Here is a 55,458-nt window from a genome sequence, read left to right on the forward strand (position 1 = left end):
TTGTTTTTCGGCCGATGCCAGGCACCGTCTGCCTACGGCCGCATGGGTTTCGCGCGTTGGGCAGCTAGGTTCTCACCTAGGAACTGCCGCGCTCCACCCATCCTACGGCGCTACCGAGGCGCGTGCCTGGCGCAGCGCTTCGCGCAGCACGTCCATGTCGCCGAGATGGTTGGCCAGCAGCAGGATCAGCGCCGCGTTGAGCTCCTGGCTCTGCTCGTTGCTCAGGTCGCGGTGAGTGTCGATCAGCGCTTCGTAGAAGTCGTCGGGCGAGGCCAGGTTGGTTTCGGTAATCAGCATGATGGGTTGACCTCGGAGTTCAGGCGCGGCCCGTGGCGCGGTTGATCGACGCGGCGACGGCGGCGGTGTCGAAGGCGCGCCAGCGCGCAGCGATGTGCTGGTCGGGGCGGATCAGGTAGGCGGTGCCGGGCTGGGCGTCGTAGCGCTTGCCCAGGCAGCCTTCGCGGTCCGTCACGGCGGCCAGGTCCGCCGGCAGCGCCGACAGATCGCATTGCGGGCCGGCCACCAGCACCGCCTTCACGGGAATCGGCGCCATGCGCAGCGCCTGCAGCGCGAGCAGCGTGTCGCGGGCGGGCGGCGCATCGCCGCAGAACAGCGCCAGCACGAATTCGCCGTCCAGCTGCGACAGCCACCAGTCGGGCGCGCCGCGCGTTTCCACCGGCGCGTCCAGCGCGACGGCGCCGGGCACCATGCGGCCCGTGAAGGCGTCCGCGTCGGGCGTATTCAGCGGCGAGCCGGCATAGGTGGATGGCAGCGACAGACGGCCGCTGTTGACCAGCGAGCGCGCGAAGGGGTGGGTCTTGGCGAGATTCAGCACCGCGTTGCGGAAGCTGCGGCTGATGTCGCTCTTGGGCGTGATGAAGTCGGTGGCGCGCGAGGAATTCAGGATGTTCTCGTCCGCCGCGTACTCGCGTTCGGTACCGTAGCTGTCGATCAGCGTTTCCGGCGCCTGGCCGGCCAGCACCAGCTTGAGTTTCCACGCCAGGTTCTCGGCATCCTGCACGCCGCTGTTGGCGCCGCGCGCGCCGAACGGCGAGACGCGGTGGGCGGAGTCGCCGGCGAACACGACGCGGCCATGGCGGAACTTGTCCATGCGTTCGCACGCAAAGGTATAGACGCTGACCCATTCCAGCTCGAAGCGCGCGTCGGGGCCGAGCAGCGCGCGGATGCGCGGCAGCACGTTCTCGGGCTTGACGGCTTCGACCGGGTCGGCGTTCCAGCCCAGCTGGAAGTCGATGCGCCAGACGTTGTCGGGCTGGCGATGCAGCAACACGGACTGGTTGGGATGGAAGGGCGGATCGAACCAGAACCAGCGCTCGGTCGGGAAGTCGGCCTGCATCTTGACGTCGGCGATGAGGAAGCGGTCGCGGAAGATGCGGCCGTGGCTTTCCTGGCCGATCAGCTTGCGCACCGGCGAACGGGCGCCGTCGCAGGCGATCAGCCAGTCCGCGTGCAGCGGATACGAGCCGTCGGGCGTCTCCACGCTCAGCGTCACGCCGTCGTCCGCCTGGGTCACGGCGACGACCTTGTTCTTCCAGCGCAGATCGATATTGGGTTCCTGGCGCGCCTGCTCGTACAGATAGCCTTCGGCGTAGTACTGCTGCAGGTTGATGAAGGCCGGGCGGCGATGGCCGGGTTCGGGCAGCAGGTCGAAGCGCCACACTTCCTGTTCGCGGAAGAAGACCTTGCCCACGTTCCACGACACGCCCTTGTCGATCATGCGCTGGCCGACGCCGAGGCGGTCCCAGATTTCCAGCGTGCGCTTGGAAAAACAGATGGCGCGCGAGCCGGTGGACAGGCGGAAGTCGTCGTCCAGGACCACCACGCGCACGCCCTGGCGGGCGAGGTCCAGCGCGGTGCTCAGCCCGACCGGGCCGGCTCCCACGACCACGACCGGGTGCCGCGCGAGCGCGCTGGCGGCCTGGTCGGCGTGTTTTTCATAGGCGAATTCCATCGCCTGAAAGTCGATGTCTCCCACGATCGTCTCCTGTGTGGGTCATATTGTTTTTATGCGCCGATGCCGCGCGCCGCCTTGCGGCGCGCGATTCCGGTCCCTGCTCGGCGGGGCGGGGCCGCTGGCCGCGGCCCCCTGGGATCAGCCTTCCAGCTGCGCCCACATCTCCAGGTCGCGCTTGTCCGTCCAGATGCGCGGATCGGTGTAGCCGGTGGCCTCGTCGTAGGCGCGCGACACGTCGAACGGCATGCAGTGGTCGAAGATCACCCAGTCGCTGTAGCGCGGCTTCATGAAGTCGTAGACCTCGCGGTAGATGGTCTTCAGGTCCTTGCCTTCGGCCACGCCGCGGTTCACGGCGCCGTACAGGTCGGTCAGGAAGGCGCGAGTGCCGGCCAGGCCCTGGCGGACTTCGGTTGCGTTCTTCAGCGCCGGACCGCGGCCGGGAACCATTTTTTCGGCTTCGAAGCCCGACAGCGCGTCCAGCGTCGTGGGCCAGTCGCGGAAATAGGCATCGCCGCAGTAGGGGGTGGACTGGTATTCGACCAGGTCGCCGGCGAACAGGATCTTCTGTTCGGGCAGCCAGGCGATGGTGTCGCCCTTGGTGTGGCCGCGGCCCACCTGCAGCAGCTTGACTTCCAGGTTGCCCAGGTTGACGGTCATTTCGCCCTTGAACGTCATCGTCGGCCAGACCAGGCCGGGCGGAATCGATTCGGCGTTGCGGAACAGGCGCGGGAAGCGGCCGATTTCGCTGGCCTTGTCCTGCTCGCCGCGCTCGACGATCAGGTCGTAGGTGTCGCGGCTGGCCAGGATTTCCTGGGCGTTGTAGGCGGACGCGCCGAACACGCGCACGGCGTGGTAGTGCGACAGCAGGATGTACTTGATGGGCTTGTCGGTGACTTCGCGGATGCGGCGGATCACGTCCTGCGCCATGACGGGAGTGGCCTGGGTGTCGATCACCATGACGGCCTCGTCGCCGATGATCACGCCCGTGTTGGGGTCGCCTTCGGCCGTGTAGGCATAGGCGTTGTCGGACAGTTTTTCGAACGAGACGACCTTGTCTTCCAGGTCGGCGTGCGAGGCGAATTGCTTGCTCATGGAGGCTCCTTCCACTTTTATAGGCATAGGGGTGTGGAAGGAATATAGCGCGGCGTTAGTATTTGTGCAATACGTTTGCTATAAACAAATGTCCTTGTTTTTACAGGGATTTCCCGCGGATTTTGGGGCTTCCCGGACTCAGTTACGTTGGCATTTCGGGCAGTAGTAAGTGGCGCGCTGACCCTGCACGAAGCGCCGGATCGGGGTGGCGCAGACGCGGCAGGGCAGGCCTTCCCGTTCGTAGACCGCCGCGTGGATCTCGAAGTAGGCCCCGGGCTCGCCGGTCGCTCCGACATAGTCGCGCAGGGTGCTGCCGCCCGAGGTCAGGGCGTCGGCCAGGGTGGCGCGCACCATGTCGGCCAGCCGGTCGCAGCGGGCTGGCGACAGCTTGTTGGCCGGGGTCTTGGGGTTGATGCGGGCCCGGAACAGGCTTTCCGATGCGTAGATATTGCCCACGCCCACCACCGCCATGCCCGCCAGCAGCACCTGCTTGACGGCGGCGCCGTGGTTCTTGAAGTGCCGGTGGAGCCAGGCGCCGTCGAACCGCGGGTCGAAGGGTTCGATGCCCAGCTTGGCCAGCAGGGGGTGGTCTTCGATGGGGCCCTCGGACGCCGGATGCCACAGCACCGCGCCGAAGCGCCGCGGGTCGTGCAGGCGGAGCACGGCCTGGTCGAAGATCCATTCGACGTGGTCGTGCTTGCGCAGGAATTCGCCCGGGGCGACGCTGCGCAGGGACCCGGACATGCCCAGGTGGACGATCTGGGTGCCGTGCTCGAAGCGCAGCAGCAGATACTTGCCGCGGCGGGCGCACTCAAGCACGGCGCGGCCGCGCACCAGCGCCGGCAGATCCGGCGGGATGGGCCAGCGCATGCGGGATTCATGGACGACCAGGCGCGTCAGCGTCCGGCCGGTGATGACGGCGTCGATTCCCCGACGCGTGGTTTCGACTTCAGGCAGTTCCGGCATGAGCCAGTGTAAGATCATCAATTGCGTGTACGAAGATTGTGCCATCAACCGGACGGGCCGCGTGAAGTCGTCTTTCAAACCAATGAACATCGGGATTGCCGCGCTGGCGCTTGCGCTGGCAGCAATACTGACCCCGCCGGCGCAGGCCGCCGACAGCCGGACCCGCGATGCGACCGGGCCCCGGATGGCGCCCCAGAGTCGTCAGCCTGAAACCGAGGTGATCCGCCTGCGTCCGGGGCAACTGCCCTACGTGTCGCTGACCGCCGATATCTTTTACCGCGTGCTGGCCTCTGAAATCGCCGCGCAGCGCGGCATGTACGGCTCGGCGGCCACCACCATGCTGGGCCTGGCCCGGGATACCAGCGATCCCCGCCTGGCCCGCCGCGCCCTGGAATTCCAGCTGGCCGGCGGCAACCTGCCCGGCGCGCTGGAGGCTGCCCGCGTCTGGGCGCGCCTGTCGCCCAACGATATCGAGGCCAGCTCTACCGAATTGGCGCTGGCCGCGGCCAACGGCCAGACCAAGGGCCTCGCCCAGGCGCTGCGCAACCGCATCGACGCCTCCCGCGACAAGCCGGCCGCCATCGGCCAGGCCCTGGCCGTGCTGAGCCGCCTGAACGACCGCCGCCTGGCCCTGCGCATCCTCGACGAATCCCTCAGCGACAGCGTGCGCAAGCTGCCCGCCGCGCACCTGGCGCTGGCCGACGTGGCCTCCGCCGCCGGCGACTACGAGCGCGCCGCGCAGGAGTCGCGCGCGGCCCTGGCGGCCGACCCCCGCTCCGAACCCGCCGCCCAGCGCGTGCTGGAATACGGCTCCAAGGTGGATCCGCAGCGCGCGCAGGCCGAGGCCCGCGCCTACATCGCCCGCAATCCCAACGCCCGCAAGGTGCGCCTGATGCTGGCCGGCCAGCTGGCCGACAGCGGCGACTACAACGGCGCCCTGGCCGAACTGCAGGCCATGGCGCGCCGTTCGCCGGAAGACTTCGACCTCCTGTTCATGCAGGCGCAACTGGCCTACAAGGCCGGGCAGCTGCCGCAGGCCAAGTCGCTGCTGCAGCAGTACCTGGACGTGCAGAACCAGCGCCAGCGCGCCACCGTGCCGGGCGCGACCGACGCCGGCGCCGCGGCGGCCGACGCCCACGTGCTGCTGGCCCGCATCGCCGAAGACCAGGGGCACTACGACGAAGCCATCGCCGAACTGGGCCGCATCGACGACCCGACCCTGCGCTACTCCGTGCGCATGCGCCAGGCCGTCTTGCGCGCCAAGGGCGGCCACATCGACAGCGCGCTGTCCCTGATCGATGCCGCCGGCCCCCAGGACGACGAGGAACGCACGCTGGGCGTGCTGACCAAGGCCCAGATCCTGCGCGACGCCGATCGCGTGCCGCAGGCCATCTCGGTGCTGGAAGCGGCCGACCAGGCCATGCCCGACACGGTCGAGATCAAGTACGAGCTGGCCATGCTCTACGAGCGCCAGGACCGTCTCGCGGACCTGGAGCGCATGCTGCGCCAGGTCATCGCGCTGGACCCGGACCACGCGCACGCCTACAACGCGCTCGGCTACACGCTGGCCGACCACAACCAGCGCCTGCCCGAGGCCCTGGACCTGATCACGCAGGCGCTGGAACTGGCGCCCAACGATCCCTTCATCCTGGACAGCATGGGCTGGGTCAAGTACCGGATGGGCGACTCCACCGCCGCCGCCGACTACCTGCGCCGCGCCTACAGCGTGCGTCCGGAGGCCGACATCGCGGCCCACCTGGCCGAAGTCCTCTGGAGCCAGGGCAAGCGCGACCAGGCCGTCGAACTGCTGCGCGCCGCGCTGCTGAAGGATCCCAAGAACAAGACCGTCCAGGACGTGATCAAGCGCCTGGGGGTCAGCCTGTGACGGCGCGCATCCCGCGCCTGCGCGATGCCGCGATGCTGTTGCGATGGACGCTGATGGCGATGCTGGCCGCCGTGCTGGCCGCCTGCACCACACCCAAGCCGATCGAGGGCGCCAGCGCCGACGCCTTTTCCCGCATCGGCCGCTTCGCGCTGACCGTCAACGAGGAAAGCGGCAAGCAGAATGCCGTGCAGGGCGGCTTTTCCTGGTCGGACGACGGCCGCCGCTACGTGCTGGACCTGACCAACCCGCTGGGATCGACCGAAGCCCGCGTGGAAGGCCGGCCGGGCGCCGCCAGCCTCACCAAGTCCGACGGCACGCGCCTCGTGGCCGACAACCCCGATGCGCTGGCCGAAGAGGCCCTGGGCAGCAGCGTGCCCGTGTCCGGGCTGCGCGACTGGCTGCGCGGCAAGCTGGCCGCCCAACCGGAAGCCGTCGAGGTCGCGCGCGACGAGCTGGGCCGCCCCACGGCATTCGAGCAGGGCGGCTGGCGCGCGCGGCTGTCGCGCTACGACGCGCTGGGGCCGCAATTGCTGGTCCTGGAACGCCTGGAGCCGGGCCGCCGCATCCTGCTGCGGCTGGTGGTCAACCAACCCTGAGCCTGGCTTGCCGCCAAAGAGGCAGGGTTGCCTGATACGGGTTAACCCTTATCATGTCGCGCGGATTTCAATCGAAGAAACAGACGCCGCAAATCCGTCTGCGTTACGAATTGAAATATATTGTCTTGATTGAATAATTCTCCCTGGCGCCCCGGCCGTGGTTCGTGCCGCGGGTCGCAATGCGGCGCCGACGCCAGTCGCCGCCGCTTTTACGGAGAATGGCTATGTTCAGGAACACACGCATCGCGACGATGCTTTTGGGAATCATCGCGGTATTTTTCACTTTCCAGTTGCTGGTGGGCGGCATGGGCTTCGCGGCCTTGTGGCAAACCAACCAGGACGTCGCGCAGCTCTATCGCCTTTCCTCGCAGCAGGTCAACGCGGTGAACTCCGCCGCGCTGTCGCTGGTGGCGGCGCGCACCGACCTGAGCCGCTACGCCACCCGCGTCGCGCAGGGCAATGCCAGCGACGCGACGTCGCTGCAGCATGCGCGCCAGCGCATCGTGTCGGCCGATCGCGCCTTCCAGGGTTTCTCAGGCGGCTTGTCGGCCGAGGAAACGGCCGAGTCGGCCAGCCTGATCGACGCCTACGGCAAATTCAGCGCCAATCTGCAGAACGTGGGCCGCGTGCTTGAGGCCGGCGATATGGAAGCCTATTTCAAGCAGGGCACCCAGCAGGTGCAGGAACGGCTCATGACCGAGCGCGACGCCTTCATCCTGCGCGCCGAGGGCACGGGGCAACGCGTCATGGACGAGATCTCCGTCTTCCACGCCCTGTTCACGTCCTTGCTGGCCGGGATCCTGGCGCTGGGCCTGCTCATGGCCGTGGGCGCGCACGTGCTGATCCGCCGCATCATCCTGCGTCCGCTGCTGGAGGCCGGCGAGATCTTCCGCCGCATCGCCGAAGGCGACCTGACGCGCCGCGTGGCGGACCGCGGCAGGAACGAGATCGGCGTGCTGCTGGCCGCGCTCAAGAGCATGCAGGACAGCCTGGTGCGCACCGTGTCGGCCGTGCGCCGCGGGGTCGACGAAATCAACGTGGGCGCGCACGAGATTTCGTCCGGCAACGCCGATCTTTCCAGCCGCACGGAAGAGCAGGCCGCGACCCTCGAAGAAACCGCCGCCAGCATGGAAGAACTGGCCACGACGGTCAGGCAGAACGCGGATACCGCGCTTGAGGCGAACCGCATGGTGGCGGCCTCGGCGGCCGTGGCGCGGCGCGGCGGGGAAGCCGTGTCCAGCGTGGTGGAAACCATGCGCGCCATCTCCGGCAGCTCGTCGCGCATCGCGGACATCGTCGGCGTGATCGACGGCATCGCATTCCAGACCAACATCCTGGCGCTCAATGCGGCGGTGGAAGCGGCGCGCGCCGGCGAGCAGGGCAAGGGCTTCGCGGTGGTGGCGAGCGAAGTGCGGACGCTGGCGCAGCGCAGCGCCGCCGCCGCCAAGGAAATCAAGCAGCTCATCGAGGATTCCGCGCAGAAGGTCGACATGGGCTCCGAGCAGGTGGAGAACGCCGGCGCCACGATGCGCGAAATCGTCGAGTCCGTGCAGCGCGTGACCGGCCTGATGGGCGAGATCTCCGTCGCCTCCGAGGAACAGGCCACCGGCATCGATCAGGTCAATCGCGCGGTATCGCAAATGGACGGCGTGACGCAGCAGAACGCCGCCCTGGTGGAACAGGCCGCGGCGGCGGCCGGCGCGCTGGAAGAGCAGGCGCGCCAGCTCGCCGGCGCGGTGGCGGTCTTCAAGCTGCCCGAGGGGCGGGTGATCGACGCGCCGGCGCCCAGGCTGGCGCCGGGCGCGGCGCCTCGCCTGGCGTGAGCCGCGGCTGCCGCGCGGCCTTCCGGGCGGCGCGGCGGCCGGCGCGGTCTGGCTAGAATGTGATCTTCCCTCGCCCCGGTTGTCTTTCGTGACCCTCTACGACGTTCCCGCTCCCGCCAAGGTGAACCTCTTCCTGCACGTGGTGGGCCGTCGCGCCGACGGCTACCACCTGCTGCAGACCGCCTTCCGCTTCATCGACCTTTGCGACACGCTGCATTTCGACCTGCGGGCCGACGGCGGCATCGGCCGCTCCACGGACCTGCCGGGGGTGCCGCCGGAGCAGGACCTTACGCTGCGGGCCGCGCATGCGCTGCAGCGCGCCACGGGCACCAGGCAGGGCGTGCAGATCGGGCTGGAGAAGCGCATCCCGCAAGGCGGGGGCCTGGGGGGCGGCTCCAGCGACGCCGCCACGGTGCTGATTGCGCTGAACCGGCTCTGGGGGACGGGGCTGTCCCGGCGCGAGCTGATGGCCCTGGCTTTGCCGCTGGGCGCCGACGTGCCCGTTTTCGTGTTCGGCCAATCGGCGTTCGCGCAGGGCGTGGGAGAGGAACTTGCTGCCGTCACGCTGCCGGAACGCGCCTATCTGGTGGCTCAACCAGATGCCAGCGTGCCGACCGCTGAGATTTTTTCCGCACCCGATTTGACAAGGGATTCTTCTTACATCACAATAGCGGACTTTCTTGCTTCGCCAACTTTCTGCTTCGGCAGGAATGACTTGGAGCCGGTGGTCTACCGCCTTTACCCAGAAGTGCTTGGGGCATCGCGGTGGCTTGCAGAACAGTTGAAGCCTCGCGGCGTCGCGGTTCGCATGTCGGGATCTGGTGCGTGTTTGTACGCCGAATTTTCCGAACTTTCCGAAGCCGTTTTGGCGAAAACAGAAATTACCGCTATAATGCGCGGCGCTGATAAAACATTCAGCCAAACGCATCCACGGTTTCGGTTAGTGCAGGCATGTACTGGGTTAGCTGAACATCCGTTGCGGAATTGGATTGCAAGATAGTTGGGGAGTCGCCAAGCTGGTTAAGGCACCGGATTTTGATTCCGGCATGCGAAGGTTCGAATCCTTCCTCCCCAGCCAACCGAATACATAACAAAGCTGTTGAACACGCCTGTAAGACACTGGCCCGGGTTCAGCAGCTTTTTTATTTTCCGGATCGGCTGGTGTGTCGTATCGTTCGGTATCACCCCCCGTATCACTCGCAACACTCGTTAGTGTCTTAAACGACCATCGCATCATCCATCATGGCAAACGATAGCTTCATGATTTTCACGGGCACCGCCAACACTCGGCTGGCCGTGGACGTAGTCAACCACCTCGATATGTCCCTGGGCAAGATGACCGTCGGTCGCTTCTCGGACGGGGAGGTGATGGTCGAGATCAACGAGAATGTGCGTGGCAAGGATGTCTTCGTCCTGCAGCCCACCTGTGCGCCCACGAACGACAACCTGATGGAAATCATGGTGATGGTCGATGCGCTGCGCCGCGCTTCCGCCGGCCGCATCACCGCCGCCATCCCGTATTTCGGCTATGCCCGCCAGGACCGCCGCCCGCGCTCGGCGCGCGTGGCCATCTCGGCGAAGGTCGTGGCCAACATGCTGCAAGTGGCCGGCGTCGACCGCGTCCTGACCATGGACCTGCACGCCGACCAGATCCAGGGCTTCTTCGACATCCCCGTGGACAACATCTACGCGGGCCCGATCCTGCTGGGCGACATCTGGCGCCGCAATTTCTCGAACCTGGTCGTCGTGTCCCCGGACATCGGCGGCGTGGTCCGGGCCCGCGCGCTGGCCAAGCAACTGGAAGCCGACCTGGCCATCATCGACAAGCGCCGTCCGCGCGCCAACGTGTCGGAAGTGATGAACATCATCGGTGAGGTCGACGGCCGCACCTGCATCATCATGGACGACATGGTCGACACCGCCGGCACGCTGTGCAAGGCGGCCCAGGCCCTGAAAGACCGCGGCGCCGGCGCCGTGTACGCCTATTGCACGCACCCCGTGCTGTCGGGCGGCGCCATCGACCGCATCGAAGCGTCGGAACTGGACGAACTGGTCGTCACCGACACCATCCCGCTCTCCGAGCAAGGCCAGGTCAGCGGCAAGATCCGCCAGCTGTCGTGCGCCGCGCTGCTGGGCGAGACCATCCTGCGTATCTCGAACGCGGAATCGGTCAGCTCGCTGTTCGTCGATTAAGACGCGGCGTCCCTCGGGCGGGTAGCCCGGATACCGAGTTTTGCGCCTTGCTGGTCGCGGCAAGGCGCAACAAACACGGCGCGCATTTCGCGTGCCGTGCACCAACCGGCGGAGTCTCTTCGCCATTTATTGTTTTTGGAGTTATCCATGAAATTCAATGCCACTGCGCGTAGCGTTCAGGGTTCGAGTGCGAGCCGCCGCCTGCGCCGCGCGGGCCGCGTTCCCGCCATCGTTTATGGCGGTACGGCTGCCCCCCTGAACATCGAACTCGACCACAACGAGATCTACCACGCCCTGCGCAAGGAAGAGTTCCACGCTTCCATCCTGCAAATGGCGCTGGAAGGCGCGGCCAAGGAAGAGCAAGTCCTGCTGCGTTCGGTTCAATGGCACGCCTACAAGCCGCAAGTCCTGCACGTGGACTTCCAGCGCGTGGACGCCAACCAGGCCCTGCGCACCAAGGTTCCGTTCCACTTCGTCAACGCTGAAATCTCGCCGGCCGTGAAGCTGGGCGGCGCCATCATCAGCCACGTCCTGACCGAACTGGAAGTGACCTGCCTGCCGGCCGCTCTGCCCCAGTTCATCGAAGTGGACCTGAAGGACCTGCTGCCTGGCGCTTCGGTCCACCTGGCCGACATCAAGCTGCCCAAGGGCGTGACGTACGTCCCCCACGGCGGTGACGACAACCCGCTGGTGGCTTCGGCCGTCGTGAAGGGCGGCGCCGCCGCTGCCGAGGAAGGCGAAGCCGAAGCTCCGGCCGCCTAAGTCTGCCGCGGGCCCTCGCGCCCGCAGGCGGCTTGAGCCCGAAACCCTGCGTGTGCATTTGCATGCGCAGGGTTTTTTGGTTTAAACACCCCATCATGTCTACTCCCATACGCCTCATCGTGGGATTGGGTAATCCCGGTCCCGACTACGAAACCACCCGGCACAACGCCGGCTTCTGGCTCGCCGACCACCTGGCGGACGATCTGCGCGCGTCTTTCGCGCTGGAGAAGTCTTTTTTCGGCATGGTGGCCAAGGCCCGGCTGGGCGCGGACAACGTGCTGCTGCTCAAGCCCACCACCTACATGAACCGTTCCGGCCAGGCGGTCGGGGCGCTGGCCCGCTTCTACAAGCTGACGCCGGAGCAGGTGCTGGTGCTGCACGACGAACTCGACCTCATGCCCGGGCAGGTGAAACTGAAGCAGGGGGGCGGCCATGCCGGCCACAACGGCCTCAAGGACATCCAGGCCGCGCTGGGCAGCCCCGCCTTCTGGCGCCTGCGCATCGGCATCGGCCATCCGCGCACGCTGGGCCTGGCGCAGCAGGTGGCGGATTTCGTCCTGCATCCGCCGCGCCGCGAGGAACAGAAGCAGATCGAAGCCGTCATCGACCGCTGTCGCGCCGTGGTGCCCGCCATGCTGGCCGGCGATTTCCCGCTGGCTACCCGCCAGCTCCATAGCGGCAACGACGCCTGATGGCCGAAACCGCCCGCCCGTCCGCCGCGCCGCCCACGAGCACGCGGTTTCGCGGCGAAGTCGTGGATTTCTGGCGATTCATCCGCCGACCGCGCCCGGTGGCGCGGCTGCCCGGCAGGGCGGCCGCCAGCGGGCTGGTGGCGGACTGGTGGCCCAACCTCTCGCCCGGACGCCTGCTGGCCTGGGCCGGTCTGCTGTGGGCCCTGAACCTGTTCGCGCTGGGGCCGGTGGCGGTGGCCGCGGCCGGGCTGGGGGGCGTCACGCACCGGCTCGACCCCACCAACATCCCCTGGCTGACCGCCGTGATCTGGGCGCCGCTGGTCGAGGAGATGCTGTTCCGCTATGGCCTGCGCCGGCCGAAGCAGGCCCTGTGGCTGATCCCCGCGATGCTGCCCGTGGTGCTGTGGGGCCCCAAGGTCTGGACCGGCCTCCTGCTCGCCGCCTTCGTGATCCTGGCATGCTGGGGCGCGCGACAGCGCGCCGAGCTCCTGAAGGGCTGGGACACCACCTGGCGGCGCTACTACCTCAAGCACTTCGGCCTGGTGTTCCACCTGGTCGCGCTGACCTTCGCCGCCGTGCACCTGACCAACTTCGTCTACGCCAAGACGCCGTACTGGCTGTTGCCCCTGCTGGTCCTGCCGCAATGGCTGACCGGCCTGGTGCTGGGCTGGATGCGCGTGCGGCGCGGCATCGGCGCGGCCATGCTGCTGCACTCGCTTTTCAACGCCGGCCCCATTTTGATGATCTGGCTCGTCATGCGCCTGGTCCCCTCCGCGGCCGCCTAGCGGGGCCGCATGCCCGTCGCTCCCGGAAAACCATTCGGCCCGGCGGGGTAAACTAGAACGTTAACGATCAATACCGTACTTACACAGGATTCCCATGGCTCTGCAATGCGGCATCGTCGGCCTGCCCAACGTTGGCAAATCGACACTCTTCAATGCTCTGACCCGCGCCGGCATCGCCGCCGAGAACTATCCGTTCTGCACCATCGAACCCAACGTCGGTGTGGTCGAGGTGCCGGATCCGCGTTTGCAGAAGCTGGCTGAAATCGTCAAGCCTGAACGCATCCTTTCCGCCACCGTCGAATTCGTCGACATCGCGGGCCTGGTCGCCGGCGCGAGCAAGGGCGAAGGCCTGGGCAACCAGTTCCTCTCGCACATCCGCGAAACCGACGCCATCGTCAACGTGGTGCGCTGCTTCGAGGATCCCAACGTGATCCACGTGGCCGGCAAGGTCGATCCCATCGCCGACATCGAAGTCATCGAAACCGAACTGGCCCTGGCCGACCTGCAAACTGCCGAGAAGGCCCTGCAGCGCCACCAGAAGACGGCCCGCTCCGGCGACAAGGAATCGCAGCGCATCGTGGCCGTGCTGGAAAAGTGCGTGGCCCAGCTGAACGAAGCCAAGCCCATCCGCGCGCTGGACCTGAGCACCGAGGAAAAGGCCGACATCGCCCAGCTCTGCTTCATCACCGCCAAGCGCGCGATGTACGTGGGCAACGTGGCCGACGACGGTTTCACCAACAACCCGCTGCTCGACCGCCTGACCGAATTCGCCGCCGCGCGCAACGCGCCCGTGGTCGCCATCTGCGCCGCCATCGAATCCGAGATCGTCGACCTGGACGACGCCGACCGCCAGGCCTTCCTGTCCGACATGGGCATGGAAGAACCCGGCCTGAACCGCCTGATCCGCGCCGCCTTCAAGCTGCTGGGCCTGCAAACCTACTTCACCGCCGGCGTGAAGGAAGTGCGCGCCTGGACCGTGCCGATCGGCGCCACCGCGCCCCAGGCCGCGGGCGTCATCCACACCGACTTCGAACGCGGCTTCATCCGCGCGCAAACCATCGCCTACGAAGACTTCATCACCTACAAGGGCGAGCAGGGCGCGAAGGAAGCGGGCAAGATGCGCGCCGAAGGCAAGGAATACATCGTGCAGGACGGCGACGTGATGAACTTCCTGTTCAACGTCTGACGCCACGCCTCCGCGCGTATCAAAAAGCCCTGCTTGGCAGGGCTTTTTTCATTGCGGCGCCGGCGCGGGGTGAGCGTCGGCGCCCGGGATGCGGCGATCAGTCGACGGAGCGTCGATGCGTGGTGGCGATGGCGACCTGCTTGGTGGCCTCGGCGATCCTCTTTTCGTAGAAGGCCCGATCCGGCGCGAACGTGGGCAACACGTTGCGCTCATCGAAGTTCCGGACCGAACTATTGATCAGCTTGAGCTGGAAATACCGCGTCGATGCCTTTTGCACCTCCAGGGTGTCCCAGTTGGAGCAATCCATGAAGCCGACCGAAACCGTGGCCGTCTTGGTGGCGCCCGCGGGCAGGCCGCCCTTGTGCTTGAAGTAGCTGGAAACCTGGCAATGGCGATCCGTGGTTTGTTCGCCGTTGAGGAACAGCCACGCGTCCCATTGCGCCGAAGAAATATTGAAGCGGCTGCCGTTGGTGACCTCGTACGCGAAATCCGAGCGCGAAAAGAACTTGTCCTTGTCGATGCCCACGCCTTTGGCCGTGACCTTCGCAAGTTCCGCTTCGACTTCCCGCAGAAGCTTCTCTTCCTGCGCGAATCTGTCGGCGTTCCTGGCAATCTCCGCCGTGGCGTTCGCCACTCTCTCGCCCTGGGTCCGGATGTATTCGTCGGCCTCCTGGGTGATGACCAGGCGTGGCGTCAATTTCGGGTACTTGTCGATGAGCCGCTGCAGATCGAAATCGCTGACGGCCCAGTTGAACGCGTCCCGCTGCGCAATCGTCATGTCCGCCCAGGCCTTGTTCAAGGAGGCCTTGTAGGCGGCTGCGTCGGTGGTGGCCAGGCGCGTATCGAGGCCTTTGTCGCATCCCGCGAGAGCGAGGGCCGCCGTGAGGATGAGCGCTCCTCGATAAATTGACCGCATGTTTCAGTTCTCGTGAATTTGTTACGGCCGTACTTTACCTAAATGCGGCGGGTTTCGCTGGCGGGCGCTCAACGCCGCCCATGTTCCCGGTCGCCCGGATCGACGGTCCGGATCGCGACGGCGTCCGCGTGTTGGGGGATGTCGGGGTTGCAGGCGCTCACCAGGACGCGGGCAGCGCGGCGGGGCCTGCGAGCGAGGGGAAATGCGGCAGCACTTCCTCGGCCAGCTCCTGGATGACGTCGGCGGGCGGCCGTCGCGCGAACTGGATGCCGAGCGCGGCATGGTTCACGCCCGCTTCCTGCCAGGTGTGCAGCAGGTCGATCAGGCCCTTGCGGCCGGAAGCCGCCGTCGGGAACCCGCTGGCGCCAGGCGCGGATCTTGGCGGCCAGGCGTTGCGGCCCTTCGGCGGTGTGCGTGGCGTCGGGGTAGGTCAGCCAGCCGTCCGCGTGCTCGGCGATCCAGCCCAGCGGCCGGCCAGGGCCTGGCGCTGGTGCCGCAGGAATATGCGCGGGAGGAGATCGCCGCGGGGCGGCTGGCGCTGGCCCTGGACAAGCCCTGGCCTGCGCGCTTCGCCTACTACGTGGTGATGCTGCCGGAGTCTGAGCAGCGGCCGGAGGTCGCGGCGTTCGTGGCCTGGCTGCACGACGAGGCGCGGGGAGCGGCCTCGGCGCAAGCGCCGGTTCAGTAGCTGCCGGCAGGCAGCACGTCGGCCAGCCACGCCTCTGGGCTGGGCTCGGCGCGCAGCATGTGGCGCACCCAGGCGTCGCGCTCATGCGCGGTGACCGCCAGTTCCCAGACGCAGGCCAGGGCCGGCGCCTGCACGGGCTCGAAGCGGCGGGGATCGTCCAGCGGCGCCGACAGCATGCGCTGGCACACGATGCCGCCGGACAGCCACCAGTCCACTAGCAGCCAGACGGCTTCTTCGCCGACGTGCACGATGCAGAACCCCAGGCCGTGGCTGCGTTCGCCGGCCGCATGGTCGCGCAGGACGGCAGCCGCCGCGTCGCGGGCGGCGCGCGCCACCTCGGCGGACAGCATGGGCGCGGCCGGGTCGGGATCGCGCTGGATCGCGTAGGCCTTGATCGTATGCGCGGCATCGCGCCAGGTGTCCAGGCAGGCGATGCGGCGGGGGACGTAGGGTTCGGGTGGCAAGGGCATGTCGGCGTTGCGCAAGCCGGGCGGCTCAGGCCTGCGCCGGCTTGTCGCCGGCGGCATGCAGGAAGTTCTGCTCCAGCACGCTGAGCACGCGGTTCAGCGTGTCGATGTCGGCCGCCGACAGGCCCTTGAGCGATTCTTCGAAAAAGGCGGCCCGCTTGGGCAGGGCTTCGTTCACGACCGCCTGCCCGGCCGGCGTGAGGCTGGCGTTGGTCAGGCGGTTGTCCTGCGGATCCACGGCGCGCGCGATCCAGCCCAGTTTCTGCATGGCCTGCAATTGGCGCGTGAGGGAAGCGGGGTCGAGCCGACAGCGTTCGGCCAGGTGCTTCTGCGAGCACTGGCCGCATTCGTGCAGGGCCAGGAGGATGCGCCAGCGGGGCAGGGCGTGGCCCACCCTGCCGCTGAATGCGCTCTGCATGACGCGATAGGTCAGCCCCATGTGCTGGATGACCTGCAGGCCTTGTTGCTGTTTGGGCAAAAGCTATTCTCCGACGCTGGCCGGCTCCGCCTTGGGACGGACCAATTGAACCGGGGGCACGCGCCGCACGCACCAGAGGGCGAACACGGCGACGGCCAGGGCGATGAGCTGCCCTTCATGGATGGCGCCGACGAGCGCGACGCGCGCGATCTCGATCAGCGAGGTCCCATCCTGGCCCTGGTGCGCCAATTGTGCCAGGAACTGCGTCTGGGCCTCGGGATTGACCAGCATCTGGGGATCGTTCAGCTCCGGCAGCCAGCGCGCGGAAGCGCCGCGCAGCGTGGATTCGACGCCGCTGAAGTAGCTGTGGCTGACCATGGTGCCCACGATGGCCGTGCCCAGCATGCCGCCGATCATGCGCAGGGATTGCAGCAGCGCGGTGGCGATGCCGAGGTGGCTGCGGCCCGCGGTCTGCTGCGCGAAGACCGTGAGGTTGGGCATGATGAAGCCCATGCCCAGGCCGGCCATCAGCATGTAGGCGGCGATCACGCCGTGCGAGGTGTCGCTGTGGGTGGTGACGATGCCCAGGCACGACAGCGCCATCAGGATGAAGCCCGCGTACAGCATGCGGTTGGGATGGCGGATCCGGGTGATGATGCGGCCGTTCACGATGCTGCCCACCGTGATGAAGACGACCATCGGCGTGATCAGCATGCCCGCGTCCTGCGGCGACAGGCCGAAGCCGCCCTGCAGCAGCAGCGGCGCATAGAACAGCAGCGAATACATGGTCACGCCCACCAGCAGGGCCAGCGTGAACAGCATGGCCAGGCCGCGGTTGCGGAACATGTCCAGCGGGAGCAGCGGATGCGGACAGCGCCGTTCCCACCAGTAGAGCAGGACGAAGGCCGCGACGCTGGCGGCGCCGAGCAGCACGATGGCGGTGCTGATCCCTTCCTTGGGCAGCAGTTCGACCAGCAGCTGGAGCGTTCCCAGGGCCAGCGCGATGAGCAGCGCGCCCTGCCAGTCGAGCCGCACGGGGCCGGCCGTGTTGTTGCGCAGGTGCGGCAGGTAGCGGGCCACGAACCACAGGCCCAGCACGCCGATGGGCAGGTTCACGTAGAAGACGGAGCGCCAGCCGTAGTGTTCCGTCAGCGCGCCGCCCAGCGTGGGGCCCACCGCGTTGGCGATGCCGAAGGCGGAGCTGAGCATGACCTGCCAGCGCAAGCGCACGTGCGGGTCGGGAAAAAGATCGGGAATGGACGCGAAGGCGGTGCCCACCAGCATGCCGCCGCCGATGCCCTGCAGCGCCCGCGCCAGCACCAGGGCGAGCATGCTGTCGGCCGCGCCGCACAGCGCCGAGGCCAGGGTGAACAGCACGATGGCCGCCACGACGAAGGGCTTGCGCCCGTAGTAATCGCCCAGCCGGCCGAAGATGGGCACGGTGATGACGGACGTCAGCAGGTAAGACGTCGCTACCCATGCATACAGTTCGAATCCCTTGAGTTCGGCCACAATGGTCGGCAACGCCGTGCCCACCACGGTCTGGTCGATGGCGACCATCATCATGACGAAGCACATGCCGAGCATGGCGAGCAGGGTTTGCCGGAAGGGAAGCACCTGGCCGGGTGAGTGCGGGGTGCCGGAAGCGGGGGCGGACATTGTTGGATGGATCAATGATTGATGTATCAATCATTCTAGCCCTACAATCCGCCAGACAGAAAATCGTCAGCTTCCGCGCCGAATTCCAAGGGGCGGACGCCGGCGGTTTGGCGGGCCGCGTCGCGAACGCGGCCCGATTTGTTACGATAGCGGTATCTGTGCGCCGGCCCGGCCGGCGTCTTCACCTCTCAAAAGGGCCAGCGGCGCCTGCCCGGTGGTCTTTTCCACCGGTAAAGCACCATCCTCGCGCTCCGGCGCGGTGGGCGGCATTCGAGGATTTCCAGTCGAGGTACCGACGGGGCAGCAATGAAAACGTGGTTCAAGCGCATTTTGATAGGCCTGGTGGTGTTGGTTGTCGTGGCCGTCGTTGGCCTGGCCATCTTCTTGCTGACATTCGACCCCAATGCGTACAAGTACAAGCTGGAAGAGCTTGTCCAGCAACGCTACCAGCGCACGCTGACGATCGACGGCGAGATCGAGCTGTCGCTGTTCCCGCGCATCGGCTTGTCGGTGCAGGGCGTGTCGCTGTCCGAGCCCGATAGCGCCGAGACCTTCGCCTCCATCGAAAGCACCCGCCTGGCGGTTGCCGTGTGGCCCTTGCTGTCGAACAGCTTCGTGGTGGACCACGTGGCCATCAGCGGCCTGAAGGCGCGCGTGATCCGCGACAAGCAAGGCCACTTCAATTTCAGCAACCTCGTGGGCGGCGCCACGCCTGTCACCGAGGCGCCGGCCAATCCGGCGGAAGCGCTGGTGGGCGCGGCCCAGAGCGCGGCGCAGGCCATCACCAACGGCAGCCTGCCGCAGCCCCGCAACAACATGCAGATCGACATCGCCGGCCTGGACCTGAAGGACGGCGAAGTGCAACTGCAGGACGCCATCAGCGGCATGGCGGTGGCGGTCACCAAGATCAACGCCAACACCGGGCGCGTCACGTTCAACCAGCCGTTCGACGTGCGGCTCACCGCGCGCGTCGAAGGCGGCAACCCGCGCGTGGACGCCAACCTGACCGGCCAGGCGCTCTTGACGCTGGACCCGTCCGCCAAGCGCTATGCGGCGCAAAAGCTCGACCTGCGCATGGACGGCAAGCTGCCCGGCGCGGAAGCCAAGAGCCTGGCGATGCGCGGCAACCTCGCGTTCAACGGCCAGAAGTCGGCGCTGGACGTGGCCGGCCTGGAAGTCGTGTTCCAGGGCGACGTCACCGATCCCGCCGCGCGCGCCACCAATGTGGACGCCAGCGTGGCCATGCCCAAGCTGTCGATCGATCCGCACAAGAGCCAGTTGCAGATCGAGAAGCTCGCCATCCGCGCCAAGGGCGGCGTGGCCGACGGCCCGTTCGAATTCGCCGTGGACGCGCCGGCGCTCAATATTTCCCCCGCCTCCGCCACCGGCGAAGCGTTGACCGGCCGCGTGCGCATCAGCGGCCTGGACGCCAGCTTCGGCCTGAACGGCATCAGCGGCAACGCCGGCGAGCTCGACATCAAGGAAGCCAAGCTGGACAGCACGTCGAAAAAGGGCGAGCGCGTGGTCAAGCTGAACTTCGCCTCGCCGCTGTCGCTCAACCTCCTGCAGCGCAGCGGCGGCCTGTCCGCCTTGCGCGGCGACGTGAACATCACCGATCCGGGCTTGCCCAAGGGCAGCCTGCAGATCCCCGTGATCGGCAGCGTGACCGCCGATCTGTTGAAGGATCAGGCAACCAGCAAGATCAACGCCGTGCTGGAAGGCGGCAAGTTCGACCTGAGCGCCGACATCACCAAGCTGAGCGATTCGCCCCGCGTGAATTTCGCGCTGGTCGTGGATACGCTGGACCTGGACAAGCTGGTGCCGCCCGTGGCGGCGCCCGCGCCCAAGCCGCCCGCCGAGGGCAAGAAGGACGAAAGCAAGCCGGCGCAGCCCGCGCCGGCGCCCGCGGCCCCCGCCGACGATTCGATCGACCTCTCCGCCCTGGTCGGCCCCAGCGTCAACGGTACGCTGAAGGTCGGCAAGCTGGTGGTGCGCGGCCTGAAGGCCGACGACGTCGGCGCGTCGGTGAAGCTGGACAAGGGCAAGCTGGAAATCACCAGCCTGACGGCCGGGCTCTACGGCGGCAAGCTGGCGGGCGCCCTGACGGTCGACGCCGCGCAGGGCAATCAGCTGGCCACCAAGATGTCGCTGGCGGGTATCGCGATCGAACCGTTCCTGATGGACCTGGCGAACCGGAACGTGCTGAGCGGCACCGGCAGCCTGGCGCTGGACCTGAAGACGGCGGGCGCGAACGCCTACGCCATGAAGAGCGGCCTGGGCGGCACCATGCAGCTGCGCCTGCGCGACGGCGCGGTCAAGGGCATCAACCTCACGCAGACGCTGCGGGACCTGAAGGCCGCGTTCAAGCCCGAGTCGCAGGACGAGACCGTGCCGGCCGATACCAGCAAGCAGACGGCCTTCTCCGAAATGGACGCGGACCTGGCGTTCACCAAGGGCGTGGCCGCCGTGAAGCGCCTGAACGTCGTGTCGCCGCTGTTGCGCGTGACGCAGGGCGATCCGGCCACGATCGACTTCGTCAAGAGCGAGCTGGATCTCGTGGCGCGGGCGCGCGTGGTCAACCCCGCCGCCGATCCCGAAGGCCAGGAACTGATCGACCTGAAGGATGTGACCATCCCCGTGCACGTGAAGGGGCCGTTCGAGAAACCGACCTACACGCTGCTCTGGAAGGACGCCGTCGGCGCCATCCTGAAGCGCAGCCTGGAGAACAAGCTGCGCGAAGCCGTCACCGGCAAGGGCAAGAACGGCGCGGCGGTCGACAAGGCATTGAAGGGCTTGCTGGGCAAATGAGCGCACACTTCCAACCCATCGCCGAATGCGGCGCCACGGCGCAGGCCGAGGCCGCCGGCTACCACCGCCAGTGGCTGATCGCCAACGATTCCGGGCAATGGCTCAATCGCGAGCTGTGCCCCCGGCTGGCCGAGGTGTCGGTCGAGCTGCGGCTGGGCTACCTGGTGCTGAAGGCGCCGGGCATGCTGCGCATGGATATTCCGCTGGACGTCATCGAGGATGACGACAGCGTGCGCTACAGCATGAAGGTGGGCGAACAGGCCATCGACGTGATCGACGAAGGGGAACTGGCCGCGGCCTGGATCTCCAATTTCGTGCAGGTGCCTTGCCGCATCATGAAGGTGCACCCCGACACGCCCGTGGCCGCCTGGCCCGCCTGAGGGGCCGCGCGCGGCTCCGCGCAAGCGGGGCAACCCCTCTTCGGCGCTACTGCGCGCCGGCGCGCCGGTATTCGAAAGCGGCGTGGGCCAGCAGGCCCGCCACCAGGCCCCAGAAGGCCGACCCGATTCCCCAGAAACTGAAACCCGATGCGGTGGCCAGCAGCGTGATGAGCGCGGCTTCGCGGCGCTGGGGATTGGCCATGGCCGCGGCCATGCCGCCCATGATGGTGCCCAGCAGGGCCAGGCCGGCCAGGGCCGCCAGCAGGGCGGGAGGCAGGGCCTGGAAGAACACCGCCACGGCGCCCGCCACGACGCTCAGCGCGACGTAGCCCAGGCCGTAGGTGGCGGCGGCGATGTAGCGCTTGCCCGGGTCCGGATGGGCTTCGGGGCCCGTGCAGATGGCTGCGCTGATGGCGCCCATCGTGACGCTGTGCGCGCCGAAGGGCGCGGCCAGCAGGCCCAGCAGGCCGGTGGCGGCCACCAGGCGGGACGCGGGCGGGCGATAGCCGGCGGCTTGCAGGATGGCCAGGCCGGGCAGGTTCTGGGAGGCCATGGCCACCACGAACAGAGGAATGCCCAGGCTGACCGCGGCCTGCGCGCTGAAGGCTGGCGTGGTCCAGACGAATTCGGTGAGGCGCCAGTCCAGCAGGTCCAGCCGCATCAGGTCCAGCGCGAACGCGATCGCGATGGCCACCAGCATCACCACCAGCACCGCGTAGCGCGGCGCCAGCCGCCGGCAGACCAGGTAGGACGCGCACATCGCCAGCACCAGCGCGGGCTGATAGCTGATGCTGCCGAAGATGCCCATGCCAAAGTTGAGCAGCACGCCGGCCAGCATGGCCGCGGCGATCTCGCCGGGGATGCGGCGCAGGATGGGGTCGATCCAGCCGAACAGGCCGCAGGCCAGCGTCAGGGCGGCTGCCAGCACGAAGGCGCCGATGGCCTCGTTGAACGGCACGCCGGCCAGCGCGGTGACCAGCAGGGCGGCGCCCGGGGTGGACCAGGCCATCACGATGGGCAGGCCGGTGCGCAGGCTGTACAAGGCGCCGCCGAAGCCGAAGGCGAGGCTCAGCGAGCCGATCCAGGAGCCGATGCGCGCCGCGTCCAGGCCCGCGGTGTGGCCGGCCTGCACCATCAGCACGGCGGTTCCGCCGAAGCTGACCAGGACGGCGACCAGGCCGGCCGCGACGGCCGACGCGGAGAGGTCGCGGCGGGCGCGGTGGCGGGGAGGGGGGAGGTCGATGCTGGATTCGGCGGCGTCGCTCATGCGGCACCAGTGAGGCGGCGGTACTTGGCCATGAGCTGTTCCTGGCCTTCATGCCATTGCGGGTGCAGTTCGATGCACTCCACCGGGCATACCACCTTGCATTGCGGCTCGTCGTGGTGGCCCACGCATTCCGTGCAGCGATCAGGGTCGATCACGTAATAGTCCGCGCCCATGGAAATCGCCTCGTTCGGGCACTGGGGCTCGCAAACGTCGCAATTGATGCATTCTTCGGTGATGGTCAGGGCCATGGCGGGGCTGCGGTAAAAGCGGTGGGGCGACCGCTATTGTACCGCCGCCGCCCTTTCGGCCGGGGCAGCGGAGAAAGGGCGCGGAGCGCGCCCTTCGGGGAGGGAGCGGCGCCGGCCGCTCAGCCCGGCCAGGACTGCTCGCGGCGCTCCTTGGCCTTTTCCTGCAACCAGCGCTCGACCGACGGGAACACGAACTTGCTCACGTCGCCGCCCAGCTGGGCGATCTCGCGCACGATGGTGCCCGAGATGAACTGGTATTGGTCCGAGGGCGTCATGAACAGGGTTTCGACGTCGGGCAGCAGGTGGCGGTTCATGCCGGCCATCTGGAACTCGTATTCGAAGTCGGACACGGCGCGCAGGCCGCGAACGATGACGCGGCCGCCCTGGTCGCGCACGAAGTCCTTGAGCAGGCCGCCGAAGCTTTGCACTTCCACGTTGGGATAGTGGCCCAGCACTTCGCGCGCGATCTCAACGCGCTCGTCGATGCTGAAGAAAGGCTTCTTGTTGCGGCTAATGGCGATCCCTACCACGACTTTGTCGAAAAGCGTGGCCGCACGGCGGACCAAGTCCTCGTGGCCTCGGGTCAGCGGGTCGAAAGTGCCGGGATATACAGCGGTGATCATGCGAGCTCCGTACCGTTATTAGTGGTGTACACCATCCTCCGAAGCTCGGATTATTGATCTATTTGCGCAATGCAGCAAATTCCAGGAGATGGTAGTGGACCGCGCCTGCCTTGTCCTGTCGCAAAATCGTGAATCCTTCGGGGGCTTCGATAGAGGTTTCGGCTTCGACGTAGACCAATCCGCGCTCGGTCAGGATGCCCGGGAGCAGCGGCCACAGTCGCGGCAGCCAGCCCTGGCCGAAGGGCGGATCCAGCAGGATCAGGTCGAACCGGGACGCATCCATGCGTTCGGCCACCTGCATGGCATCGCCCACATGGATGCGTATCATGTCGGCTTTGAGTTTATCGCGCAGTGTCCGTAGCGCGGACGCCGCGGCCCTGTCCCGCTCGACCATCTGCACGTGCGCCACGCCGCGCGAGGCCGCTTCGAACCCCAGGGCGCCGCTGCCGGCGAACAGGTCGAGCACTGTCTTGTCGGCGAATTCGCCGCCCCACAGGTGGGTCAGCCAGTTGAACAGCGTTTCGCGGACCCGGTCGGGCGTGGGCCGCAAGGTGTCCACGTCGGGCACGACGATGGGGGTGCGCCTGTATTGGCCCCCGACGATACGAATATACTTGTTACCCATGTTCAGCCGCTTCTTCAAGAAAAAATCCCCTCCGCCCGCCGCGCCGGCCCAGCCCGCGCCGCCGCCGGAGGCCGTAGACGCCGTCCCCGCGCCGGCGGAGCCCGCCGCCGCGCCGGCCATCCCGGCGCCGGCGCCCCAACCCAAGCCTGAGGCGCCGGTTCCGGCCCCGGCTCAAGTTCCGGCCCAAGTCCAGGCGCCAGCCCAGGCCCCGGTTCCGGCTCAAGCCCAGGTTCAGGCTCCTGCCCAAGTTCAGGCCCCGGCCCCGGTTCAAGCTCCGGCCGCGTTCCAGGCACCGGCCCAGGTTCAAGCCCCGGCCCAGCCCCCGGCACCCATTCCGGTTGCGCCGGCAGTCGCGCCGCCCGCAGCTGCGCCCGCCCCCGCCGCGGAGGCGGTTCGCGAGCCCGTCGTTCCGCCCGCCGCGCCGCCGGCGCCTGCCGCGATTCCCGCGGCCGTGGCGCCCGAGCCCGTTCCCGCGCCCGTCGCCGAGGCGCCCAAGAAGGCGTCCTGGCTGTCGAGGCTGAAGCAGGGCCTGTCGCGCACCGGCCAAAGCATTGGCGGCATTTTCGTCGGCGTCAAGGTCGACGAGAACCTGTTCGAGGAACTCGAATCGGCGCTCATTATGGCCGATGCGGGCCTGGAGGCCACCGAGAAGCTGCTGACCGCGCTGCGCGCCCGGGTCAAGAAGGAGCGCATCGAAGACCCGGCCAAGGTGAAGACCGCCCTGCGCCAACTGCTCGCCGACCACCTGCGTCCGCTGGAGCGCGATTTCGACCTCAAGCGCGCGCAGCCGCTGGTCGTCATGATCGCGGGCGTCAACGGGGCGGGCAAGACCACCTCCATCGGCAAGCTGGCGCACACGTTCCAGCGCCAGGGGGCCAGCGTGCTGCTGGCGGCGGGCGACACTTTCCGGGCGGCCGCCCGCGAGCAGCTCGTCGAATGGGGCAGCCGCAACAACGTTACGGTGATTTCCCAGGACGGCGGCGATCCGGCGGCGGTGGCGTTCGACGCCGTCAACGCGGGGCGCGCGCGCGGCATGGGCGTGGTGATGGTAGATACCGCCGGCCGCCTGCCGACGCAGCTGCACCTGATGGAAGAACTCAAGAAGATCCGCCGCGTGATCGGCAAGGCGGATGCCGCGGCGCCTCACGAGGTGCTGCTGGTGGTCGACGGCAATACCGGGCAGAACGCCCTGGCGCAGATCCGCGCCTTCGATGCGGCCATCAATCTGACGGGCCTGGTCGTGACCAAGCTGGACGGCACCGCCAAGGGCGGAACGCTGGCGGCGGTGGCCGCGGGCAGCCAGGGCGTGCGCCCGATCCCGGTGTACTGGATCGGCGTGGGCGAAAGCCTGGAAGACCTGCAGCCCTTCGTGGCCGACGAGTTCGCAGGGGCCTTGCTGTCGGATTGATGTTCGCGAATCCGGCGCGCTTGCGCCGGAGCAGGACAAACGCAAAGGGACGGCGCAAGCCGTCCCTTTTGAGTTCAAGCCCGCTTCATTTCCAGAAAGGTTTGCTTGCAGCCAAGTCGTCGAAGGCCTTTTGCGCGTCTTCCGCCAGTTCCTGCAGGCGGGCGCTGATCCATCCCAGCGCGAACCAGGCCTGCGGGTGCGTGGCGGTACAGGCCTCGTAGTAATCCTTGGCCACCGCCAGGTCGTTGATCTCTCCCAGGATGTCCTGCACGCGCGACAGCAGCTTGCGGTAGCCGCGCAGCTTGTTCGCGGGCAGCAGCGATTCGGCGAAGGCCAGGCTGTAGCGCAGCCGCTTGCCGCGCTTGCGCAGTTCGTGCCGGGTGGGGATGTCCAGCGTGGCGAATTGCGTGCCCTGGTCGGCCACCTTGCCGTGCCAGCGATGCAGGCGGCGGGCCAGCTGCTTGCGCAGGCGCTGCGGGTCGGGCTCGGGCGCCAGCATCGGGATGATGGTGGGCCGCACGCTGGGGCCCGCCACGCCGCCTTCCAGCCGGATGGCGGGTTCGGGCGCGGAGTCGCTGGGCGTGCCGTTCGCGATGGCCTGGCCTTCGGACGAAGCCAGTGCCGGCGGCACCTCCAGGCTCCATTCCAGCAGTTCCAGCAGCCAGGCCTGGAAGGCCTTGCCGCCGGCGATCGCGCGCGCGTCCTGTTCGGGAGGAGCGGCCTCCATGGGAATCACCGGCATGCCGGCGCGCATCAGCGCGGGCGCCACCGTTTCGTTCAGCACGTCCTGGTCGCGGTTGGCGCCGAACGCGGCGAAGTGCGTGCGCACGCCCTGCAGGATGGAGTCGGGAATGGGCGCGATCCAGCCATCGAAGAGTTTCCAGGCCGAACGCAGCCGGCGCACGCCCACGCGCAGCTGGTGCACGTGTTCGGAGTTGCCGGCCCGGTAGGCGTCTTCGGTGTCCACCTCGGCCAGCACGGAGGCGTTGCGGGCGATCTGGTCCAGGCATTCGGCGGCGATGCGCGCCATGGCCTGCGACGGTGTCATGTCTTCGCGCAGCTTGACCCCGGCCGCGCCGCGCGGCGCCCAGAACTGGGCGATGGCCTGCGCGCGGCGGGCTTCCAGGTCCTCGCCCGGGATGGCGTCCGCGTCGGCCAGCCGCTGCGCCAGTTGCGCGAGCGCATCGCCGCGCTCGGACTTGCTGCGGGGGTCCAGCACCAGGCCGTGGCGCTGCTGCCAGCCGCGCGCGGCCGCGAAGATGGCCGCGGGGCGCCCCGAGACCAATTCGAATTCCAGCTCGGAGATGGGCAACTCCAGCGCGCCGGCGCGCAGGATGCCGGTGTCGTAGGCCAGTTCGATCGTGCCGTAGCGCGTGCGGACCTTGCGCAGCAGCCGCTGCACGTCGGTTTCGTAGCGCAGGCCGAGTTCGCCCTTGATGGCCGACAGCGCGGCTTCGACTTCGGTGCCCGCATAGACCGACAGGTCCAGCACGGGGCCGGGCCGCGGATGATTGAGTTCGATGCGCGTAATGGCGTTGATGCCGGGCATCTTCAGGGTCTGCACCCAATCGCGTCCTTCCTGGCGCAGCCGGATCGCGATGCGCGCCCGCGCGAGTTCGCGTTCGGGCGTATCGAAATACATGGCATGCAGGCGGATGCGCGTCGCCTCGCGTTGCTTGATCTCACGCTGCACGGCTGGGCGCGAGGCCGCTGGCACGTGCAGTTTCAATTCCTGTTCCGACATGGCGGCAAGTGTCCAACGGCAAAAGCCGAGATCTTAATCAAACGAGAGGGGTGATTTGATGACCGGTCATATTTGGTTCACATGGAGCATAAACGGGTTTGCGGCGCATCAACAACCGCAAGAGCGGCTCCGGAGCATGACTGGAGATCGGACCAAATCCCCGCAATTTACCCAGTATCAGTGATATGCAAGGTTCAGCCCCTCTTTTCTAATTGTAAGTGTCGGATGGGGTAGTTCCTGCCATGTCCCGACCGACGATTGCGCCCGCGTGAACACTCCACAAGCCGGCGCCGACCCTGAGAGAGAAAAGCGCCATGAACCGCACGTATCGCATCGTCTTCAATCGCCGCTCCGGCCAGTGGCAGGTCGCCAGCGAGCACGCCCGCGGGCGGGGCAGGAGCCGGCCGCGGAGCGTGGCGCTGGCGGCAGTGCTGGCGATGGTTTGCGGGGCGGCCGCAGCACCGGCGCTGGCCGGCGTGGCGGTGGACGGCGATGTGACGCCCGCCGTGAACTGGGGCGACGCCAATGATCTGGTCGTCGGCAATACCGCGCCCGGTTCACTGCTGATCGAGCTGTCCGGGGCGACCGTGCGCAGCGCCAGCGGCTGGCTGGGGCTGACGACGGGTGGGGTGGGCACGGCGACGGTCACGGGCCGGGGCGCGTCCTGGGTCATGAACGGCAGTCTGGTGATCGGCGCCAGCGGCAGCGGCAGCCTGACGCTGGCCAACTCAGGCGTGGTCTCGGTGGGCACGAATGGCCTGGGGCTGGTCGAGCTGGGCCGCAATCCGGGGGCGGTCGGCGTCATCAACATCGGCACCGCGCCCGGCAGCGCGGCCACCGATGCCGCCGGCTTCGTGGATGCGTCGGAGATCCGTTTTGGCGCCGGCGCCGGCACGCTCAACTTCAATTCGGTCGGGCCGGTGATGTTCACCCCCGCCCTGAGCAGCGGCGGGGGCGGCCAGCACCAGCTCAATCACTATGCTGGCGCCACGCAATTGCAGGGCGATAGCTCGCTTTTCCACGGCAACACCCGCGTTTCGGGGGGATCCCTGCAGATCCTCAACATACTGGGCACGGCCCAAGGCCGGATCGATGCCGGCATGGCCCCCGGCGCTACGGCGCGGGTCAGCGTCTTCAATCCCGGTTCGACCTGGGCCCTGACAGACAACCTGTTCGTCGGCGGCGACGGGCCGGGCGAGCTGAGCATCTTCAACAGCGGCACGGTCTCGAACCAGTTCGCCACGGTCGACGCCCAGTGGAACGACACGGCGAGCGTGGCGATTTCCGACGCCGGGTCGCGCTGGGTCAATCGCGAGGCTCTGCTTGTGGGGGCCAAAGGCGGGCGCGGCGCGGTGTCGATCCTGGCGGGGGGCTACGTGAGCAGCGTTGATGGGGTCATCGGGCAGACCCAGAATGGCAACGGCAGCGTCTTGGTGACGGGGCGCGGCTCGACCTGGGCCAACGCCCGCGAGCTCAGGGTGGGCGATGTCGAGGGTCAGGGCACGCTGATGGTCGAGGGGGCAGGTTCCGTCTCGAACGGCGACAGCGTTGTGGGCAGCATGAGCGGCAGCGGCAATGTCATCGTCCGCGGCGCCGGCTCCACCTGGAACAACAGCGGCGCCATGACGCTGGGATTCGGCGTCGGGACGGGGGCGGGCAGCCTGACGATCGCGCAAGGCGGGGTTGTCAACGTGGGCGCCAACAACACGGGGAGCGTCTCGCTGGCGAGGGATTCGCTCCTGTTCTACCGGACCGCCGGCACGATCAACATTGGCGCGCCGGTGGGGCAAGCGGCCGTGGGCGCGGGCACGCTCAACGCCGGCACGATCCAGTTCGGCGCCGGCAACGCGGCCGTGAACTTCAACCATAGCGACACGGCCTACGCATTCGCGACGCGGCTTGCCAGCGTGGGTAGCGGTTCCCATCGCCTGAACCAGATCGCCGGCACCACGCTGCTGACGGGCGACAACGGCGCGTTCCTGGGCAAGACCACGGTGTCGGGCGGCAGGCTCGTGGTGCTGGACCAGCTGGGGGGCGCGGCCGAAGTGACGGGCGGGACGCTGCAGTATGGCGATGCGACGACCGGCGCCGCCAATCGCCTGGCAGGCGATCTGCAGGTGTCGGGCACGGGCAGCGCCCTGGCGCTGCAGGGGACCGCAACCCTGGCGGTCGCGGGCAACGTCGGCATGGCCGACCACACCGTCCTGGATCTCACGGCCGGTATGCGCGGCGCGGCGCTGCGCGCCGACACAGTGACGCTCGGGGCCGACGTGACCTTCCGGCTGGGCGGCATCTACAGCACCAGTCCGGCCGAGGTGGTGCTGATCGACACCGCGAACGGCATCAGCGGCGACTTCGCCCGCATCAGCACCGGCGGCGCCGCCGGCTCGGTGGACTACCTGAGCGTCAACACGCGCAAGTCGGCGGACAACCGCCAGTACCTGGCCGGCTATGGCCTGGCCTGGACCGCCGGCAACAGCCTGGCGCACGGCACGTTCACGCTGGCCAATGCCTCGGACCGGTTCACGGTGGGCGCGGCGCTGGCCGACCAGGCCGCCAATGCCGCGACGGGCTGGAGCGGCGCGACGCTGACCAAGGCCGGCGCGGGGACGCTGGTGCTGAGCGGCGACAACGCCTATACCGGCGGCACCACCATCACGGGCGGCACGCTGCAAATCGGCCGCGACGCGAACCTGGGCAATGCCGCCGGCGGGCTGACGCTCAGCGGCGGCACGCTGGCGACCACGGCCTCGTTCTCCACGTCGCGCGCCGTCTCGGTGGCGCAAGCCAGCGGCCTCGACGTGGCCGGCGGCACCACCCTGGACCTGGCCGGGCTCCTGTCGGGCCATGGCGACCTGACCAAGCAGGGCGACGGCGTCCTGAACTTCAGCGGCGACGGTTCGGGCTTTACCGGAAGCATGATCGTCGGCGGCGGACGGCTGGCGGTCAACGGCAGGCTGGGCGGCGCGCTCGGCATCGGCGCGGGCGGCATGCTCGGCGGTACCGGAACGGTCGGCGCGGGCGCGGGTTCGACCGTAACGGTGCGCAGCGGCGGCGCGCTGTCGCCTGGCAACTCCATCGGCACCCTGACCATCGATGGCAACCTGATCATGGATAAGGGCTCGCGCTTCGTGGTCGAAACCAATCCCGACGGCTCCGGCGCCGACCTGGTGCGGGTAACGGGCAACGCCACCCTCAACGGCGGTTCCGTCATGCACGTCGGCGCCGATGGCAACTATGGGCCGCGCAGCACCTACAGGATCATGGAAGTGGGCGGTCTCCTGTCGGGCCGTTTCGACGCCGTCTCCTCCGATTTCGCCTTTCTTGCGCCGTCCCTGGATTACGACTATGGCGCGGGCAGCGTTTCGCTGAGGCTGGAGCGCAACGAGTCGGCCATGGCGCTGACGGGCCGCACGCGCAACCAGCGTGCGGCCGCGGGCGCCATCGATGGCATGGGCATGGCCAGCGGGCACGCGGTGTACGACGCCGTGGTGAGCCTGCCGGACGACCCGGCGCTTCTGCACGCCAGCTTCGATCAATTGTCCGGCGAGGTCCACGCCTCGGCCAAGAGCGTGTTGCTGCAGGACAGCCGCTATCTGCGCGATGCCGTGGGCGAACGCCTGCGTTCGGCCGCGGGCGGCGTCGGCGCCGTCTCCGCGCCCGTGCTCGTCTCCGCCGGCGAGGGCGCCCGGCTTGCGCCGGCCAACGCCAACGGGCCGGCCACCTGGATCCAGGGCATGGGCTCATGGAGCCATATCGATAGCGACGGCAACGCGGCCCGGGTCAAGAGTTCGACCGGCGGCTTCCTGATGGGCGCGGATGCGCCGGTGTCCGACGCATGGCGGCTCGGCGTGATGGCGGGCTACAGCCGCTCGGATTTCGACGTGCAGGACCGCGCGTCCTCGGGCGACAGCGACAACTACCATCTGGGCGCCTACGCCGGCGGGCAGTGGGGCGCGTTGGGGCTGCGCGGCGGCCTGGCCTACAGCTGGCACGACATCACCACCCGGCGCTCGGTCGCCATGCGCGGGTTTTCCGATCGCCTCAAGGCTAATTACGACGGCCGCACCGCCCAGGCCTTCGCCGACCTGAGCTACCGCATCGATACGCCGGCCGTGTCGTTCGAGCCCTTCGCCAATATCGCCTACGTCAATCTGGAGACGGACGGCTATCGCGAAAGCGGCGGCCCCGCCGCGCTGCGCGGGAAGAGCCAGACGACCGAGACCACCTTCACGACCCTGGGCACGCGGGCCATGTCGCGTTTCGAGCTGAGCGGCGCGCAAGCCGCGGGCCGCGGATCGCTGGGCTGGCGCCACGCATTCGGCGACGTCATGCCCCTGGCCACCCAGGCCTTCTCGGCGGGCGAGGCGTTCACCGTGGCGGGCGCGCCCATCGCGAAAGACAGCGCGGTGATCGAGGCGGGGCTGGACGTGCAGATCACCCGCCAGGCGGCGTTCGGCCTGTCCTACCAGGGCCAGCTCGCCAGCTCGGCCCAGGACCACGGCGTCAGGGCCAGCCTCAATATCCGTTTCTGACAAAGAAGGGGGAAGCCCCCGCGCTGCGCGTGCTTGCCGCTTCCCCCAAGGGGGCTTTCTTTCTTGGGACGGGCCATCGAAAAAAAAACCGCCCGTTTCCGGGCGGAGCAAAGGAACGCGGTAGGGCGGCGCGAGCGCGTCAGAGGATGCGCTTGCGAGCCTGGGTGATGAGGATTTCGGCCAGCACGACGACGCCGAAGATGGCGGCGAGGACCAGGGCCACGCGGTCCCACTGGAACAGGTTGAGCGCCGTGTCCAGGGCCATGCCGATGCCGCCGGCGCCGACCAGGCCGAGCACGGCCGATTCGCGCACGTTGATGTCCCAGCGCAGCAGCACGATGGACCAGAAGGCGGGGCGGATCTGCGGCCAGTAGGCGTACCAGATCACCGACGCCTTGCTGGCGCCGGTCGCGGTGACGGCTTCGATCGGGCCGCGCTGCGCTTCCTCGATGGCTTCGCCCACCAGCTTGCCGACGAAGCCGATGGAGCGGAACGCGATGGCCAGCGTGCCGGCCAGGGCGCCCGGCCCGAAGATGGCGATGAACAGCAGCGCCCACACCAGCGAGTTGACCGAACGGCTGGACACCAGGATCAGGCGGGCCAGCATGTTGACGGTCTTGCTGGGCGTGAGGTTGTTGGCCGCCAGCAGGCCGACCGGCACGGCCATGATCACCGACAGAATGGTGCCCAGCGTGGCGATGTGCAGCGTTTCGATCAGCGCGGCGTGCACGCCCTCCGGGTAGTAGGCCCAGTCGATCGGCCACATGCGCTGGAACAGGTCCGCCATCTGCTCGGGCGCGTCGTACAGGAACTCCGGGATGACCTCCACGCCGCGGATCGCCTGCACGATGGCGGCGACCACGAGCAGGTAGAGGGCGAAGCGCAGCAGGCGCTGGCCCATGCTGTAGCGCTGCCAGACGCGCGGCGTGCCCGCCGGGTTCAGGGTCGAGGCGGAAGCGTTCATTCTTCCACCTCCGCCTTGCGCGCCGCCGGCGTCCGGCTGTTGCCGACGCCGCGCGCGCCCGTGAAGCGGCTTTGCAGGATGCGCTCGAAGCCGAGGTTGTCCAGGAAGACCGCGCGCACGAAGCCCGCCAGGATTTCGCCCAGCATGATGATGGCGATCAGGGTCAGCAGGATGGCGCTGACGAAGTCGTAGTCGAAGCGCTGGAAGGCCGAGAACAGGGTGCCGCCCACGCCGCCCGCGCCTACGATCCCCACCATGGTGGAGTTGCGCAGGTTGGAGTCGAACTGGTAGGTGGCGAAGCCGATGAAGCGGGCGAACACCTGCGGCAGCACGCCGAAGATGATCACGTTGGCGAACGAGGCGCCGGTGGCGCGCACGGCTTCCACCTGCTTGAGGGAGATCTCCTCGATGGCTTCGGTGAAGAGCTTGCCGATGAACCCGATCGAGGCCACCGTCAGCGCCAGGATGCCGGCCAGCGCGCCGAAGCCCACGGCCTTGACGAACAGGATGGCGACGATCACGGGGTGCAGGGCGCGGCAAAGCGCGACGATGGCGCGCGCGGGCCACGATACCCAGGCGGGCATCATGTTGCGGGCGCCCAGCAGGCCGATGGGCAGCGCGATCAGCACGCCCAGCACCGACGCCAGCACCGCGATCTCCAGGCTTTCGGCGATGCCCTTCCACAAGGTGGCGGGCTTCTCGAAATTGGGCGGGAACATGCGCGCCAGGAACGTGGACGCGTGGCCCATGCCGCTTTCGAAGCGCGCCCAGCTGAAGTCCAGCTGCGCGCCCGCATACACGGTATAGGCCAGCAGCAACAGCAGGCCCGCCTTGGCGCGCCCTGACATGGCGAACGGACGGGCGCCGCCGGGAGGGGTCATTCCAGCCAAGACTCGCCTCCGTAAATCGTCTTCAGGGTGGCGGCGTCCAGGCCCTGGCCGTCGCCGTCGTAGACCACGTGCCCGCCCGACATGCCCACGATGCGCGAGGCATAGCGGCGGGCGAGTTCGACGTCGTGGATGTTCACGATGACGGGGATGCCGGTGGCATTGCCCTGCGCCGACAGCAGTTCCATGATTTCGACCGAGGTCTTGGGATCCAGCGACGAGGTCGGCTCGTCGGCCAGCAGCAGCTGGGGGCGCTGCATCAGCGCGCGGGCGATGCCCACGCGCTGGCGCTGGCCGCCCGACAACGCATCGGCCCGCTGGTCGGCGAAGCCCGCCAGGCCGACGGTATCGAGCAGCTTGTAGGCATGCTCGATGTCCTCGGCCTCGAAGCGCCGCATCCAGGCCTTGACGGCCGAGGTGTAGCCCAGCCGTCCGGTCAGCAGGTTTTCCATCACCGTCAGGCGCTCGACCAGGTTGTACTCCTGGAACACCATGCCGATGCGCCGGCGCGCGCGGCGCAGCGACGCGCCGCGCACCCGGGCCAGGTCCACGGTGCCATCGCGCGACTGCAGCACGATTTCACCGCGGGTCGGCTCGATCAGCCGGTTGATGCACCGCAAGAGCGTGCTCTTGCCGGTGCCCGAGGGGCCGATGATGGCGGTCAGCCCCTGCCCGGCGATCTGCAGGTCGATGCCGTTGAGGACCGGCTGGCCGGCCCGGTATTCCTTCACCAGGCCGGAAATGCGTAGCGACGTCGTCATACTGGACTTACTTCTTGCTCTTGGCGGTTTCGCGGTCGTAGGCGGCGCGGTTGAAGCTCTCGCCGCCGGATTCGGCGACTTGGCGGACGATGGCCCAATCCTTTTCGTAGGTCACCGGGTAGAAGCGGTCGGCGCCGTCGAAGGCCTTCGACATTTCCGCCGGGAAGCGGTAGTCGTAGAAGCACTTCAGCATCTGGTCGCGGAACTTCGGCTCCAGGTCATGCGCGTAGGCGAACGACGAGGTCGGGAATTTCTCGCTGCGGTAGATCACGCGGAAGTCGGCTTCCTTGACCTGGCCGCGCTCGACCATGCGCTTGAACACGTCGGAGGCGACGGCGGCGGCGTCGTAGTCGCCGGAGTTCACGCCCATGACGGACTGGTCGTGCTTGCCCGAGAAGATCACCTTGTAGTCCTTGTCGGGCGTCAGGCCTTCCTTGGGGAACAGCGCGACGGGCGCCATGTGGCCGGAGTTGGACGAGGGGGCGGTGTGGGCGAGTTTCTTGCCCTTCAGGTCGGTCAGCTTCTGGTAGGGGCTGTCTTTCTTGACGATGACGATCAGGTTGTAGCCCTGGAAGCCGTCGGCGTAGCCCTTGACCGCGAACGGCACGGCGCCGGCGATGTTCACCGCGAAGGCGGTGGGGCCCGTCGAGAAGCCGCCCACGTGCAGGCGGCCCGAGCGCATGGCCTCGATTTCGGCCGCGTTGCTCTGCACCTGGTAGAACACGACGCGCTTGCCCGTGCATTCCGACAGGTGCTTGGTGAAGGGCTTGAAGATGTCTTCGTAGACCGCTGGATCTTCCACCGGGGTGTAGGTGAACACCAGCGTGGACGGCGTCTTGAGCTTGGAGGCGTCGGACGGGGTGTCCGCCACCAGGTCCTTGTTGGCGTCGCAATACATCTGGTCCAGGTCGCCGCGGTTCGAGCAGGTGTCGGCGGCGTGGGCGGCGGGCGCCCCGAACGCGAACGCCGCAACGGCGGCCGCTTGCAATAGACGCAAGGCGTGCATGGTGTGTCTCCTCTTGTAGATGAATGTTTCCTGAATTCAATCACATAAGAGGGGACGGCACACCTGGGAAAGTCCCTGCCTTTGTTTTCGCGTTTTGTTCGAAATGTTCGCTTTATGTTCGTTTTTGCGCGAAGTGCGCTCAGGCGCGGTAGCCCAGCTTGCGGGAGATCTCCTGGGCGCAATTCAGCAGCGGACGCGCGATCGCGCCGTCCCAGGACACGTCGAACAGGCCCGTGGGGCCCAGGCTGGTCAGGGCCAGGACGATGTTGCCGGTGTTGTCGAACACCGGCACCGACAGCGCGTCGACCCCGGGCAGCGGGTTGCCCAGCGCCCGGGCCATGCCATGCACGCGGATGTCCGCGAGCTGGGCTTCGATATTGGCGCGGGACGCCTTGCGCGGAGGCGGCGTGCTGGCGATGACGGCCGTGTCGCCTTCCTCGCGGGCGATGTAGTGCTCGCTGACCTTGGGCGGCAGCCAGGCGGCGAAGACCAGGCCGGTGGCCGTATGCAGCATCGACATCACCGTGCCCTTGCGCATGTTCACGTGGACCGGGTAGCTGGCTTCGGTCATGTGGATCATGGTGGGGCCGTGGGAGCCCAGCACGGCGATGCCCAGGGTATGGCCGATTTCCGATTGCAGCTTGGCGATCTCGGGCATGGCGATGCGCACCGGATCCAGGCGCTGCAGGCTGACCAGCCCCATTTGCAGGGCGAAGGGCCCGAGCTCGTACTGGCCGGTGATGGCATCTTGCTGGACCAGGCCGACGCGGATGAAGCTGACCAGGTAGGGGTGGGCCTTGGCGGAGGTCATGCCGGCGCCGGCGGCCAGGTCGCGCAGGGTCAGGGGCTTGCCGGCGTCGACCAGGGCGGCCAGCAGCGGCACGCCCACCTCGATGGACTGGATGCTGCGGCGGCCGTCGTTCGCGGCGGCAGGGGAGGGAGTCTTGGATGTCGCCACGTTTCGGGAACCTCAGGCCGGCTGTGCTTGGGAGGCGCGCGCGGCCAGCAGCCGGTCGGCCATTTCCACGAACCCCGCGCCGCCGTGATAGGCGGCGACGAAGGCCGGGCGGTGCGTCAGGCGGTGCAGCTGGGCCTGGATGTTGGCCACGCCGACCGAGATCGGGAAATAGGCGAACATGGGCTCGTCGTTGGGGGAGTCGCCGATGAACAGCGTGCTGTCCAGGGCGCTGGCGACGTCCGCGCCGAATTCCCGCTGGAACATCGTGCGGGTCATGGTGAGCTTGTCGTAGTCGCCGAACCAGCCGTTGACGTGGATGGAACTGACCTTGGCCTGGGCGCCGGCTTCCTCGAAGATGCCGACGATCCGGCTGATGGCCGAGTCGGGCAGGGCGGGGACGTCTTCGCAGAAGTCGATGGCCAGGTCGGCCACGCGGTAGTCCTGGTCGCTCGCCACGGCGGCGCCCGGGACTTCGGCCAGCACCCGGTCGCGGATCGCGTCCAGCTTGCGGCGGCTGGCCTGGCGCGAGGCGGCGTCGGTCCAGTAGTGCGTCGTCATCCGGCGGGCCTGGCGGTCATAGGCGTAGTAGAACGCGCCGTTCTCCCCGACCACGGCGCGCACGGGCCACATGCGGGCGATATGGTCGCACCAGCCGGCGGGGCGGCCCGTGATGGGCACCACCTGGATGCCGGCCTGTTCCAGGCGTTCGAGCGCCGCGTAGGCGTCGGCCGGCAGGCGGCCTTCGGTCGTCAGGGTGTCGTCGATGTCTGTCAGCACGACGCGGACGGCCGCCGCGACGGACAAGGGCATGGCCGCAAGGGCTTGCATGGGGCTTTTTCCTCTTTGGGACGTCATTTCTGAGGGGGGTCTCCGGCCGGAAGTTTAACCGGATGCCTCTCTTTGGACGGGGTCGGAAGGGCCGGATAGGGGTTCTGCCTCCAGGGGCGGTAAAATCCGGGCTTTCCCGCCTGGTTTGCGTGCCCGCCATGTCCGTCCAGTTGTCCTCTTTGCCCGGCTCCGAGCCGGAATCCTTCGGCATCGCTTCGGTTGCCGAGATCATCGCCGAGCTGCGCGCCGGCCGTATCGTCATCCTGGTCGACGAAGAAGACCGCGAAAATGAAGGCGACCTCGTCATGGCCGCCGAATTCGTCACGCCCGAAGCCATCAACTTCATGGTGACCCACGGCCGCGGCCTGGTGTGCCTGACCCTCACCGAAGACCGTTGCCGCCAGCTGGACCTGCCCCTGATGGCGGCCCGCAACGGCACGCGCTACGGCACCAACTTCACCCAGTCCATCGAGGCCGCCGAAGGCGTCGAAACCGGCATTTCGGCCGCGGACCGCGCCCGCACCATCCAGGTGGCGGTGTCGCGCGACGCCAAGCCCTCGGACCTGGTCCAACCCGGCCACATCTTCCCCGTCCGCGCCGTGCCCGGCGGCGTGCTGGTGCGCGCCGGCCACACCGAGGCCGGCTGCGACCTGACCGCCATGGCCGGGCTGACGCCCGCCGCCGTGATCTGCGAGATCCTGAAACCCGACGGCACCATGGCGCGCCTGCCGGACCTGGTCGAGTTCGCCCGCCAGCACGACCTGAAGATCGGCACCATCGCCGACCTGATCCAGTACCGCAGCGAACACGAATCCATCGTCAAGCGCGTGGGTAAGCGGTCCATGCAGACCGCCTGGGGCACCTTCGAGGCCGTGGCCTACGAAGATGCCGCCACCGGCTCCGCCCATTTGGCGCTGGTGCATGGTAATGTGACTCCCGACGTCGAGACGCTGGTGCGCGTGCATGAGCCGGCGTCCGTGCTGGACGTGCTGGATACCGGCGCCAGCCCGCACAGCTGGGGCGTGGCGCAGGCGCTCACCGCCATCGCCGCCGCTCCGGCCGGCGTGCTGGTGCTGATGAACTGCCAGTCCTCCACCGAGCATCTGTTTGGCCAGATCGCCGGCTGGGCCGACCCGAAAGCCACCGCCAATCCCGCCAACGCCGATCGCTTCGGCTTGCGTACCTACGGGATCGGCGCACAGATCCTGCGCGACCTGAACGTGGGCCAGATGAAGCTGCTGGCCCGCCCGCGCAAGATGCCCAGCATGGCGGGCTTCTCGCTCACCATTACGGGTTACGATTGCGACCCTCCGAACACTCCCGCAACACACTGAAGGCCGACACATGAACCCTTACATCCTTACCCCCGACCTGAATGGCGAAGGGCTGCACATCGGCATCGTACGCGCCCGCTTCAATGAAGAGATCGGCCAGACCGAGCTCGAAGCGTGCCTGAAGGAACTGGCCGAGCTGGGCGTGGACGAGCGCGACGTGATGGTCGTTACCGTTCCCGGCGCGCTGGAACTGGGCGTGGCCCTGTCCCACATGGCCGAAACGTTTGAATTCGACGCCCTGATCGCGCTGGGCGCCGTCATTCGCGGCGAAACCTATCACTTTGAAGTGGTCAGCAATGAAATGGCCACGGCAATCACCCGTATTTCCCTGGAAACCGGCATCCCCGTCGCCAACGGCGTGCTGACCGTCGACACCGACGAGCAGGCGCAGGCCCGCGCGGCCGGCAAGGGCCGCGATTGCGCCCAGGTGGCCGTTGAAATGGCCAACCTGGTGGCGGCGCTGGAACCCGAGGAAGACGACGAAGACGACGAAGACGAGGACGAAGATTTTGACGACGAAGAAGACGACGACCAGCGCTGATAGCGCGGCGCAAGCCCGCGCCAACGCGCGCAGCGCACGGCGCCGTGCACGCGAGTTCGCGTTGCAGGGCGTGTACGCGTGGCTGCTGCGCGGCGGCGAGGGCACGCAGGACGCCGGCGAGATCGACGCCCACCTGCGCGACACCGAGGATTTCTCCGAGGCCGACGCGCAGTGGTTCAAGACCTTGCTGCATGGGGTCCTGCGCGAAGCGCCCGCGCTGCGCGAGCGTTTCACGCCCTACGTCGACCGGCCGCTGGCCGAGTTGTCGCCGGTCGAACATGGCATCCTGCTGATCGGCAGCTTCGAACTGATCCATCACGTCGAAGTGCCGTACAAGGTCGCCATCAATGAAGCCGTCGAACTCGCCAAGTCCTTTGGCGGCACCGACGGATTCAAGTTCGTCAACGGCGTGCTCGACAAGCTGGCGGCCGACGTGCGCGCGCACGAGGTTAACAAGAGGTAACCCCCCCGAAGCGCTGCGCGCTTCCCCCCCAGGGGGGCGCCGCTGCGGACCGGCGGAGCCGGATCCGCGCGGCCCGGATTGGGGGAGCACCTGTTTCTTGCGAGGGGTGTCGCGGCTGGCCCTTCTGGTTGTGCGGGGCACTCCGCATGATTTGTGGGGGGCGGCAAGCCCCCGTTGGGATTCAATACCGGCCAGCCGCGCCGGACTGCGGAGTTGCCTTGGCGTCCGAATTTGATTTGATCGCGCGCTATTTCACCCGCGCGGCCCCTGCGGGCTTGCTGGGCGTGGGCGATGATTGCGCCCTGTTCCCGGTACCGCCCGGCGAGCAGGTGGCCACCAGCACGGACCTGCTGCTGGAAGGCCGCCATTTCTTTCCCGACGTGGATCCGAAGGCGCTGGGGCACAAGGCCCTGGCGGTCAACCTCTCCGATTTGGCCGCCATGGGCGCGCGCCCGATAGGCTGCGTGCTCGGCCTGGCCCTGCCGCGCCTGGACGAACCCTGGCTGGCGGCGTTCGCCGAGGGCTTCCATGCGCTGGCCGACGCCCACGGCTGCCCGCTGGTCGGCGGCGACACTACGCGCAGCGCGCACGATCTCGCCATCAGCGTGACCGTGTTCGGCGCGGTTCCGCAGGGCCTGGCCTTGCGCCGCGACGGCGCCCGGCCGGGCGACGACATCTGGGTGTCCGGTGAACTGGGGGCGGCTGACGTCGCCTACCGCCTGCTGGACGGCCAGTATCCCGCGGATGCCGGCTTGCTCGCGGCCACCCGCCAGGCGCTCGAATGGCCGCGGCCTCAAGTGGCGCTGGGCCTGGCGCTGCGCGGCATCGCCCATGCCGCCATCGATATCTCCGACGGCCTGCTGCAGGACCTGGGCCATATCCTGACGGCCAGCCGCGCCGGCGCCAGCCTGCGCTACGGGCACATGCCGGCCGCCGCCGCCCTGGCATCGCTGGATGAGGCGCCCCGGCGCCGCGCCGTGCTCGGCGGGGGCGACGTCTACCAGCTGTGCTTTACCGCGCCCGCGTCCCGGCGCGAGGCCGTGCTGGCGGCGGCCGGATCGGCCGGCGCGCGCGTCACCCGTATCGGCGAGATCCGGGAGCAGGCCGGCCTGGCCGTGCTGGACGAGCAAGGCCGGCCCCTGGCCGACCTGCCCGCCGGCTTCGATCACTTTCCCGCGGCCTGACGGCCGCGTTCCGTTTCTCCCCGGACGCCATGCCTCCCTCCGATACCCGCTCCACCTCCATGCGCGACCGCCGCCGCGCCGCGTATCCCGCCTTGTCCTGGGTCTGCCGCGACCCCGGCCGGCTCATCGCCTTTGGACTGGGCAGCGGCCTGATCCGGCCGGCCTCGGGCACCTGGGGCACGCTGCTGGCCTGGGCGATCTGGGCCGCGGCCGCGCCGGCCGCGTCGGACCTGGCGATCGGCCTGTTCCTGGCGGTGGCGTTCCTGTACGGATGCTGGGCCTGCGATCGCGTGGGCCGTGAACTCCAGCAGCCGGATCATGTCGGAATGGTCTGGGACGAGATGGTGGCGTTCTGGCTGGTGCTCTGGCTGACGCCGGCGGGCTGGTTGCCGCAGGCGCTGGCTTTCGTGCTGTTCCGCACCTTCGACATCGTCAAGCCGCCTCCCATCAAGTTCTTCGACGCCCACATCAAGGGCGGTTTCGGCGTAATGTGGGACGATATCGTGGCGGCCGGATACGCCTTGCTGGTCATGGCGCTGATCGCGCGCACAGGAGTCTTGGGATGAGCGAACAACAAGATGGCTTCCGGCCCAATCTGTCGGCCGAGCAGCTGGCGCAGGCCACGTCGCTGGCGCTGGCCGAGCGGCTGGGCGAAACGCTGCGGCGCAAGGGCTGGATGCTGGGCACGGCTGAATCCTGCACGGGCGGCCTGCTGGCCGGGGCGATGACGGCGGTGGCAGGTTCCAGCGACTGGTTCGAGCGGGGTTTCGTCACCTACAGCAACGAGGCCAAGGTCTCCGAATTGGACGTGTCGCCCGACGCCTTGCATCACTTCGGCGCCGTCAGCGAACCGGTCGCGCTGGAGATGGCCAACGGCGTGCTGCTGGCGTCCCCCGCTGCGCACGTGGCGGTGTCCACCACCGGCATCGCTGGTCCTGGCGGCGCAACGCCGGGCAAGCCGGTGGGCATGGTGTGTTTCGGTTTCGCGCTGCGCGCGGGTGAAGGCATCAGCAGCCGCGCCGTCACGCACGTGTTTCCGGGCGACCGCGCGCAAGTGCGCCAGGCGGCGGTGGACTATGCGCTGCGCGGGGTGCTGGAATTGTTGGGAGCGCCGGTCAACCGGCGTTGACGCAAGGGGCGCCGCGGCAGGGGGCTCCAGGCCCCCATGCCCCGGATCAGCGCACCGCGTTGATCGCGTCGCGCAGGCCCTGGGCCGCCGTGCCCGCCGCCGCGCGCCAGTCGTCGCCGCCGCTGGCGTAGATGATGGCGCGCGAGGAATTGATCATCATGCCGTTGCGGGCCGCGTTGGCGCCCGCATTCACCGTCGCGGTGATGTCGCCGCCCTGGGCGCCGATGCCCGGGACCAGCAGCGGCAGCGCGTCGCCGATGCGCTGGCGCACGGCGGCCAGCTCGTTCGGGAACGTGGCGCCCACCACCAGGCCGCATTGGCCGTTGGCGTTCCACTTGTCGGCCACCAGGCCCGCCACGTGCAGGTACAGCGGTTCGCCGCCATCCATCTTCAGGAATTGCAGGTCGGAGCCGCCGGGGTTGGACGTGCGGCACAGCACGATCACGCCGCGGTCGCGCCAGGCCAGGTAGGGTTCGATCGAATCCAGGCCCATGTAGGGGCTGACGGTCAGCGCGTGCGCCTGGTAGCGCTCATAGGCTTCGCGCGCGTAGTTCTCGGCCGTGGAACCGATGTCGCCGCGTTTGGCGTCCAGCACGATGGGCAGGTCGGGATGCTTGTCGCGGATGTGCTGGCACAGCGCTTCCAGCTGGTCTTCGGCGCGATGGGCGGCGAAGTAGGCGATCTGCGGCTTGAAGCTGCAGGCATACGGCGCGGTGGCGTCGACGATGTCGCGGCAGAACTGGAAGATGGCGTCCGGCTTGCCCTGCAGCTCGCGCGGGAAGCGCTGCGGGTCGGGATCTAGCCCGACCTGCAGGAGCGAGTTGCTGGTGGTCCAGGCGTGTTCGAGTTTTTGGATGAAGTTCATGGGGATTCAGTGCAGTTTGACCCGGGGACGCGTGCGCCGCATGAGCAGGCGGGCGAGGGCCAGGGAGGCGGTGCGCGAGATGCCCAGCACGGCTTTGTGGTGCATCAGGTGCAGGCTCATGTACATCAGGCGCGCCAGTGTACCGCTTACGAACAGTCCCCGTCCGGCCAGCTTGCCCATGAGGCTGCCCACGCCGGCGTCCTGCCCGAGCGACACCAGCGAGCCGTGGTCCTGGTAGACGTACGGTTCGGCGGGCTCGGCGGCGTGGCGCAGGCGGGCGGTGAGCTTCTTGGCGAGGTAGTCGGCTTCCTGGTGCGCGGCCTGGGCGCGCGCGGGCACGGTGCGGCCCTCGCGCCAGGGCGCGGAGCAGCAGTCGCCCAGCGCCAGGACGTGCGGGTCCGGGGTCTCCAGCCGCTCGTTGACCTCCAGCTGGCCCAGCTTGTTCAGCGGCAGCCCCAGGTCGGCCAGCAGGGCCGGGCCCTGGATGCCCGCCGCCCACATGCAGAGCTGGGCCGGGATCTCGCGGCCGTCCGCGGTGCGCACGGTGCTGTCGGTGACCTCTGATACGCGGCAGGAGGTTTCCACGCGGATGCCCATCTCGGTGAGCCGCTTGGTGGCCGCCACCGAGATCTTCTCGGGCAGCGCCGACAGGATGCGAGGCGCGCCTTCGACCAGCGTGATGGCCAGGTCGCGCTCGGCGCGGAAATTGGGCAGGCCGTAGGCGCTGACGACGTGGCTGGCTTCCACCAGTTCCACGGCGAGTTCGACGCCGGTGGCGCCGCCGCCCACGATCACCAGGTCCAGCCGGGCCGACGGATCGCGCACCTTGGCCAGGTCCACTTGCGCCATCGTCTTGAGCATGGTCAGGCGGAACTGCTCGGCGTTTTCCGTGGTGTCGAGCGTAACGGCGTGCTCGGCCGCGCCGGGCGTGTTGAAGAAATTGGACGTGCTGCCCAGGGCCAGCACCAGCGTGTCGTAGGCCAGCTCGCGGCGCGGCAGGACTTCCTGGCCCTGCGCGTCGTTCACCGCGTCCACGGTGATCCGGCGGCGGTCGCGGTCGACGTGGTCGAGGCGGCCCTGCGCGAACGAGAAACCGTTCAGGTGGGCCAGCATCAGGTACGACAGGCCTTCCTGGTGGATGTCCAGCGTGCCGGCCGCCGCTTCGTGCAGGGACGGCTTCCAGATATGGAAAGGGCGGCTGTCGACCAGCATGACGTGCTGGCGTCCGTGGGCGCGCCCCAGCTTGGAGGCCAGTTCCAGGCCGCCGGCGCCGCCGCCGACGATGACAATCCGCTCCGAGGGGTCTGACGTCGATCTAGGCATCATGGCTCCCAGTATAAATAGCGACGCATCCGGGGGGGATGCCAAGCCGTGTCAATGCATGACGAAACGGCTGATGGCGACGCCGATCCAGACCGTTCCCGCGAAGATCAGAAGCAGCATCACGGCCGCGCTGCCGAGGTCCTTGGCGCGCCCCAGCAGTGGATGCGATTCGACCGAAAGGGCGTCGGCCAGCGCTTCGATGGCGGAATTCAGCAGCTCCGCCGCCAGCACCATGATGACCGTGCCCACCAGGAAAAACACCTCGACCGTGGTCCGGCCCAGGAAGAACGCCGCCGGAATCATCAGCACGGCCAGCGCCAGTTCCTGGCGGAAGGCGGCTTCGTACTTGATCGCGGCCTTCAGACCCTGCAAGGAGTAGCGCAGCGCGTTCAGGATGCGACGCAGGCCGCCGGTGCTCTTGTAGGGCGAATGATGCGGATTCGAGGTCATGGATCGGGAAAGAAGGCCGAGGACCGAATATTCTACCTATCCGCCCCGTAACAAATAAGCAACTTGCCAAGGAGCCGGCGGGCCAGGGCGGCGCCCCGCGGGCCGGGGCCGGGTTCCGGCCGGCGGTTGAAACGGATGTGGCGACACGGACGGCGGCATGCTATACCCTGGCGTTGCGCCGGGCCAGGGAGTCGATGCCGACGGAATGCTCGCCGCCAGAGTTATTCCTCCACGCGCCCGCGGGCCGGCCGACAGGCGGGCGTTGGGCGCTCTATGGCACAGACCATCCATGCTTGAACGCTTGAACACGGAGTCCCTGCCGCGTCTGCCCGCAGACGTGGAGAAGCCTGCCTACGACCGCAGCCGGCTCACCCCCGGCATCGTGCATCTGGGCCTGGGCGCTTTCCACCGCGCGCACCAGGCCGTGGTGACCGATATGGCGATGCAGGCCAGCGGCGACCTGAGCTGGGGCATCCTCGGCGTCTCCCTGCGCAGCGCCGCCACGCGCGACGCGCTGACGCCGCAGCACGGCCTCTACGCCGTGGCCCTGCGCGACATCGGCCCCGACGGCCAGCCGCGGGAACAGCTGCGCGTGGCGGGCTCGGTCTTGCGCGTGATGGTGGCGGAGGAAGACCCCAACGCCGTCCTGGAACGCATCGCCTATCCGCAGACGCGCATCGTCAGCCTGACCATCACGGAAAAGGGCTATTGCCGCGAGCCGGCCACCGGCTACCTGCGCTGGGACGACCCCGACATCGAACACGACCTGGGCAATCCCGAGCGGCCGCGCAGCGCCATCGGCATCCTGGTCTACGGCCTGGCATTGCGGCGCGAGCGCGGCTTGCCGCCCGTGACGCTGCTGTCCTGCGACAACCTGCGGGGCAACGGCGATATCCTGCGCACATTGGTGCTGGCGTTTGCCTTGCGCGTGGACGTGGCGCTGACGCAATGGATCGACGCGAACTGCACGTTTCCGAATTCGATGCTGGACCGCATCGTGCCCCGCACCGAAGACGGCGACCGCGAGCGGATCGCCCGCCGCCTGGGCGTGGAAGACGCCTGGCCGGTGGTGGGCGAACCCTATCTGAACTGGGTCATCGAAGACAAATTCGCCGCCGGCCGCCCCGCCTGGGAAACGCAGGGCGGCGCCACCTTCGTGCGCAGCGCCGCGCCGTACGAGCGCCTCAAGCTGCGCATGGCCGACGGCCCGCACTCGGCGCTGGCCTACCTGGGCGCGGCGATGGGCAAGGCCACCGTCGCCGAGGCGCTGGAGGAGCCGGCCCTGCGGCGTTTCGTGGAAGACATGATGCGGCTGGAAATCGCCCCCACCCTCAAGGGCATTCCGGGCGCCGGCCTGGAAGAGTACCGCCTGCGCTTCCTGGCCCGGGCGGCCAATCCGGCGTTGCGGCTCAGCACCCGGCAGGTTGCCATGGACGGGTCCCAGAAGCTGCCGCAGCGCCTGCTGGACACCATACGCGACCGCATGCGCAGCGGCGACGACATCACGCGCCTGTGCCTGGCCGTGGCGGCCTGGCTGCACTACCTGCGCGGCGAGGACGAACTCGGCGCGCGCTATTCCATCCAGGATCCGATGGCGGCCGCGTTGGCCAAGCTGACGATGCGCGCCGAGGTCGCGGCCCGGGCGGCCGCGCCGTCGCAGGCGGCGCAGCGGCGCGCGACGGTGCTGGCCGGCTTCAAGCCGGTGTTCGGCGAGCTGGGCGAATCGGCGGAATTCGTCGCCCACCTGACCGCGCACCTGGAAGCCCTGCGCCTGCACGGCGCGGCGCAAGCCGCGCAGGCCCTGGCCTTGGCCCAGGCGGTATAGCGCAGCTCCTCGCGGCGCGGCGGGGCTGGCGCGCGCGGGCGGGCGCCGCGTGCAGCGGTCCAGCCCGAAGAACGCCATCGTGTTGCGGCACAGGATCTTCTCCTGCACCTCCGGAAGCAGGCCGGCGTGCGTTACCAGCCTGCCCACTTCCTGCTCGCCCAGGGGGTAGGGATAGTCGGAGCCCAGCAGGACGCGGTCTTCGCCCATCACGTCGATCAGCAGCCGCAGTGCGCGCGGATCGAAGACCGCGCTGTCGGTATAGAAGCGGTCGGTGTAGGAGGAAGGCAACTGCGGACAATCCTGGCGGATGATGTCGCGATGCCGCCAGGCGTTGTCCACGCGCCCGAGCAGGAAGGCGAAGCTGCCGCCGCCATGCGCAAAGCACAGCTTCAGGCTGCGCGGGATGCGTTCGAAGGCGCCCGACAGGATCAGCGACAGGATGCCGAGCTGGGTTTCCGCCGGCATGGCGACCAGCCAGGGCAGCATCCATCGCTTCATGCGGCCGTCGGTCATCATGTCCCAGGGATGGACCAGCACGGGGATGTCGTCGCGCGCGCAATGAATCAGGAACTGCACCAGGGTTTCGTCGTCCAGGTCGCGGGGGCCGACGTGGTTGCCGATCTGCACGCCCAGATGGCCGGCCGCGCGCGCGCGCGACGCTTCGCGGCAGGCCAGGTCCAGGTCCTGCAGCGGCACTTGCGCCAGCGCCTTCAGGCGCGAAGGCGCGTGGGCGCAGTGTTCGAGCGCCAGGTCGTTCATGCGCGCGGCCCAGTCGGCCGCGGCCTGCGCGGGATAGCTGTAGCCGAACATGATGGGGGTGGCGCACAGGATCTGCACGTCCACGCCGTGCCGATCCATCTGCCGCAACCGCAGGCCCGGGTCCCAGAGCGTGGCGTCCACCGGGCGGAAGGGTTGGTCGCCGGCCATGATCTGGCCGCGGGCGCCGTCGCCTTCCGGGCGCAGCCAGGGCGCGTTGACGGGGTCGAGCGCGGCGGCTTCCTCCCGCGTGATCGGCGGGAAGAAGTGCGCATGCATGTCGATTTTCTGGATCATAGTGGGGCGGGCGCCTCTCCCTTGCCCGGGTGGATCGCGCCGCAGGCCGGACAGCGGCGCTTTTCCGCGCTGGAATAAAAGGCCTGGAACAGCGGCGGAAGGTCGGTGACGATGCTCTGGAGCTGCACTTCCGCGCGGTGCACCAGGTGATGGCATTGCGGGCAATACCATTCAAAGCCGTCCAGCAGGCCCGGGGGGCGCTGCCGCTCGATCACCAGGCAGGCGCTGCCGGTCTCGGGGCGTTGCGGCGAATGGCGCACATGCGGCGGCAACAGGAAGATGTCGCCTTCCTTGAGATCCACGCGTTCCGGCTTGCCGTCGATCCAGAGCGACAGCCAGGCGTTGCCGCGCAGCTGGTAGAAGAACTCTTCCAGCGGATCGTCGTGGTAATCGGTGCGTAGGTTCGGCCCGCCGACCACCGTCACGATGAAATCCGCGTCCTGCCAGATCTGCTTGTTGCCGACCGGCGGCTTGAGCAGGTGCGCGTTGTCGTCGATCCAGCGTCGGAAATTCAACGGGGAACCGTAGGCGAGCATGGGGAACTCCAGGAAGAGGTGAACGGCGCTCTGCCCAGGAGTCTAGGCGGGCCCGGCCGGGCTTGCACAATAGAAATCGCGTGCCTGGCCATGCCGGTTATCTATCGCGGGATAACCCTGAGGCTTCAGCCGTCGGATTCGGCGGGCGCCGTTCCGCGTTGTCCGGCGATCTGCTTCAGGTAGCCCACCAGCCGCTGGCAGGCCGGGGTCAAGGGGCGGTCGGCCCGGACCGAGTAGCCCACGTCGCCGAACGCGCCGAACACGTCGGTGGGCAATCGCGCCAGGATGCCCATGTCCAGGAACTGCGCCGCCGCGTCGTAGGGGATGAGCGCGAGCGCGTCGCTGTGCATCAGCACCCCGATGTTCGTCAGCAAGGACAGCGATTCGACGTGCCGGGCGGGCAGGGGCAGGCCGGCATCGAAGAATGTCCGCTCGATCGAGGCGCGCAGCGGCGAGGCGGGCGAGGGCAGGATCCAGATGCCGTCCGCCAGGTCGGCCAGCGCCACCTTGCGCGCCTTGGCCAGCGGATGGCGCGCGCCGGCCACGAGGCAGAGCGCTTCCCGGTACAGCTTGTGGTGGTCCACGGCCACCCCGGAGATCGACGCCATGTCCGCGCCGGGCAGGCGGCCCACGACGATGTCCAGGTCGCCCGTGGCCAGGGCCGGCAGCAGTTGCGCGGTCGGGCCTTCGCGCACCGTGACCTGGATGCCCGGGTGTTCGGTCATCAGGCGGGCGATGGCCTCGGGCAGCAGCTTGGCGGACGCCGCGATGAGCGTGCCCACCACCACGTGGCCGCTGGCCCCGCCCAGCACCGCGTCGATGTCGTCGGCCATGTAGCGGACTTCGGCCATCATGGCGTGGACGCGGCGGCCCAGCACCACGGCCAGTTCGGTGGGGGCGACGCCGCGGTTGGAGCGCTCGAACAGCGTGGCTCCGAAGAAGGCTTCCAGGTCGTGGATGGCCTTGGTGACGGTGGGCTGGGTCAGGTGCAGTTCGCTGGCGGCGCGCGACAGCGAACGGCGCGCCAGCACGCGTTCGAAGATCTGCAGCTGATGCAGCTTCAGCTTGTGGCTGAGCGCATTGGGCGTGATGCGGAAGTTCGACATGCGCGGCGCCGACGCTAGCGCCCGAGCGGCTTGTAGGCCACCGCCTTGATTTCGATCAGCAGCTGCGGATGCGGCAGCTGGTGCACCGCGACGGTGGTGCGCGCCGGGCCGTCGGCGTCGAAGAACTCGCCGTAGACTTGGTTGTATCCGCCGAAATCGTTCATGTTCACCAGGAACGTGCTGATCTCCACCACGTCGGCCAGGGTGGCGCCGGCGGTGCCCAGAATGTCCCGGATGTTCTCGATGACGGCGCGCGTCTGCACCCGGATGTCGAGCGTCGCGGTGCCCATGGCGTCCACCTCCGCGCCCGCGATGCGGTTGTCGGGCAGGCGCGAGCTGGTGCCGGAGACGAACAGGAAATCTCCGGCGCGCTTGATGTGCGGGTACTTGCCGCGGGGCGTGGCCTTGCCGGCCACCACGGTGGCGCCGACCTCGGGCCGGTTCGGGGCGGGCTGGCCTGTGCTGGACTGGTTCATCGTGTTTTCCTTGTGCGTGAAATCAGAGTTTGACGCAAACGTTGGTGGGTTCGGTATAGAAATGCAGCGAATGGCGTCCGCCCTCGCGGCCGATTCCCGACAGGCCGCTGCCGCCGAAGGGCGTGCGCAGGTCGCGCAGGAACCAGCAATTGACCCAGGCCAGGCCGACCTTCATCGCTTGCGCCACGCGGTGGCCCCGGGCGAGATTCTGCGTCCAGACCGCGGCGGCCAGCCCGTAGCGCGTGTCGTTGGCCAGGCGGATGGCCTCGTCCTCGGTATCGAAGGGCGCCACGTGGCACACCGGGCCGAAGACTTCTTCCTTGATGCAGCGGGCCTGTTCGGACAGGCCGGTCCAGACGGTGGGCTGCACGTAGGCGCCTTCGTCGCGGGCGTCTCCGAATACCGGGATGCCACCGCCGGCCACCACCGTCGCGCCCTCCTGGCGGGCCAGCGCGAAGTACGACAGCACCTTCTCGCGGTGCTCGCGCGACACCAGCGGGCCCATTTCGGTGTCCGGATCCATCGGCCAGCCGATGCGCATCGCGCGGGCCCGCGCTGCCAGCGCTTCCACGAAACGTTCGTAGAGGGGGCGCTCGACGTATACGCGCTCGGTGCACAGGCAGACCTGCCCGCAATTGGCGAAGACCGAGCGCGTCACGCCCTCGACCGCGGCGTCGAAATCCGCGTCGGCGAACACCAGGGCCGCGTTCTTGCCGCCCAGCTCGAACGACACCGGCTTCACGCCCGGCGCGACGGCGCGCATGATGGCCGCGCCCGTGGCGGACTCGCCCGTAAAGGTGATGCCGTCGATATCCGGGTGCGTGGTGAGGAACTCGCCCGCGGAGTCCGGGCCGAAGCCGTGGGTCAGGTTCAGCACGCCGGCCGGCAGACCGGCCTGGTCCGCGACCTCGGCCAGCAGCGTGGCCGTGGAGGGCGTGACCTCGGACGGCTTCATGATCACGGTGTTGCCGAACGCCAGCGCGGGCGCCACCTTCCAGGTCAGCAGCAGGAGCGGCAGGTTCCAGGGCGAGATCACGCCCACCACGCCCAGCGGCTTGCGATAGGCATAGTTCAGCGCCTGCCGCCCGTCGGGCGTGTCGGTCATGTAGCTTTCCATGTCCAGCGTGCGGGCCAGCTCGGCGAAGGCCCGGAAATTGGCCGCGCCCCGGGGAATATCGATCTCGCCGGCCCAGCCGACGGGCTTGCCGGTGTCGCCGATCTCGGCCCGCAGGAAATCGTCGAAGCGCCGCGAGATACCGTCTGCCAGCGCCAGCAGGTGATCGGTGCGCGCGGCGACCGGCAGCGCCGCCCAGGCGGGCAGGGCGCGCTGCGCGGCCCGCAAGGCGCGGTCCACCTGGTCGCGGCCGGCTTCATGGACCCGGGCGATCAGGCGTCCGTCCACGGGGCTGCGCTTGTCGAACGTGGAGACGCCGTCCTCGAAACGGCCATCGATATAGTTGCGTAACTGACGGATCGTCATGCCGGGCCTCTGATAACGGACAAATAAATACGTATACGTACTAATTGTGGGGATCATAGGTACCCGCCGCCCGCAAGTCAATGCGCGTTTTCGACGACACCTGCGCCTACAATCGCCAGGCGTACTCCATGGAAGCCCGATGACCGCCACAGCCCGACCCGCCCGCCCCGGCCAGGCCAAGCTCCGCGCCCTGAATGAATTCGACCTGACCCGCGTTGCCTCGCACCTGCTGCGCCGGGCCCACTTCCGGGCCGAAGGCCTGTTCGCCCAGGCCTTCCCCGACGAGGACCTGACCCCGCGCCAGAAGGCCCTGCTGATCACCGTCCATCAGAACCCGGGCGCCACGCAGAATCGCATCGCCGAATTGATCGCGCTGGACCGCAATTCCTTTGCCGAAATGATCGCGCGCATGACCAAGAAGGGTTATGTGCGCCGCACGCGTTCCGCCGAAGACGGCCGCGCCTACGCCCTGGACATCACGGACGAGGGGCTCGCTCTCCTGGCGCGCATCCTGCCGGCCGATGCCGCCGTCGAGGCGCAGGTGCTGGCGCCCATTCCCGAGGCGCTGCGGCCCGTGTTCCTGAAATGCCTGCGCCTGATGGCCGGGCTGGAAAGCCCGGAAGAGCCCTGAGCCGGCCCGGCGCTCAGGCGCCGGGATCGGCTTCCGAGGCAGCCGCCTGAGCCTCGGGCGGATGTTTCCGGCCGAAGCGCAGCGCGAACTGTCGTGTGAACACGGCGCCGAAGAAGAAGATCTGCGCCGAGTAATAGATCCAGAGCAGCAAGGCGATCAGCGAGCCCGCCGCGCCATAGGCGGACACGGCCGCGCCACGGCTGAGGTACAGCCCGATGCCCCATTTGCCGACCAGGAACAGCGCCGCCGTCACGATGGCGCCGGGGATCACGTCCGGCCATGAGATCTTCGCGCTGGGCAGCAACTTGAAAATGACCGCGAACAGCGCCGCCACCACCGAGAAGGAAAACAGATTGGATATCCACTCCGCCACCAGCGCGAAGGAGGAAGCCGTCCACAGGTCGCCGTAGTAGGCGCGCGCCGCCGCGAGGCCGGCGTTCACGGTCAGGGAAATCAGCAGGAACAGCGCCAGCACCAGCACCAGGCCGAACGAGAGCATGCGGCTGCGCACCATGCCGTGCAGCCCGCCCTTCTGGTTGGCCGACACTTCCCACAGATCGTCCAGGCTGGCCTTCAGCTCGGCGAAGGCCGTGGTGGCGCTGAAAATCAGCACGAAAATCGAAATCAGCGCCGCGATCCAGCCGCCGCCGGACTCGTGGGCGCTGGCCAGCACCGTCTGGATCACCTCGGCTCCGCGCTCGCCGGTCAGGTCCCGCAACTGCGAGAACAATTCCGAGCGCACCGCGTCCTCGCCGAAGAAGGCGCCCGCCACGGCGATCACCAGGATCAGCATGGGCGCCAGGGAGAACACCATGTACAAGGCCAGCGCCGCGCCTTTGCTCGACGCGCGATGGGTCGACCACTGCTTGGCGGAGTCCATCAACAGCCCGCCGATTTCGGACGGGCGCAGCGTACGCAACAGGGTCTTTGGAAAACGCATGGAACTCGGCTCTTTCTGGGGAACCTTCATTGTAGGGACGCATGCGCCGCGGCGAAACCCGCAGATTGTGCGCAAACGTGTTTGCCCGTGAGGCTGCGTTGCGCCCGGAAAAAGAAAAACCCCCGGGGCGAAGGACCGGGGGTTTTTCGGGATACTGCATTCCCCGGCCGGAGCCGGGGAGGCCTTGCAGGGCAAGCGGGACTTAGAAGTCCATGCCGCCCATGCCGCCCATGCCGCCGGGCATGGCCGGAGCAGCGGGCTTGTCTTCAGCCAGTTCGACGACGGCGGCTTCGGCCGTCAGCAGCAGGCTGGCGACGGAGGCAGCGTTCTGCAGGGCGGTACGGGTCACCTTGGTGGGATCCAGCACGCCTTGCTCGACCAGGTCGGTGTACTCGCCGGTCGCGGCGTTGTAGCCGAAGTTGCCCTTGCCGTTCAGCACGTTGTTCACCACCACGCTGGCTTCTTCGCCGGCGTTGGTAACGATGGTGCGCAGCGGCTCTTCGACAGCGCGCAGGATCAGCTTGATGCCGGCGTTCTGGTCAGGCGTGTCGCCCTTCAGCTCGGTGATGGCTTGCTTGGCGCGCAGCAGAGCAACGCCGCCACCAGCCACAACGCCTTCTTCCACAGCAGCGCGGGTAGCGTGTAGGGCGTCTTCGACGCGAGCCTTCTTTTCCTTCATTTCGACTTCGGTGGCAGCGCCAACGCGAATCACGGCAACGCCGCCGGCCAGCTTGGCCACGCGTTCTTGCAGCTTTTCACGGTCGTAGTCGGACGTGGCTTCTTCGATCTGGACGCGGATTTGCTTCACGCGGGCTTCGATCGACTTGCTGTCGCCAGCGCCGTCGATGATCGTCGTGTTTTCCTTGCCCACTTCGATGCGCTTGGCTTGGCCCAGTTCAGCCAGGCCGGCCTTTTCCAGCGACATGCCGGTTTCTTCGGAGATCACCGTGCCGCCCGTCAGGATGGCGATGTCTTCCAGCATGGCCTTGCGGCGGTCGCCGAAGCCAGGCGCCTTGACGGCGGTGGTCTTCAGGATGCCACGGATGTTGTTCACAACCAGGGTGGCCAGGGCTTCGCCTTCGACGTCTTCGGCGATGATCAGCAGCGGACGGCTCGACTTGGCGACTTGTTCCAGCACCGGCAGCAGGTCACGGATGTTGCTGATCTTCTTGTCGAAAATCAGGACAAACGGATCTTCCAGGGCGGCAACTTGCTTGTCCGGGTTGTTGATGAAGTAGGGCGACAGGTAGCCGCGGTCGAATTGCATGCCTTCGACGACGTCCAGCTCGTTTTCCAGCGACTTGCCGTCTTCGACGGTGATGACGCCTTCCTTGCCGACCTTGTCCATCGCGTCAGCGATGATCTGGCCGATGGAGGTGTCGCTGTTGGCCGAGATCGAGCCGACCTGGGCGATTTCCTTGCTGGTCGTGACCGGCTTGGATTGCTTCTTCAGTTCGGCGACGGCGGCGGCGACGGCCTTGTCGATGCCGCGCTTCAGGTCGATCGGGTTGAAACCGGCGGCAACGTACTTCAGGCCTTCCTGAACGATGGCCTGGGCCAGCACGGTGGCGGTGGTGGTGCCGTCACCGGCGTTGTCGGAAGTCTTGGAGGCGACGTCCTTCACCAGCTGGGCGCCGATGTTCTCGAACTTGTCCTTCAGTTCGATTTCCTTGGCGACGGACACGCCGTCCTTGGTCACGGTCGGGGCGCCGAACGAGCGCTCCAGCACGACGTTGCGACCCTTGGGGCCCAGGGTGGTCTTGACAGCGTTGGCGAGGACATTCACGCCGCGGACGATGCGCACGCGGGCGTCGTCACCGAACAATACTTGCTTGGCAGCCATTTCTTAGCTTCCTTCGAAAATTCGTTTGAGGCAGGGTTTACTGGACCACGGCGAGGATTTCGTCCTCGCGGATGACGAGCAGTTCTTCGCCATCAACCTTCACGGACTGGCCGGCGTACTTGCCGAACAGAACCTTGTCGCCAGCCTTCAGGTCGACGGGCAGGATCTTGCCGTCTTCGGTCTTCTTGCCGGGGCCGACGGCCACGACTTCACCTTGATCAGGCTTTTCAGCGGCGCTGTCGGGGATGACGATGCCCGAGGCAGTCTTGCGCTCGTTTTCGAGGCGTTTGACGATCACGCGATCGCCCAGGGGACGCAAGGCCATGTGGAACTCCTGTTACTAAAAGAAGAAGAGAATGATCGGTTGGGCCCCGGGAGCGTTGTTAGCACTCACCGGTGTCGAGTGCTAATTATAGGGATGATGTTCTAGGCTTCAAGGGGGGGAGGCCGGGCTGTTACATATTGAGGGGGGAGGAGCGGCGCGTTGTATATTGGGGACGGGGTTGTTGCCGACGCACACCGGCCGGGGTGCTGTCGGAATTCACTAGCTGTGAATGGAATCCACGTAACTTGAAACGGACAACCCTGCAACTTCAAGTGGTTAGCAAATCTAGGTTGTCCCCTTTTAGGTTCGACTCATCGGATTTGAAGGCCCCGTCGTTGGGTGATCCTCAGCCGAAAGTACTGTCGAAGTTCATCGAACTTGAGATTTGGTTCACTGAAGTTGGGGTGTAACAAGTCTGTAGACTGAGGCGGCGCGCGGGTTGCGACGGAGGATCGCCACGGCTGACCGGCCCCCTGCTGGAGGATACGCAGCTCACATTGAGCGCGGTCCTGGCCGATCTTGGAGTCGGCCTGCTGCGCCTGGCGCTGATCGAAGGGGAGCTGGCCGCCGGCCGCCTGACGCAGCCGTTCGACCAGATGCTGGACACGGGCCTGGACTACTACCTGTGGGTGCGCGAGGATGACCCGCCAACCGAGGCCGCGACCCATCTGGCCAAATGGATATTGGCCGAGTGCGCGGCTGTTTCCGCTGCTCCGGGCGCCATGCATGCTGAGCGCGGCCGGCGTTCTGCGTGAATACGCTGAATACGCGCGCGAGAAGGCTTCGGCCGGCTAAAAGTAAGAGGGCGA

Annotated in this window: 52 protein-coding genes, 1 tRNA gene and 3 pseudogenes (1 of these 56 only partly in view); 24 read left to right on the plus strand and 32 right to left on the minus strand. The window is 67.9% G+C overall.

Going from position 1 to position 55,458, the window contains the following annotated elements; all coding sequences use genetic code 11:
- Positions 1–102 precede the first annotated feature (102 nt).
- From ADE01S_RS17850 to mutM, 4 genes are all read right to left on the minus strand, one after another.
- On the minus strand, positions 103–297 hold the full coding sequence (locus tag ADE01S_RS17850) for a DUF2783 domain-containing protein (RefSeq protein ID WP_062683072.1): 195 nt from the start codon (positions 295–297) through the stop codon (positions 103–105).
- A gap of 19 nt (positions 298–316) precedes the next feature.
- Positions 317–1,996 (minus strand): FAD-dependent oxidoreductase, encoded by a 1,680-nt coding sequence (locus tag ADE01S_RS17855; protein WP_062683073.1) that lies wholly within the window; start codon positions 1,994–1,996, stop codon positions 317–319.
- Positions 1,997–2,113: 117 nt separating this feature from the next.
- Entirely contained in the window at positions 2,114–3,067 is a 954-nt protein-coding gene (locus ADE01S_RS17860) for an MBL fold metallo-hydrolase (protein ID WP_062683074.1), read from the minus strand.
- Between the two features lie 138 nt (positions 3,068–3,205).
- Positions 3,206–4,033 carry a bifunctional DNA-formamidopyrimidine glycosylase/DNA-(apurinic or apyrimidinic site) lyase gene (mutM, locus tag ADE01S_RS17865; RefSeq protein ID WP_062683075.1) on the minus strand — a complete coding sequence of 276 codons (828 nt, stop codon included), beginning with the start codon at positions 4,031–4,033 and terminating at the stop codon, positions 3,206–3,208.
- On the opposite strand from mutM, the gene ADE01S_RS17870 reads away from it, so the two are divergent.
- From ADE01S_RS17870 to ychF, 10 genes are all read left to right on the plus strand, one after another.
- Entirely contained in the window at positions 4,032–5,918 is a 1,887-nt protein-coding gene (locus ADE01S_RS17870; RefSeq protein WP_062683076.1) for a tetratricopeptide repeat protein, read from the plus strand. The genes mutM and ADE01S_RS17870 overlap by 2 nt on opposite strands.
- Positions 5,919–5,950: 32 nt before the next feature.
- Positions 5,951–6,514, plus strand: a complete 564-nt coding sequence (gene lolB, locus ADE01S_RS17875; protein ID WP_062683163.1) for a lipoprotein insertase outer membrane protein LolB — start codon at positions 5,951–5,953, stop codon at positions 6,512–6,514.
- A gap of 224 nt (positions 6,515–6,738) precedes the next feature.
- On the plus strand, positions 6,739–8,337 hold the full coding sequence (locus tag ADE01S_RS17880; protein ID WP_062683077.1) for a methyl-accepting chemotaxis protein: 1,599 nt from the start codon (positions 6,739–6,741) through the stop codon (positions 8,335–8,337).
- Between the two features lie 88 nt (positions 8,338–8,425).
- Positions 8,426–9,337: a 4-(cytidine 5'-diphospho)-2-C-methyl-D-erythritol kinase gene (gene ispE, locus ADE01S_RS17885; RefSeq protein ID WP_062683164.1), complete on the plus strand. Its 912-nt coding sequence runs from the start codon at positions 8,426–8,428 to the stop codon at positions 9,335–9,337.
- Between the two features lies 1 nt (position 9,338).
- Positions 9,339–9,415 (plus strand) — tRNA-Gln (locus tag ADE01S_RS17890).
- Between the two features lie 164 nt (positions 9,416–9,579).
- Positions 9,580–10,530 (plus strand): ribose-phosphate pyrophosphokinase, encoded by a 951-nt coding sequence (locus ADE01S_RS17895; RefSeq protein WP_062683078.1) that lies wholly within the window; start codon positions 9,580–9,582, stop codon positions 10,528–10,530.
- A gap of 147 nt (positions 10,531–10,677) precedes the next feature.
- Positions 10,678–11,292: a 50S ribosomal protein L25/general stress protein Ctc gene (locus ADE01S_RS17900; RefSeq protein WP_062683079.1), complete on the plus strand. Its 615-nt coding sequence runs from the start codon at positions 10,678–10,680 to the stop codon at positions 11,290–11,292.
- A gap of 95 nt (positions 11,293–11,387) precedes the next feature.
- Entirely contained in the window at positions 11,388–11,984 is a 597-nt protein-coding gene (pth, locus tag ADE01S_RS17905) for an aminoacyl-tRNA hydrolase (protein WP_062683080.1), read from the plus strand.
- Positions 11,984–12,769, plus strand: a complete 786-nt coding sequence (locus ADE01S_RS17910; RefSeq protein WP_062683081.1) for a CPBP family glutamic-type intramembrane protease — start codon at positions 11,984–11,986, stop codon at positions 12,767–12,769. Before pth ends, ADE01S_RS17910 begins: the two co-directional genes overlap by 1 nt.
- Before the next feature lie 94 nt (positions 12,770–12,863).
- Positions 12,864–13,955: a redox-regulated ATPase YchF gene (gene ychF, locus ADE01S_RS17915; RefSeq protein WP_006385927.1), complete on the plus strand. Its 1,092-nt coding sequence runs from the start codon at positions 12,864–12,866 to the stop codon at positions 13,953–13,955.
- 97 nt (positions 13,956–14,052) lie between these two features.
- Here the strand turns inward: ychF and ADE01S_RS17920 are convergent, their stop codons facing one another.
- Both ADE01S_RS17920 and ADE01S_RS32140 read right to left on the minus strand, forming a co-directional pair.
- Entirely contained in the window at positions 14,053–14,871 is an 819-nt protein-coding gene (locus ADE01S_RS17920; protein WP_062683082.1) for a hypothetical protein, read from the minus strand.
- A 157-nt stretch (positions 14,872–15,028) separates the two neighbouring features.
- Positions 15,029–15,374 (minus strand): annotated as a pseudogene (locus ADE01S_RS32140) (LLM class flavin-dependent oxidoreductase); the annotation flags it as partial.
- Between ADE01S_RS32140 and ADE01S_RS32145 the strand changes: the two are divergent.
- Positions 15,338–15,559, plus strand: a pseudogene (locus tag ADE01S_RS32145) (LysR substrate-binding domain-containing protein); the annotation flags it as partial. The pseudogenes ADE01S_RS32140 and ADE01S_RS32145 overlap by 37 nt on opposite strands.
- On the opposite strand, the gene ADE01S_RS17930 reads toward ADE01S_RS32145, so the two are convergent.
- Genes ADE01S_RS17930 through ADE01S_RS17940 form a run of 3 tightly spaced genes read right to left on the minus strand, consistent with a single transcriptional unit; the run spans position 15,553 to position 18,103 of the window.
- Entirely contained in the window at positions 15,553–16,029 is a 477-nt protein-coding gene (locus tag ADE01S_RS17930; RefSeq protein WP_062683165.1) for a hypothetical protein, read from the minus strand. The pseudogene ADE01S_RS32145 and the gene ADE01S_RS17930 overlap by 7 nt on opposite strands.
- A gap of 25 nt (positions 16,030–16,054) precedes the next feature.
- Entirely contained in the window at positions 16,055–16,504 is a 450-nt protein-coding gene (locus ADE01S_RS17935) for a MarR family winged helix-turn-helix transcriptional regulator (protein ID WP_062683084.1), read from the minus strand.
- 3 nt (positions 16,505–16,507) lie between these two features.
- Positions 16,508–18,103 carry an MDR family MFS transporter gene (locus tag ADE01S_RS17940; protein ID WP_062683085.1) on the minus strand — a complete coding sequence of 532 codons (1,596 nt, stop codon included), beginning with the start codon at positions 18,101–18,103 and terminating at the stop codon, positions 16,508–16,510.
- A gap of 306 nt (positions 18,104–18,409) precedes the next feature.
- On the opposite strand from ADE01S_RS17940, the gene ADE01S_RS17945 reads away from it, so the two are divergent.
- A complete protein-coding gene (locus tag ADE01S_RS17945) occupies positions 18,410–20,911 on the plus strand; it encodes an AsmA family protein (protein ID WP_062683086.1) in 2,502 nt (833 codons plus the stop codon).
- Entirely contained in the window at positions 20,908–21,291 is a 384-nt protein-coding gene (locus ADE01S_RS17950) for an MOSC N-terminal beta barrel domain-containing protein (RefSeq protein ID WP_062683087.1), read from the plus strand. The genes ADE01S_RS17945 and ADE01S_RS17950 overlap by 4 nt, the downstream gene beginning before the upstream one ends.
- Positions 21,292–21,337: 46 nt before the next feature.
- Here ADE01S_RS17950 and ADE01S_RS17955 read toward each other — a convergent pair whose 3' ends face one another.
- The 4 genes from ADE01S_RS17955 to rsmD all read right to left on the minus strand — a co-directional run bounded on the left by ADE01S_RS17955 (position 21,338) and on the right by rsmD (position 24,054).
- Entirely contained in the window at positions 21,338–22,558 is a 1,221-nt protein-coding gene (locus ADE01S_RS17955) for a benzoate/H(+) symporter BenE family transporter (RefSeq protein ID WP_062683088.1), read from the minus strand.
- Positions 22,555–22,806: a YfhL family 4Fe-4S dicluster ferredoxin gene (locus ADE01S_RS17960; RefSeq protein ID WP_062683089.1), complete on the minus strand. Its 252-nt coding sequence runs from the start codon at positions 22,804–22,806 to the stop codon at positions 22,555–22,557. The genes ADE01S_RS17955 and ADE01S_RS17960 overlap by 4 nt, the downstream gene beginning before the upstream one ends.
- 119 nt (positions 22,807–22,925) lie before the next feature.
- Entirely contained in the window at positions 22,926–23,429 is a 504-nt protein-coding gene (coaD, locus tag ADE01S_RS17965) for a pantetheine-phosphate adenylyltransferase (protein ID WP_013396175.1), read from the minus strand.
- Between the two features lie 58 nt (positions 23,430–23,487).
- The gene (gene rsmD / locus ADE01S_RS17970) at positions 23,488–24,054 is read right to left on the minus strand and encodes a 16S rRNA (guanine(966)-N(2))-methyltransferase RsmD (protein WP_062683090.1); all 567 of its coding nucleotides are present in this window, start codon (positions 24,052–24,054) and stop codon (positions 23,488–23,490) included.
- Between rsmD and ftsY the strand changes: the two genes are divergently transcribed.
- A complete protein-coding gene (gene ftsY / locus ADE01S_RS17975) occupies positions 24,053–25,462 on the plus strand; it encodes a signal recognition particle-docking protein FtsY (RefSeq protein ID WP_082775838.1) in 1,410 nt (469 codons plus the stop codon). The two genes, rsmD and ftsY, sit on opposite strands and share 2 nt — an antisense overlap.
- An 85-nt stretch (positions 25,463–25,547) precedes the next feature.
- Here ftsY and ADE01S_RS17980 read toward each other — a convergent pair whose 3' ends face one another.
- Complete coding sequence (locus tag ADE01S_RS17980) at positions 25,548–27,206, minus strand: CYTH and CHAD domain-containing protein (RefSeq protein ID WP_062683091.1); 1,659 nt, start codon at positions 27,204–27,206, stop codon at positions 25,548–25,550.
- A 314-nt stretch (positions 27,207–27,520) separates the two neighbouring features.
- Between ADE01S_RS17980 and ADE01S_RS31310 the strand changes: the two genes are divergently transcribed.
- A complete protein-coding gene (locus tag ADE01S_RS31310; protein ID WP_082775839.1) occupies positions 27,521–31,741 on the plus strand; it encodes an autotransporter domain-containing protein in 4,221 nt (1,406 codons plus the stop codon).
- 139 nt (positions 31,742–31,880) lie between these two features.
- On the opposite strand, the gene phnE (ADE01S_RS17990) is transcribed toward ADE01S_RS31310, so the two are convergent.
- From phnE (ADE01S_RS17990) to ADE01S_RS18015, 6 genes are all read right to left on the minus strand, one after another.
- Positions 31,881–32,705, minus strand: coding sequence for a phosphonate ABC transporter, permease protein PhnE (gene phnE, locus ADE01S_RS17990; RefSeq protein ID WP_062683092.1), 825 nt, complete (start codon positions 32,703–32,705; stop codon positions 31,881–31,883).
- Positions 32,702–33,586 (minus strand): phosphonate ABC transporter, permease protein PhnE, encoded by an 885-nt coding sequence (gene phnE / locus ADE01S_RS17995; RefSeq protein ID WP_062683093.1) that lies wholly within the window; start codon positions 33,584–33,586, stop codon positions 32,702–32,704. Before phnE (ADE01S_RS17995) ends, phnE (ADE01S_RS17990) begins: the two co-directional genes overlap by 4 nt.
- Entirely contained in the window at positions 33,583–34,353 is a 771-nt protein-coding gene (gene phnC, locus ADE01S_RS18000) for a phosphonate ABC transporter ATP-binding protein (RefSeq protein WP_062683094.1), read from the minus strand. Before phnC ends, phnE (ADE01S_RS17995) begins: the two co-directional genes overlap by 4 nt.
- Before the next feature lie 7 nt (positions 34,354–34,360).
- Positions 34,361–35,359 (minus strand): phosphate/phosphite/phosphonate ABC transporter substrate-binding protein, encoded by a 999-nt coding sequence (gene phnD, locus ADE01S_RS18005; protein ID WP_062683095.1) that lies wholly within the window; start codon positions 35,357–35,359, stop codon positions 34,361–34,363.
- A gap of 139 nt (positions 35,360–35,498) precedes the next feature.
- Positions 35,499–36,317, minus strand: coding sequence for an IclR family transcriptional regulator (locus tag ADE01S_RS18010; RefSeq protein ID WP_062683096.1), 819 nt, complete (start codon positions 36,315–36,317; stop codon positions 35,499–35,501).
- A gap of 12 nt (positions 36,318–36,329) precedes the next feature.
- Complete coding sequence (locus ADE01S_RS18015; protein ID WP_062683097.1) at positions 36,330–37,145, minus strand: HAD-IIB family hydrolase; 816 nt, start codon at positions 37,143–37,145, stop codon at positions 36,330–36,332.
- A 158-nt stretch (positions 37,146–37,303) separates the two neighbouring features.
- Between ADE01S_RS18015 and ribBA the strand changes: the two genes are divergently transcribed.
- From ribBA to ADE01S_RS18045, 6 genes are all read left to right on the plus strand, one after another.
- The gene (ribBA, locus tag ADE01S_RS18020; protein WP_062683098.1) at positions 37,304–38,479 is read left to right on the plus strand and encodes a bifunctional 3,4-dihydroxy-2-butanone-4-phosphate synthase/GTP cyclohydrolase II; all 1,176 of its coding nucleotides are present in this window, start codon (positions 37,304–37,306) and stop codon (positions 38,477–38,479) included.
- Positions 38,480–38,489: 10 nt separating this feature from the next.
- The gene (gene ribH / locus ADE01S_RS18025; protein ID WP_062683099.1) at positions 38,490–39,020 is read left to right on the plus strand and encodes a 6,7-dimethyl-8-ribityllumazine synthase; all 531 of its coding nucleotides are present in this window, start codon (positions 38,490–38,492) and stop codon (positions 39,018–39,020) included.
- Complete coding sequence (nusB, locus tag ADE01S_RS18030; protein ID WP_054451928.1) at positions 38,989–39,483, plus strand: transcription antitermination factor NusB; 495 nt, start codon at positions 38,989–38,991, stop codon at positions 39,481–39,483. Before ribH ends, nusB begins: the two co-directional genes overlap by 32 nt.
- Before the next feature lie 218 nt (positions 39,484–39,701).
- Positions 39,702–40,667, plus strand: a complete 966-nt coding sequence (gene thiL / locus ADE01S_RS18035) for a thiamine-phosphate kinase (protein ID WP_062683100.1) — start codon at positions 39,702–39,704, stop codon at positions 40,665–40,667.
- 59 nt (positions 40,668–40,726) lie between these two features.
- On the plus strand, positions 40,727–41,233 hold the full coding sequence (locus ADE01S_RS18040; RefSeq protein WP_062683101.1) for a phosphatidylglycerophosphatase A family protein: 507 nt from the start codon (positions 40,727–40,729) through the stop codon (positions 41,231–41,233).
- Positions 41,230–41,796: a CinA family protein gene (locus ADE01S_RS18045; RefSeq protein ID WP_062683102.1), complete on the plus strand. Its 567-nt coding sequence runs from the start codon at positions 41,230–41,232 to the stop codon at positions 41,794–41,796. The genes ADE01S_RS18040 and ADE01S_RS18045 overlap by 4 nt, the downstream gene beginning before the upstream one ends.
- 46 nt (positions 41,797–41,842) lie before the next feature.
- Here ADE01S_RS18045 and pyrF read toward each other — a convergent pair whose 3' ends face one another.
- Genes pyrF through ADE01S_RS18060 form a run of 3 tightly spaced genes read right to left on the minus strand, consistent with a single transcriptional unit; the run spans position 41,843 to position 44,434 of the window.
- Complete coding sequence (gene pyrF / locus ADE01S_RS18050; RefSeq protein WP_062683103.1) at positions 41,843–42,661, minus strand: orotidine-5'-phosphate decarboxylase; 819 nt, start codon at positions 42,659–42,661, stop codon at positions 41,843–41,845.
- Between the two features lie 6 nt (positions 42,662–42,667).
- Positions 42,668–43,987 carry an NAD(P)/FAD-dependent oxidoreductase gene (locus ADE01S_RS18055; RefSeq protein WP_062683104.1) on the minus strand — a complete coding sequence of 440 codons (1,320 nt, stop codon included), beginning with the start codon at positions 43,985–43,987 and terminating at the stop codon, positions 42,668–42,670.
- Between the two features lie 48 nt (positions 43,988–44,035).
- A complete protein-coding gene (locus ADE01S_RS18060; RefSeq protein WP_062683105.1) occupies positions 44,036–44,434 on the minus strand; it encodes a diacylglycerol kinase in 399 nt (132 codons plus the stop codon).
- A 289-nt stretch (positions 44,435–44,723) separates the two neighbouring features.
- Here ADE01S_RS18060 and ADE01S_RS18065 point away from each other — a divergent pair, with 289 nt between their 5' ends.
- Positions 44,724–46,259, plus strand: coding sequence for a mannitol dehydrogenase family protein (locus ADE01S_RS18065; protein ID WP_062683106.1), 1,536 nt, complete (start codon positions 44,724–44,726; stop codon positions 46,257–46,259).
- A gap of 57 nt (positions 46,260–46,316) precedes the next feature.
- Here ADE01S_RS18065 and ADE01S_RS31315 read toward each other — a convergent pair.
- From ADE01S_RS31315 to ADE01S_RS18090, 5 genes and pseudogenes are all read right to left on the minus strand, one after another.
- A pseudogene (locus tag ADE01S_RS31315) lies at positions 46,317–47,312 on the minus strand (amidohydrolase family protein); the annotation flags it as partial.
- The gene (locus ADE01S_RS18075) at positions 47,309–47,848 is read right to left on the minus strand and encodes a 3-hydroxyanthranilate 3,4-dioxygenase (protein WP_062683108.1); all 540 of its coding nucleotides are present in this window, start codon (positions 47,846–47,848) and stop codon (positions 47,309–47,311) included. The gene ADE01S_RS18075 and the pseudogene ADE01S_RS31315, both read right to left, overlap by 4 nt.
- Before the next feature lie 125 nt (positions 47,849–47,973).
- A complete protein-coding gene (locus ADE01S_RS18080; protein WP_062683109.1) occupies positions 47,974–48,954 on the minus strand; it encodes a LysR substrate-binding domain-containing protein in 981 nt (326 codons plus the stop codon).
- Between the two features lie 14 nt (positions 48,955–48,968).
- On the minus strand, positions 48,969–49,430 hold the full coding sequence (locus ADE01S_RS18085; RefSeq protein WP_062683110.1) for a RidA family protein: 462 nt from the start codon (positions 49,428–49,430) through the stop codon (positions 48,969–48,971).
- 22 nt (positions 49,431–49,452) lie between these two features.
- The gene (locus ADE01S_RS18090; protein ID WP_062683111.1) at positions 49,453–50,910 is read right to left on the minus strand and encodes a 2-hydroxymuconic semialdehyde dehydrogenase; all 1,458 of its coding nucleotides are present in this window, start codon (positions 50,908–50,910) and stop codon (positions 49,453–49,455) included.
- Between the two features lie 139 nt (positions 50,911–51,049).
- Between ADE01S_RS18090 and ADE01S_RS18095 the strand changes: the two genes are divergently transcribed.
- Positions 51,050–51,541, plus strand: a complete 492-nt coding sequence (locus ADE01S_RS18095; protein ID WP_062683112.1) for a MarR family winged helix-turn-helix transcriptional regulator — start codon at positions 51,050–51,052, stop codon at positions 51,539–51,541.
- Between the two features lie 13 nt (positions 51,542–51,554).
- On the opposite strand, the gene ADE01S_RS18100 is transcribed toward ADE01S_RS18095, so the two are convergent.
- The 3 genes from ADE01S_RS18100 to groES form a co-directional block, all read right to left on the minus strand.
- Positions 51,555–52,481 carry a YihY/virulence factor BrkB family protein gene (locus ADE01S_RS18100; protein ID WP_062683113.1) on the minus strand — a complete coding sequence of 309 codons (927 nt, stop codon included), beginning with the start codon at positions 52,479–52,481 and terminating at the stop codon, positions 51,555–51,557.
- Between the two features lie 202 nt (positions 52,482–52,683).
- A complete protein-coding gene (groL, locus tag ADE01S_RS18105) occupies positions 52,684–54,324 on the minus strand; it encodes a chaperonin GroEL (RefSeq protein ID WP_062683114.1) in 1,641 nt (546 codons plus the stop codon).
- A gap of 37 nt (positions 54,325–54,361) precedes the next feature.
- Entirely contained in the window at positions 54,362–54,649 is a 288-nt protein-coding gene (gene groES, locus ADE01S_RS18110) for a co-chaperone GroES (protein WP_006221616.1), read from the minus strand.
- A 476-nt stretch (positions 54,650–55,125) separates the two neighbouring features.
- Between groES and ADE01S_RS18115 the strand changes: the two genes are divergently transcribed.
- Positions 55,126–55,404: a LysR substrate-binding domain-containing protein gene (locus tag ADE01S_RS18115; protein WP_370511542.1), complete on the plus strand. Its 279-nt coding sequence runs from the start codon at positions 55,126–55,128 to the stop codon at positions 55,402–55,404.
- 36 nt (positions 55,405–55,440) lie between these two features.
- Here ADE01S_RS18115 and ADE01S_RS18120 read toward each other — a convergent pair whose 3' ends face one another.
- A protein-coding gene (locus ADE01S_RS18120) for a LysR family transcriptional regulator (RefSeq protein WP_062683116.1) crosses the window boundary here: on the minus strand, positions 55,441–55,458 show its 3' portion. 888 nt of this gene lie beyond the right edge of the window; the window shows 18 of its 906 coding nt (coding positions 889–906); the start codon falls outside the window, past its right edge; the stop codon is at positions 55,441–55,443.

The sequence above is a fragment of the Achromobacter denitrificans NBRC 15125 genome, assembly GCF_001571365.1.
In the GTDB taxonomy this organism is placed as follows: Bacteria; Pseudomonadota; Gammaproteobacteria; order Burkholderiales; family Burkholderiaceae_B; genus Achromobacter; species Achromobacter denitrificans.

Excerpts from the sequence above, each read along its gene's own strand:
- ADE01S_RS17850 (WP_062683072.1), bottom strand. The coding sequence starts at position 297 with ATGCTGATTACCGAAACCAACCTGGCCTCGCCCGACGACTTCTACGAA.
- ADE01S_RS17860 (WP_062683074.1), bottom strand. The coding sequence starts at position 3,067 with ATGAGCAAGCAATTCGCCTCGCACGCCGACCTGGAAGACAAGGTCGTC.
- ADE01S_RS17870 (WP_062683076.1), top strand. The coding sequence starts at position 4,032 with ATGAGCCAGTGTAAGATCATCAATTGCGTGTACGAAGATTGTGCCATC.
- mutM (WP_062683075.1), bottom strand. The coding sequence starts at position 4,033 with ATGCCGGAACTGCCTGAAGTCGAAACCACGCGTCGGGGAATCGACGCC.
- lolB (WP_062683163.1), top strand. The coding sequence starts at position 5,951 with ATGCTGTTGCGATGGACGCTGATGGCGATGCTGGCCGCCGTGCTGGCC.
- ADE01S_RS17880 (WP_062683077.1), top strand. The coding sequence starts at position 6,739 with ATGTTCAGGAACACACGCATCGCGACGATGCTTTTGGGAATCATCGCG.
- ADE01S_RS17895 (WP_062683078.1), top strand. The coding sequence starts at position 9,580 with ATGGCAAACGATAGCTTCATGATTTTCACGGGCACCGCCAACACTCGG.
- ADE01S_RS17900 (WP_062683079.1), top strand. The coding sequence starts at position 10,678 with ATGAAATTCAATGCCACTGCGCGTAGCGTTCAGGGTTCGAGTGCGAGC.
- pth (WP_062683080.1), top strand. The coding sequence starts at position 11,388 with ATGTCTACTCCCATACGCCTCATCGTGGGATTGGGTAATCCCGGTCCC.
- ADE01S_RS17910 (WP_062683081.1), top strand. The coding sequence starts at position 11,984 with ATGGCCGAAACCGCCCGCCCGTCCGCCGCGCCGCCCACGAGCACGCGG.
- ychF (WP_006385927.1), top strand. The coding sequence starts at position 12,864 with ATGGCTCTGCAATGCGGCATCGTCGGCCTGCCCAACGTTGGCAAATCG.
- ADE01S_RS17920 (WP_062683082.1), bottom strand. The coding sequence starts at position 14,871 with ATGCGGTCAATTTATCGAGGAGCGCTCATCCTCACGGCGGCCCTCGCT.
- ADE01S_RS17930 (WP_062683165.1), bottom strand. The coding sequence starts at position 16,029 with ATGCCCTTGCCACCCGAACCCTACGTCCCCCGCCGCATCGCCTGCCTG.
- ADE01S_RS17940 (WP_062683085.1), bottom strand. The coding sequence starts at position 18,103 with ATGTCCGCCCCCGCTTCCGGCACCCCGCACTCACCCGGCCAGGTGCTT.
- ADE01S_RS17945 (WP_062683086.1), top strand. The coding sequence starts at position 18,410 with ATGAAAACGTGGTTCAAGCGCATTTTGATAGGCCTGGTGGTGTTGGTT.
- ADE01S_RS17950 (WP_062683087.1), top strand. The coding sequence starts at position 20,908 with ATGAGCGCACACTTCCAACCCATCGCCGAATGCGGCGCCACGGCGCAG.
- ADE01S_RS17955 (WP_062683088.1), bottom strand. The coding sequence starts at position 22,558 with ATGAGCGACGCCGCCGAATCCAGCATCGACCTCCCCCCTCCCCGCCAC.
- ADE01S_RS17960 (WP_062683089.1), bottom strand. The coding sequence starts at position 22,806 with ATGGCCCTGACCATCACCGAAGAATGCATCAATTGCGACGTTTGCGAG.
- coaD (WP_013396175.1), bottom strand. The coding sequence starts at position 23,429 with ATGATCACCGCTGTATATCCCGGCACTTTCGACCCGCTGACCCGAGGC.
- ftsY (WP_082775838.1), top strand. The coding sequence starts at position 24,053 with ATGTTCAGCCGCTTCTTCAAGAAAAAATCCCCTCCGCCCGCCGCGCCG.
- rsmD (WP_062683090.1), bottom strand. The coding sequence starts at position 24,054 with ATGGGTAACAAGTATATTCGTATCGTCGGGGGCCAATACAGGCGCACC.
- ADE01S_RS17980 (WP_062683091.1), bottom strand. The coding sequence starts at position 27,206 with ATGTCGGAACAGGAATTGAAACTGCACGTGCCAGCGGCCTCGCGCCCA.
- ADE01S_RS31310 (WP_082775839.1), top strand. The coding sequence starts at position 27,521 with ATGAACCGCACGTATCGCATCGTCTTCAATCGCCGCTCCGGCCAGTGG.
- phnE (WP_062683092.1), bottom strand. The coding sequence starts at position 32,705 with ATGAACGCTTCCGCCTCGACCCTGAACCCGGCGGGCACGCCGCGCGTC.
- phnE (WP_062683093.1), bottom strand. The coding sequence starts at position 33,586 with ATGACCCCTCCCGGCGGCGCCCGTCCGTTCGCCATGTCAGGGCGCGCC.
- phnC (WP_062683094.1), bottom strand. The coding sequence starts at position 34,353 with ATGACGACGTCGCTACGCATTTCCGGCCTGGTGAAGGAATACCGGGCC.
- phnD (WP_062683095.1), bottom strand. The coding sequence starts at position 35,359 with ATGCACGCCTTGCGTCTATTGCAAGCGGCCGCCGTTGCGGCGTTCGCG.
- ADE01S_RS18015 (WP_062683097.1), bottom strand. The coding sequence starts at position 37,145 with ATGCAAGCCCTTGCGGCCATGCCCTTGTCCGTCGCGGCGGCCGTCCGC.
- ribBA (WP_062683098.1), top strand. The coding sequence starts at position 37,304 with ATGTCCGTCCAGTTGTCCTCTTTGCCCGGCTCCGAGCCGGAATCCTTC.
- ribH (WP_062683099.1), top strand. The coding sequence starts at position 38,490 with ATGAACCCTTACATCCTTACCCCCGACCTGAATGGCGAAGGGCTGCAC.
- ADE01S_RS18040 (WP_062683101.1), top strand. The coding sequence starts at position 40,727 with ATGCGCGACCGCCGCCGCGCCGCGTATCCCGCCTTGTCCTGGGTCTGC.
- ADE01S_RS18045 (WP_062683102.1), top strand. The coding sequence starts at position 41,230 with ATGAGCGAACAACAAGATGGCTTCCGGCCCAATCTGTCGGCCGAGCAG.
- pyrF (WP_062683103.1), bottom strand. The coding sequence starts at position 42,661 with ATGAACTTCATCCAAAAACTCGAACACGCCTGGACCACCAGCAACTCG.
- ADE01S_RS18055 (WP_062683104.1), bottom strand. The coding sequence starts at position 43,987 with ATGATGCCTAGATCGACGTCAGACCCCTCGGAGCGGATTGTCATCGTC.
- ADE01S_RS18060 (WP_062683105.1), bottom strand. The coding sequence starts at position 44,434 with ATGACCTCGAATCCGCATCATTCGCCCTACAAGAGCACCGGCGGCCTG.
- ADE01S_RS18065 (WP_062683106.1), top strand. The coding sequence starts at position 44,724 with ATGCTTGAACGCTTGAACACGGAGTCCCTGCCGCGTCTGCCCGCAGAC.
- ADE01S_RS18075 (WP_062683108.1), bottom strand. The coding sequence starts at position 47,848 with ATGCTCGCCTACGGTTCCCCGTTGAATTTCCGACGCTGGATCGACGAC.
- ADE01S_RS18080 (WP_062683109.1), bottom strand. The coding sequence starts at position 48,954 with ATGTCGAACTTCCGCATCACGCCCAATGCGCTCAGCCACAAGCTGAAG.
- ADE01S_RS18085 (WP_062683110.1), bottom strand. The coding sequence starts at position 49,430 with ATGAACCAGTCCAGCACAGGCCAGCCCGCCCCGAACCGGCCCGAGGTC.
- ADE01S_RS18090 (WP_062683111.1), bottom strand. The coding sequence starts at position 50,910 with ATGACGATCCGTCAGTTACGCAACTATATCGATGGCCGTTTCGAGGAC.
- ADE01S_RS18095 (WP_062683112.1), top strand. The coding sequence starts at position 51,050 with ATGACCGCCACAGCCCGACCCGCCCGCCCCGGCCAGGCCAAGCTCCGC.
- ADE01S_RS18100 (WP_062683113.1), bottom strand. The coding sequence starts at position 52,481 with ATGCGTTTTCCAAAGACCCTGTTGCGTACGCTGCGCCCGTCCGAAATC.
- groL (WP_062683114.1), bottom strand. The coding sequence starts at position 54,324 with ATGGCTGCCAAGCAAGTATTGTTCGGTGACGACGCCCGCGTGCGCATC.
- groES (WP_006221616.1), bottom strand. The coding sequence starts at position 54,649 with ATGGCCTTGCGTCCCCTGGGCGATCGCGTGATCGTCAAACGCCTCGAA.